Origin of the sequence: Alteromonas profundi (assembly GCF_010500865.1) — a bacterium.
Lineage (GTDB): Bacteria > Pseudomonadota > Gammaproteobacteria > Enterobacterales > Alteromonadaceae > Alteromonas > Alteromonas profundi.
On sequence record NZ_JAAAWN010000005.1, the window covers coordinates 149,115 to 206,785 of the forward strand.

General features: G+C 44.8%; 49 protein-coding genes and 2 tRNA genes (1 of these 51 only partly in view). 34 read left to right on the top strand and 17 right to left on the bottom strand.

What is annotated here, in order from left to right; all coding sequences use genetic code 11:
- From GTH32_RS05555 to GTH32_RS05565, 3 genes are all read right to left on the bottom strand, one after another.
- Positions 1-499: the 5' portion of a transposase gene (locus tag GTH32_RS05555; RefSeq protein ID WP_163084248.1), read on the bottom strand. Its footprint begins 431 nt before the window's first position; the window shows 499 of its 930 coding nt (coding positions 1-499); the start codon lies at positions 497-499; the stop codon falls past the left edge of the window.
- Between the two features lie 185 nt (positions 500-684).
- Positions 685-1,809, bottom strand: a complete 1,125-nt coding sequence (locus GTH32_RS05560) for a M14 family metallopeptidase (protein ID WP_163084249.1) — start codon at positions 1,807-1,809, stop codon at positions 685-687.
- A 34-nt stretch (positions 1,810-1,843) separates the two neighbouring features.
- Positions 1,844-2,566, bottom strand: coding sequence for a HesA/MoeB/ThiF family protein (locus GTH32_RS05565; RefSeq protein WP_246223154.1), 723 nt, complete (start codon positions 2,564-2,566; stop codon positions 1,844-1,846).
- A gap of 155 nt (positions 2,567-2,721) precedes the next feature.
- Between GTH32_RS05565 and moaB the strand changes: the two genes are divergently transcribed.
- From moaB to GTH32_RS05600, 7 genes are read left to right on the top strand one after another with little or no spacing between them, the layout of a single operon-like run.
- A complete protein-coding gene (gene moaB, locus GTH32_RS05570) occupies positions 2,722-3,228 on the top strand; it encodes a molybdenum cofactor biosynthesis protein B (protein WP_163084251.1) in 507 nt (168 codons plus the stop codon).
- Positions 3,225-3,707 (top strand): cyclic pyranopterin monophosphate synthase MoaC, encoded by a 483-nt coding sequence (gene moaC, locus GTH32_RS05575; RefSeq protein WP_163084252.1) that lies wholly within the window; start codon positions 3,225-3,227, stop codon positions 3,705-3,707. The genes moaB and moaC overlap by 4 nt, the downstream gene beginning before the upstream one ends.
- Positions 3,708-3,710: 3 nt before the next feature.
- Positions 3,711-3,959: a MoaD/ThiS family protein gene (locus GTH32_RS05580; protein ID WP_163084253.1), complete on the top strand. Its 249-nt coding sequence runs from the start codon at positions 3,711-3,713 to the stop codon at positions 3,957-3,959.
- Positions 3,960-3,964: 5 nt separating this feature from the next.
- A complete protein-coding gene (locus GTH32_RS05585) occupies positions 3,965-4,441 on the top strand; it encodes a molybdenum cofactor biosynthesis protein MoaE (protein ID WP_163084254.1) in 477 nt (158 codons plus the stop codon).
- Entirely contained in the window at positions 4,420-5,316 is an 897-nt protein-coding gene (gene modA, locus GTH32_RS05590) for a molybdate ABC transporter substrate-binding protein (protein ID WP_163084255.1), read from the top strand. Before GTH32_RS05585 ends, modA begins: the two co-directional genes overlap by 22 nt.
- On the top strand, positions 5,313-6,014 hold the full coding sequence (modB, locus tag GTH32_RS05595) for a molybdate ABC transporter permease subunit (RefSeq protein ID WP_163084256.1): 702 nt from the start codon (positions 5,313-5,315) through the stop codon (positions 6,012-6,014). Before modA ends, modB begins: the two co-directional genes overlap by 4 nt.
- Positions 5,993-7,216 (top strand): ATP-binding cassette domain-containing protein, encoded by a 1,224-nt coding sequence (locus GTH32_RS05600; RefSeq protein WP_163084257.1) that lies wholly within the window; start codon positions 5,993-5,995, stop codon positions 7,214-7,216. Before modB ends, GTH32_RS05600 begins: the two co-directional genes overlap by 22 nt.
- Before the next feature lie 263 nt (positions 7,217-7,479).
- Here GTH32_RS05600 and hemN read toward each other — a convergent pair whose 3' ends face one another.
- A complete protein-coding gene (gene hemN, locus GTH32_RS05605) occupies positions 7,480-8,841 on the bottom strand; it encodes an oxygen-independent coproporphyrinogen III oxidase (protein ID WP_163084332.1) in 1,362 nt (453 codons plus the stop codon).
- Positions 8,842-9,217: 376 nt separating this feature from the next.
- Between hemN and GTH32_RS05610 the strand changes: the two genes are divergently transcribed.
- Both GTH32_RS05610 and GTH32_RS05615 read left to right on the top strand, forming a co-directional pair.
- Entirely contained in the window at positions 9,218-9,868 is a 651-nt protein-coding gene (locus tag GTH32_RS05610; RefSeq protein WP_163084258.1) for a DsbA family protein, read from the top strand.
- Between the two features lie 5 nt (positions 9,869-9,873).
- A complete protein-coding gene (locus GTH32_RS05615) occupies positions 9,874-10,848 on the top strand; it encodes an XdhC family protein (protein WP_163084259.1) in 975 nt (324 codons plus the stop codon).
- A 62-nt stretch (positions 10,849-10,910) separates the two neighbouring features.
- Here the strand turns inward: GTH32_RS05615 and GTH32_RS05620 are convergent, their stop codons facing one another.
- Entirely contained in the window at positions 10,911-13,457 is a 2,547-nt protein-coding gene (locus tag GTH32_RS05620; protein ID WP_163084260.1) for a TonB-dependent receptor, read from the bottom strand.
- Positions 13,458-13,759: 302 nt separating this feature from the next.
- Here GTH32_RS05620 and GTH32_RS05625 point away from each other — a divergent pair, with 302 nt between their 5' ends.
- The 4 genes from GTH32_RS05625 to GTH32_RS05640 are packed head-to-tail and all read left to right on the top strand — an operon-like array spanning position 13,760 to position 17,736.
- Complete coding sequence (locus tag GTH32_RS05625; RefSeq protein WP_163084261.1) at positions 13,760-14,434, top strand: histidine phosphatase family protein; 675 nt, start codon at positions 13,760-13,762, stop codon at positions 14,432-14,434.
- A gap of 21 nt (positions 14,435-14,455) precedes the next feature.
- Positions 14,456-15,670 carry an acyl-CoA dehydrogenase family protein gene (locus tag GTH32_RS05630; RefSeq protein ID WP_163084262.1) on the top strand — a complete coding sequence of 405 codons (1,215 nt, stop codon included), beginning with the start codon at positions 14,456-14,458 and terminating at the stop codon, positions 15,668-15,670.
- Between the two features lie 9 nt (positions 15,671-15,679).
- Complete coding sequence (locus tag GTH32_RS05635) at positions 15,680-16,720, top strand: phosphotransferase (protein WP_163084263.1); 1,041 nt, start codon at positions 15,680-15,682, stop codon at positions 16,718-16,720.
- A gap of 41 nt (positions 16,721-16,761) precedes the next feature.
- On the top strand, positions 16,762-17,736 hold the full coding sequence (locus GTH32_RS05640; protein WP_163084264.1) for an NADPH:quinone oxidoreductase family protein: 975 nt from the start codon (positions 16,762-16,764) through the stop codon (positions 17,734-17,736).
- 640 nt (positions 17,737-18,376) lie between these two features.
- Here GTH32_RS05640 and GTH32_RS05645 read toward each other — a convergent pair.
- Positions 18,377-19,141 carry an SDR family NAD(P)-dependent oxidoreductase gene (locus GTH32_RS05645; protein ID WP_163084265.1) on the bottom strand — a complete coding sequence of 255 codons (765 nt, stop codon included), beginning with the start codon at positions 19,139-19,141 and terminating at the stop codon, positions 18,377-18,379.
- Positions 19,142-19,145: 4 nt separating this feature from the next.
- Positions 19,146-20,066 (bottom strand): haloalkane dehalogenase, encoded by a 921-nt coding sequence (locus tag GTH32_RS05650; RefSeq protein ID WP_163084266.1) that lies wholly within the window; start codon positions 20,064-20,066, stop codon positions 19,146-19,148.
- A gap of 246 nt (positions 20,067-20,312) precedes the next feature.
- On the opposite strand from GTH32_RS05650, the gene GTH32_RS05655 reads away from it, so the two are divergent.
- The 4 genes from GTH32_RS05655 (at position 20,313) to GTH32_RS05670 (ending at position 26,427) form a co-directional block, all read left to right on the top strand.
- Positions 20,313-22,433 (top strand): 3-hydroxyacyl-CoA dehydrogenase NAD-binding domain-containing protein, encoded by a 2,121-nt coding sequence (locus GTH32_RS05655; RefSeq protein ID WP_163084267.1) that lies wholly within the window; start codon positions 20,313-20,315, stop codon positions 22,431-22,433.
- Between the two features lie 10 nt (positions 22,434-22,443).
- Positions 22,444-23,625, top strand: coding sequence for an acetyl-CoA C-acyltransferase (locus GTH32_RS05660; RefSeq protein WP_163084268.1), 1,182 nt, complete (start codon positions 22,444-22,446; stop codon positions 23,623-23,625).
- Positions 23,626-23,634: 9 nt separating this feature from the next.
- The gene (locus GTH32_RS05665) at positions 23,635-25,434 is read left to right on the top strand and encodes an acyl-CoA dehydrogenase C-terminal domain-containing protein (protein ID WP_163084269.1); all 1,800 of its coding nucleotides are present in this window, start codon (positions 23,635-23,637) and stop codon (positions 25,432-25,434) included.
- Positions 25,435-25,512: 78 nt separating this feature from the next.
- Positions 25,513-26,427, top strand: a complete 915-nt coding sequence (locus tag GTH32_RS05670) for an alpha/beta fold hydrolase (RefSeq protein WP_163084270.1) — start codon at positions 25,513-25,515, stop codon at positions 26,425-26,427.
- Positions 26,428-26,518: 91 nt separating this feature from the next.
- Here GTH32_RS05670 and GTH32_RS05675 read toward each other — a convergent pair whose 3' ends face one another.
- The 5 genes from GTH32_RS05675 to GTH32_RS05695 all read right to left on the bottom strand — a co-directional run bounded on the left by GTH32_RS05675 (position 26,519) and on the right by GTH32_RS05695 (position 30,311).
- Positions 26,519-26,914, bottom strand: coding sequence for a DUF3718 domain-containing protein (locus GTH32_RS05675; protein WP_163084271.1), 396 nt, complete (start codon positions 26,912-26,914; stop codon positions 26,519-26,521).
- Between the two features lie 219 nt (positions 26,915-27,133).
- A complete protein-coding gene (locus GTH32_RS05680) occupies positions 27,134-27,496 on the bottom strand; it encodes a DUF4870 family protein (protein WP_163084272.1) in 363 nt (120 codons plus the stop codon).
- 526 nt (positions 27,497-28,022) lie between these two features.
- A complete protein-coding gene (locus GTH32_RS05685) occupies positions 28,023-28,418 on the bottom strand; it encodes a DUF3718 domain-containing protein (RefSeq protein WP_163084273.1) in 396 nt (131 codons plus the stop codon).
- A gap of 269 nt (positions 28,419-28,687) precedes the next feature.
- Positions 28,688-29,644, bottom strand: coding sequence for a sugar-binding domain-containing protein (locus tag GTH32_RS05690; protein ID WP_163084274.1), 957 nt, complete (start codon positions 29,642-29,644; stop codon positions 28,688-28,690).
- A 13-nt stretch (positions 29,645-29,657) separates the two neighbouring features.
- Entirely contained in the window at positions 29,658-30,311 is a 654-nt protein-coding gene (locus GTH32_RS05695; RefSeq protein WP_343033391.1) for an HAD family hydrolase, read from the bottom strand.
- Positions 30,312-30,961: 650 nt separating this feature from the next.
- Between GTH32_RS05695 and GTH32_RS05700 the strand changes: the two genes are divergently transcribed.
- Together GTH32_RS05700 and GTH32_RS05705 are read left to right on the top strand one after the other, a co-directional pair.
- The gene (locus GTH32_RS05700; RefSeq protein WP_163084276.1) at positions 30,962-32,677 is read left to right on the top strand and encodes a purine-cytosine permease family protein; all 1,716 of its coding nucleotides are present in this window, start codon (positions 30,962-30,964) and stop codon (positions 32,675-32,677) included.
- 9 nt (positions 32,678-32,686) lie between these two features.
- A complete protein-coding gene (locus GTH32_RS05705) occupies positions 32,687-34,201 on the top strand; it encodes a mannitol dehydrogenase family protein (protein WP_163084277.1) in 1,515 nt (504 codons plus the stop codon).
- Positions 34,202-34,512: 311 nt separating this feature from the next.
- Here GTH32_RS05705 and GTH32_RS05710 read toward each other — a convergent pair whose 3' ends face one another.
- The gene (locus tag GTH32_RS05710; RefSeq protein WP_163084278.1) at positions 34,513-35,418 is read right to left on the bottom strand and encodes a LysR family transcriptional regulator; all 906 of its coding nucleotides are present in this window, start codon (positions 35,416-35,418) and stop codon (positions 34,513-34,515) included.
- Positions 35,419-35,603: 185 nt separating this feature from the next.
- Between GTH32_RS05710 and GTH32_RS05715 the strand changes: the two genes are divergently transcribed.
- The gene (locus GTH32_RS05715) at positions 35,604-36,053 is read left to right on the top strand and encodes a MaoC/PaaZ C-terminal domain-containing protein (RefSeq protein WP_163084279.1); all 450 of its coding nucleotides are present in this window, start codon (positions 35,604-35,606) and stop codon (positions 36,051-36,053) included.
- An 84-nt stretch (positions 36,054-36,137) separates the two neighbouring features.
- Here the strand turns inward: GTH32_RS05715 and GTH32_RS05720 are convergent, their stop codons facing one another.
- Complete coding sequence (locus GTH32_RS05720; protein WP_425482359.1) at positions 36,138-36,257, bottom strand: entericidin A/B family lipoprotein; 120 nt, start codon at positions 36,255-36,257, stop codon at positions 36,138-36,140.
- Positions 36,258-36,348: 91 nt separating this feature from the next.
- Entirely contained in the window at positions 36,349-37,329 is a 981-nt protein-coding gene (locus tag GTH32_RS05725) for a mechanosensitive ion channel family protein (protein WP_163084281.1), read from the bottom strand.
- A 397-nt stretch (positions 37,330-37,726) separates the two neighbouring features.
- Here GTH32_RS05725 and GTH32_RS05730 point away from each other — a divergent pair, with 397 nt between their 5' ends.
- From GTH32_RS05730 to rpsO, 12 genes are all read left to right on the top strand, one after another.
- On the top strand, positions 37,727-40,429 hold the full coding sequence (locus GTH32_RS05730; protein WP_163084282.1) for a TonB-dependent receptor: 2,703 nt from the start codon (positions 37,727-37,729) through the stop codon (positions 40,427-40,429).
- Positions 40,430-40,618: 189 nt separating this feature from the next.
- The gene (locus tag GTH32_RS05735) at positions 40,619-40,918 is read left to right on the top strand and encodes a 4a-hydroxytetrahydrobiopterin dehydratase (protein ID WP_163084283.1); all 300 of its coding nucleotides are present in this window, start codon (positions 40,619-40,621) and stop codon (positions 40,916-40,918) included.
- A 195-nt stretch (positions 40,919-41,113) separates the two neighbouring features.
- A tRNA-Met gene (locus GTH32_RS05740) sits at positions 41,114-41,190 on the top strand.
- A 61-nt stretch (positions 41,191-41,251) separates the two neighbouring features.
- Positions 41,252-41,328, top strand: a tRNA-Met gene (locus GTH32_RS05745).
- A 252-nt stretch (positions 41,329-41,580) separates the two neighbouring features.
- The gene (locus GTH32_RS05750; protein WP_163084284.1) at positions 41,581-44,916 is read left to right on the top strand and encodes an MHYT domain-containing protein; all 3,336 of its coding nucleotides are present in this window, start codon (positions 41,581-41,583) and stop codon (positions 44,914-44,916) included.
- 3 nt (positions 44,917-44,919) lie between these two features.
- On the top strand, positions 44,920-45,915 hold the full coding sequence (locus GTH32_RS05755; RefSeq protein ID WP_163084285.1) for a response regulator: 996 nt from the start codon (positions 44,920-44,922) through the stop codon (positions 45,913-45,915).
- A gap of 296 nt (positions 45,916-46,211) precedes the next feature.
- Positions 46,212-46,670, top strand: coding sequence for a ribosome maturation factor RimP (gene rimP, locus GTH32_RS05760; RefSeq protein ID WP_163084286.1), 459 nt, complete (start codon positions 46,212-46,214; stop codon positions 46,668-46,670).
- Positions 46,671-46,715: 45 nt separating this feature from the next.
- Entirely contained in the window at positions 46,716-48,209 is a 1,494-nt protein-coding gene (nusA, locus tag GTH32_RS05765) for a transcription termination factor NusA (RefSeq protein ID WP_163084287.1), read from the top strand.
- A gap of 24 nt (positions 48,210-48,233) precedes the next feature.
- Complete coding sequence (gene infB, locus GTH32_RS05770) at positions 48,234-50,837, top strand: translation initiation factor IF-2 (protein ID WP_163084288.1); 2,604 nt, start codon at positions 48,234-48,236, stop codon at positions 50,835-50,837.
- A 98-nt stretch (positions 50,838-50,935) separates the two neighbouring features.
- Positions 50,936-51,337, top strand: a complete 402-nt coding sequence (rbfA, locus tag GTH32_RS05775) for a 30S ribosome-binding factor RbfA (RefSeq protein WP_163084289.1) — start codon at positions 50,936-50,938, stop codon at positions 51,335-51,337.
- Positions 51,338-52,312 carry a tRNA pseudouridine(55) synthase TruB gene (truB, locus tag GTH32_RS05780; protein WP_163084290.1) on the top strand — a complete coding sequence of 325 codons (975 nt, stop codon included), beginning with the start codon at positions 51,338-51,340 and terminating at the stop codon, positions 52,310-52,312.
- A gap of 102 nt (positions 52,313-52,414) precedes the next feature.
- Entirely contained in the window at positions 52,415-52,684 is a 270-nt protein-coding gene (gene rpsO, locus GTH32_RS05785) for a 30S ribosomal protein S15 (protein ID WP_163084291.1), read from the top strand.
- A gap of 145 nt (positions 52,685-52,829) precedes the next feature.
- On the opposite strand, the gene GTH32_RS05790 is transcribed toward rpsO, so the two are convergent.
- Positions 52,830-53,645 carry a hypothetical protein gene (locus tag GTH32_RS05790; protein ID WP_163084292.1) on the bottom strand — a complete coding sequence of 272 codons (816 nt, stop codon included), beginning with the start codon at positions 53,643-53,645 and terminating at the stop codon, positions 52,830-52,832.
- A 141-nt stretch (positions 53,646-53,786) separates the two neighbouring features.
- The gene (locus GTH32_RS05795; protein ID WP_163084293.1) at positions 53,787-55,343 is read right to left on the bottom strand and encodes a carbon-nitrogen hydrolase family protein; all 1,557 of its coding nucleotides are present in this window, start codon (positions 55,341-55,343) and stop codon (positions 53,787-53,789) included.
- 143 nt (positions 55,344-55,486) lie between these two features.
- On the opposite strand from GTH32_RS05795, the gene GTH32_RS05800 reads away from it, so the two are divergent.
- A complete protein-coding gene (locus GTH32_RS05800; RefSeq protein WP_163084294.1) occupies positions 55,487-55,642 on the top strand; it encodes a hypothetical protein in 156 nt (51 codons plus the stop codon).
- A 169-nt stretch (positions 55,643-55,811) separates the two neighbouring features.
- Positions 55,812-57,497, top strand: a complete 1,686-nt coding sequence (locus GTH32_RS05805) for a response regulator (RefSeq protein WP_163084295.1) — start codon at positions 55,812-55,814, stop codon at positions 57,495-57,497.
- Positions 57,498-57,671: the final 174 nt, after the last annotated feature.

Below are 57,671 nucleotides of genomic sequence, written 5' to 3' on the forward strand. Positions count from 1 at the left end.
CTTCCCAAAAGCGCCCAGTACAATCATCTTCTTTGTTTGCCTTGCGGGCGATGTGCTCGTTAAGTAGCCGCATAAACCAGCTTATGTCGTACAGCCGCCTACGATATATATTGGCAATTGATATAACACCCTCTATTTGAGTCTTTGAAAGTTTGCGCCGTTCCTCAACATCAATATATTGTCTTGTAAGATAAGTTCCTTTGTGGAGCTTATGCCAGCGCCGCAAAACCTCCTCAGTACTCCATGATTTTGCGGAACTTTTGTCAACGCATAAAACCACATGAGTATGATTACTCATCACGGCGTAAGCACAAATATCAATAGCAAAGACTTTGGCAAGCAATAACAATCGATTTTCTACCCACTGCTTACGGTGCTCAAAACTTTTTCCACTAACGTTGTCTTTTCCACACAAAAACGCGCGCCGAACGCAACGAGATACGCAGTGATAAAAAGGAGTCTCATCTAAGCTGATGAGTGATTTGCGAGGCCGAGGCATAGAAAATCCTATTACCTATTTGTAATTTAATAGAAATATAATGGGGCTCTTTTTGACCTTTTTTAACTGTATTAACGGCCAGTTTTGATTTTCAGTGACCCTAAGTATTAAGACACCCATATTGATATGTGGGTGTCTCGGGCTTGGACTTATGGATTTAAAGAGAAGGGATTTTGCTTCAGCACTTATTCTGTTAGCGTTTCGTAGTTGGTAAATACCTTATACAACTGCGTTCCACTTAGTACTGATGCTGAGGGAAAATGTAAGATAGGTATTAAGTCACACGGTGCCTCTAAAGTTCGACTGCCATTTTCGTTATCTAAATCGTCTATATTTAATATCTGCGCCATGGCGTCGCCCTGCTTTATAGGGCTACCCGGTTTAGCAAGATATTCCACCATGCCACCCCAGTCAGTAAAAAGCGTTTTGTAATCGCGTAAATATACCCCTATTCGTAGCATATTGTCAGGAGTAACATCACAGCTATGTAACGCGCCTTTTGCGTTTAAATAGCTAACAATGCTGGTAGCATCAATGTTGCCTTCTTTGAAGTTAATAACTTCTTGGCTACCCATTTCCAAAGTGAATGCTTCTACACCAAAAGAAACCTGCCTTCCTAGGTTTTTCTTAACTTGCTGTTGTAGCGTCCACCACGGGCAAAATGTAGCTTCATCTAAGGCCCCTGCAAAAACATTCGGAATGAAAATGCAATGAGGAATGTTGAAAAGAGCAGCGCTTTCTTTCGCGTACTCGGGAATATAAACATGTCGAGTAGACACAGGCCCGTTATGTAAATCGAGCACGAAATCTGCGTTTACCGCCATCTGCTGTAATTTTAAGTTAAGTTGTTGGGCTAACCCTAGTCCCCATGGCTCCGCCAGCTTTTTATTGATTGCGTTTAATAAATGCGAACGGAAGCGTTTTTTTACACCGTCAATCGATTCTTCGGGAGTAACGGTTCGCGCAAATCTTTTTACAGCCTCTTCGTCAAAAAAATAACCGCGGTTCCAATTCGTCCCGTTTACCGGGTCGAATCGCCCAAGCGTATATTCGCCTGCCTTAATGTTTGTGCCAATTGGGTTACAATTTGGCACGAGTATAATCTCTCCACACACATCCATTTTTTTAAGGCGCTGAATTAATTGGTATATAACAACATTACCTTGTACTTCAGCACCGTGTATTGAGCTTTGAATATAAACGGTTGGGCCGGGGCGCGACCCTTGCATACGGTAAATAGGGACATTCATATTACGCCCGGATGCATTCTGCGCTACAACTATGTGTGTCTTAACAACCTCAGTTGTCATAAAGTAAGCCTCATTAATTTTTTATTTTGAATAGTTAGGGATGAGTTCGGCACACTTCACATGCGGTATTATTAGGTAGCTTCCAGCGTTGCCATTGGTGCGAAAGCCCATCAAACGTAATTAATGTATTGAGCGGGATTTCTCCTTTATTCATAATTACTTGGGAAGCAAGTAGTGCTTGGTATGTACCAATGATACTAACAATAGGAGAGAATATACCCGCTTCGACACAACTAAGTTCTGGGGCTGCAAAAAATGTACGTAAACACCCATAACATTGGCTAGTACCTGGAATGGCAACAAACAGTTGTCCTTCAAACCGGATAGCTGCGCCACTCACTAGCGGTGTGGAGGTTTGAAAACATAAAGTATTTACTAAGTCGCGCGCGCTCGCATTATCTGAACAATCTAGAACAACGTCGGCCTGTTCAAATAACGTTGCATGAGACGCATTAAGCGCTTGCTTAACGGCTACTACTTCGCATTGTTGATTAAGCTGATATAGCTTAGTTTGTGCAACATCTACCTTATTGTTACCTACATCTGATTCAGCAAATAACGTCTGACGAGGTAGATTGGTTGAATCAACGGTATCAAAGTCAATGAGTGTTATTTTACCTATGCCACTGGCGCACAAACTCGTGGCCGCTGCATTTCCTAAGCCTCCCACACCAATGATAATTGCATGGGCATTTAACAGCGACTCTTGGCCAGAAATATCCACTTGGGGTAAAACGATTTGGCGGTTATACCGCATTACTTGTTCATGTGAGAGGGTCTTGGTCATAGGTTATGATAAGTTAACTGTTGAATTCATGCCGCACACCCCTATAAAGTGTTAACCAATAAGTAGATTATGCGTGTACTTTACCAAAGTCAGCGCAAATGTCGCATAGCAATTTAGGATTTTATATGTCTGTAGTTAACCAGCCCTTGAATATCGCTGTACTCACTATTTCCGATACCCGTACTCTGGATACTGATAAATCTGGAGACTATTTAAAAGATGCGCTGACCACCGCAGGCCACAAATTGGCCGCCCGCGAATTGGTAAAAGACGATATTTACGAGCAACGCGCGATTGTATCGAAGTGGATAGCAGATAAGCGTATTCACGCAATACTCGTTACGGGAGGTACAGGCTTTACGCATCGCGATTCAACGCCAGAAGCAATAAGTGTACTATTTGATAAAGAAGTCAGTGGGTTTGGAGAGTTATTTAGGCATGTGAGCTATCAGGAAATTGGTACATCGACTATACAATCGCGCGCAATCGCTGGTTTCGCGAATAATACGGTTATCTTTTGTTTACCAGGCTCAACAGGCGCATGTCGAACGGCGTGGGAGAAAATCATCGAAAGTCAATTGGATGTTAATTTTAAACCATGTAATTTTGTTAAACACTTGGTGGACGCATGAGTACCTTCAGTCACTTAAACGCTGGCGGTGAAGCAAACATGGTAGATGTGAGCGATAAAGCGATTACCGTACGAGAGGCTAGGGCACAAGGGTACCTTTATACTGACCCACACATAATAGCGCAGATATCTCAGTCCAATATCGCCAAGGGTGATGTGTTCGCTGTGGCTCGAGTCGCGGGGATACAGGGAGCGAAACGCTGTGCAGACCTCATTCCTCTATGCCATCCGTTAGCCTTGTCAAAAGTTGATATTAACTTTCAAATCGACAGCGAAAAAAATCGTATTCAGGCAACGTGTTACTGTAAATTAAGCGGTAAAACCGGCGTTGAAATGGAAGCGTTAACTGGCGTGAATGTCGCACTACTTACTTTGTTTGATATGTGCAAGGCTATAGATCCAGCCATGCATATTGAAGGAGTAAGAGTGCTTGAAAAAAAAGGCGGCAAAACAGGTCACTGGCAAAGTGAGAATGGATAACCCATGCAGATAATGATAAAAACCTTCGCTCAAACTCGCGAATTGAGTCAAGTGCCTGTACTGGCCCTGTCTATGCCACAAGGCTCTACAATAGCCGAGGTGAAGACACATCTTCGATCACTGAATGAGAAGTGGTCACTTGCGTTAGAAGGGAGTATTTTAACTGCACGTAATCATCAATTATGCGACGAAAAAGAAACGTTACAAGAAAACGATGAAATCGCTTTTTTCCCTCCTGTTACGGGAGGATAGGACATATGTTTGCAGAAATTCAGGAAGCCAACTTCAACCAAGATTCGCTGTACCATCGCTTGTTAGCCAATGCTAATAATGTATCAAAAGGCAACTCTGGCGCGATTGTTACGTTTACTGGCTTGGTCCGTGATAGCAATGCTTCGGGTACAATTGAAGGCATAGAGTTAGAACATTACCCTGGAATGACTGAAGACGCCTTAAAGAAGCTGGTGGAGCAAGCAATTGCTCGCTTCTCGCTTAACTCTGCAGGAGCAGTGCATAGGGTAGGCAAATTATATAACCAAGATCCTATCGTTTGGGTAGGGTGTTCAGCCCCGCATCGCCAAGCGGCGTTCGATGGTGCTGTTTTTTTAATGGATATGTTGAAACACTCTGTGCCGCTGTGGAAAAAGGAGTTCTGCGGCGATAAATCTGATTGGGTAGAGGCTAAAGCATCAGATGACAAGGCTGCGTTGCAATGGATGAAAGAGCAAGTTTAGTGGTCTACCGTCAAATTCTATGCTGTGTGAAAGTATGCCTATGGGCTTTTTTCGCGCTAGGAGTTAGTGCGAATGTTTCTGCTAAGGAAAAATTACGCGTGGCAGTTGCTGCAAATTTTGCTGCACCTTTAAAAGCTATAGCGGAAGAATTCACCCATTCAACGGATGTAGATGTGGTCATCACGGTATCATCGAGTGGCACCCTGTTTGCACAAATTATGCACGGTGCTGCGTTCGATGTGTTTCTTTCTGCTGATACGGCCCGGGTGAAAGCCTTAATAGAGGCAGGGAGAGTGTCTACATCCGATGTAGAGCCCTATGCTGTGGGACAATTAGCGTTTGTATCAAGGAGCGCGCCGATTACTGTTAAAGAATTATTGTCCAGAAACAATGATGTGCTTTCCTTAAACTCATATAAACTCGCCATTGCAAACCCAAAACTAGCACCCTATGGAGAAGCCGCCAAAGAAGTACTTGAGGGGCACGCCCGGTGGAATAATATGCGGCAGCACATCGTGATGGGTAAGAACGTGCTGCAAACCTATCAGTTTTATCGCACAGGTAACGTAGATAGTGCATTTGTGGCGTATTCGCTGGTGAAAGACGAGCCAAATGTAGATATTGTATCACCTCGCTTATATTCCCCTATCGTACAGTCTTTAGCTATATTAATTGCGCCGGCAACAGCTCAGGACACACACTTTTCTCAGGACACACACTTTGCTGAAGACACACACAAAAAACTAGACAGCCAAGCGAGGCAGCGCCAATTGGCCGAGTACTTTGTGAATTATTTACTATCCAAGAAGGTGCAACAAAAAATAGAGGGGTGGGGATACAAGCCCGTTTCCTCATTATCAGCGAGTAAAGAATGACAGAAGCGTTAACCCCTCAAGCGTGGCAAGCTATATGGCTGACATTAAAGCTAGCGTTAATCACTAGTTTACTTTTGATGGTGGTTGCTACGCCTTTGGCTTGGGTTTTATCGAATTGGCAGCATAAAACCAAACCGTTTGTCTTATCCATACTCGCACTCCCCTTGGTTTTACCACCAACTGTACTAGGGTTTTATTTACTTGTTGCTTTTTCCCCGCAAAGTACGCTTGGTGGTGCGTGGGTGTCTATAACCGGGCATCCATTGGCATTTAGTTTCGAAGGGTTAGTGTTAGGCTCACTGATTTATTCGTTACCTTTTGCTTTGCAACCTCTATATAGCGGTTTTACACAACTAGATCGGCGCTATTTAGAAGTTGCCCAGACATTGGGATTAACGTCGTTTCAACGTTTTTTTAAGGTGGTGCTTCCATTGTGTAAAGCACCTGCAATTGTCGCTTTTGGTTTGAGTTTCGCCCATACCGTGGGCGAGTTTGGTGTAGTACTTATGATAGGTGGCAATATTCCTGGGGAAACTCAGGTACTTTCTATTGCGCTGTATGAACAAGTAGAGGCATTGCAATATCAAGACGCTCACGCGCTTTCCTTATGTTTACTAATATTTTCTTTCTTGTTGTTAACTGGTTTATATCGTTTTAGCGGTAAAGGAGCGCTTGGTTGGAATTTAGCGTCTCGTTAGAGGATAGAATAAAACTGGACACCCACCTAAATAGCAATGCCAAGCTTATCGGCATTACGGGGCCATCCGGCGCCGGAAAAAGCTCACTATTGCGCGCTTTAGCAGGGTTCGAGCGTAACGCTCAGGTAACTGTCAACTGGCACCTACCTCAAGCCAATATTAGCGAGCCCAAGATAGGCCTAGTTTTTCAGCAGCCTATGCTATTCCCCCATTTAACCGTAAAGGGAAACTTAGCACTCGCGCAACAATACGCAAGTGCTAATGCCGCCAGCTACGCACAAGTAATAAAGGGTTGTGAAATAACCCATCTTTTGGATAAGCCTATTCAGGCTTTATCTGGTGGAGAGGGACAGCGTGTGGCTATCGCCCGAGCATTATTGAATGGCCCGAACGTTCTCCTACTAGATGAATCATTAAGCGCGCTAGATATCGGATTGCGCCATCGGGTTTTAGCATTCATAACTCAGTTGACCATGCAATTACCGATGAAATGCATATGGGTTTCTCACGATCTTCAAGATTTAGCTAGATACAGCGATGTAATGTTAATCATTGAAGACCAAGGCCTGTCCTACGCGGGGGCTGCGCAAGACGCGCTGTATTATTTAAATAACAATAGCAGCCAAGAACATGTGTTTGGCGTCTTGCAAGGTTGTGTGATATTTCCAAAAGAACTTGATCGTCATAGCGCCCCAATTTCTGGTGTACCACCTCATTTACCTGATGACAATAATGATGTGGGTGTCCAAGAAGGTGTGGGTGTCCAAGAAAGTGTGGGTGTCCAAACGGGCGATGGGACGGCAAGTGGGCTTCTAGATGGCTATTTATGTGTGGATGTCCTGGGGCATACCCTTTATGCGGAGGCGGCGAGGGGGGGCGATGCTGTTGTCCCCCCTGCGAACGGTGATGCGATTAAGCTGGTGATTACAGCGAACGAGGTAAGTATAGATACCGCAACTAATACGGCGGCTACCACTATGAGTATAGTGAATGCATTGCCCTGTACCATAAGTGAAATAAAGCGCGATGGGCTCATGGGGAATGCCTCAACTAGCGCGCTTGTTTTATTAGACGTAACGCCAAAAGAAAGTGGTAAGCAATCGCAGATACTTTATGCTCGCGTAAGCCAGCTATCCCTTACGCGCTTAAATTTGCGAAAAGGCATGCGGGTGGTTGCTCGTTTTAAAATGTTAAGAGTGTGAAGGATATGCTATTAAACAGTAGTGGTGGGCCCGACAATACTCCATCAACGCCATACGTACCTGCAGACCAAAGGTGCGAATCATACATGCTGATCACTTCTTGTATTACGCCCTGCAAATGAAGCAGTTTATAATGTCATCACGAACACGCTTATCAATACTGATTTAAACGCTATCGACAAAAGCACTGATAAAAATAGTTTAAATCATTTTAACAATTTTACTCTAGAGCCATTCACCGGCACTCCACGGCGTTTTCCTACCTAAATTGCACTCGAATACCCCAACACCTTGTGTTCTTTATTTAGGTAGGCGTCGAACCTCGCGCAAATGGCTCTAATATAAATTCTCGCGCTACTTGGTACTTCAATCATATCCTTATGTATATGCAGCAAGTTGTCTTCGCACAAAGGCTGAAGGGAGGAGAGTTCTGCAGCGAAATAGGCATCAAAATTTATTTTATGTCGTTGCTCAATCGTTGTTTTATTTAACTGAAGGTTACACATTAAGGTCATGATCACATCACGTCGTATTATGTCATCTTGGCTGAGTAAAATTCCTCGTTCAGCCAAAGGTTCTTCGCGCTTAATGGCGTTATAATAACGTTTAAGCTCTTTGGGGTTTTGCGCATAGGCATTGCCGATGGTGCTTATGGCAGACACACCTAAACCTAATAAATCGCTATCGCCTTTCGTGGTGTAGCCTTGAAAATTTCTGTGTAGTTCACCTTTTTGCTGGGCTAGGCACAAGCTATCTGTAGGCTTCGCGAAATGGTCTAGGCCTATCATAGCGTAACCTGCGTCGCAAAACGCATCTACGGCCTGTTGATACAACAAGGCCTTCTCTTGCGCCGATGGAAGCCACGCTTGCGCAATTTTTCGCTGTGCTGCAAAGCGATTTGGCAAATGGGCGTAACTAAATAAGGCTATACGATGGGGCGTCATAGCTTTAGCCGCAATTAACGTTTTGGCAAACGTGGCAGTAGTCTGCTTTGGTAAGCCATAGATGAGATCAAGATTAACCGACTCGAACCCAATAGATTTTGCTTCAAAAACGAGTTCTGAAATGTGTGAGGTACTTTGCACACGATTTATTGCTTGTTGTACGTTGATATCCGTATCTTGTACACCAAAGCTTACGCGCTTGAATCCAAGCTCTGCTAACTGCCTCAAGTAGGCTTTTGTCGTATTTCGGGGGTCCAATTCAATAGACATTTCAATATCCGTGGCGAGATCGAAATATTTATGTAATAAGTATATTAAATAGGCGTGTTGAACCCGTGATAGAAAACTAGGTGAGCCCCCACCTAAATGCAATGCAACAACCTTCTTTCCTTCATACAAAGTTTTCTTGGTGCGAATTTCTTGCTCAAGATATTCAAGATAATCGTCAGCTTTTTCATTATGCCGGGTTACCACTTTATTGCACCCGCAGTAATAGCAAAGTTGCTCACAAAACGGAATGTGAATATACACACTTAAATTGTCAGCTCCGCATAGCGTCGAGGCTTTTTCTAATATTGAGCCTCGTACATTGTCGAATTTTAACGCAGTGGGATACGATGTATACCTTGGGGCCTGCTGTGCATATTTAGTTATGGTGGTGTTCACCGCTAATGTGGTCATAATGTTTTCGTTGCCTACCTTCGACATAAAGAAACCATGAATACGTGCGTATTCGTTCACTTAACAGCAGTGTACGGGTTTACACAGTCCACTTTATTGATCTGGTGCAAGCTAAATAAACTAACTATGACATTGAACGTATTTAATACGCGGTATAAAAGTAGGCCTGTTCGAATAAAAGTTAAGCTACCACGAAAGGTGTAAACGTTAACTAGCGGATAACTTCTTCGCTTTGTCTGCAAAACCCTGTTGCTGCCTTGAAGCGGTGGACGTGATGCCTACAATAACCGTTGTTGAACATACGTTCATGTTTCTTAGGGTTGTAGTACATTAAAGGCAACTCAATTATTAGGCTATCTTAGCCACTGGAGATTCAGTGAAAAACGTATCAATAGATATAGTCTCAGACGTTGTGTGTCCATGGTGCATTGTAGGGTACAAAAAGTTACAACAAGCGCTCCTTATGTTAGATGAGGTTAATGCTACGGTGAATTTTCACCCTTTTGAGTTAAACCCTAATATGCCTAAAGAAGGGCAAAATCTGCGTGAGCACATCATGGAAAAATATGGTGCCAGTGAAGCGCAAAGTCAACAAACGCGAGAGCAGCTTACCGATATTGGGGCGTCACTCGGATTTACGTTTGATTACTTTGATGACATGAAAATGGTGAATACATTCAATGCCCATCAAGTATTACATCTAGCTAGTTTAAAAGACAAAAAAGAGGCGCTGAAACTTCGTTTATTCGCAGCTTTTTTCAGCGAGCGAAAAGACATAAGTGATGCGAAAGTGTTAGTGGAAGAAGCCGTCTCAATAGGGTTGGAAAAAAATGAGGTGGAACTAGCGTTAGCACAGCAAACTTACGCTGAGGAAGTACGCATGCAAGACCAGTTATGGATGCAACGGGGCATACAAAGCGTGCCTACTTTTGTTATCGGCAATCAAGGCATCGCAGGTGCTCAGTCTCCTGAAACGTTAGCACAATTCATCCGTGAAGCCATGCAACAACAAGGTAGTGGTGAGTAAGTTCAATGAGCAACCAGGTAATGCATCTTCTAACCCGCTGGCAACCTCTTAAAGACAAGCATAAGTGGGTTTTAGGTATCATTTTTAAAACCGAAGGCTCTTGTTATCGTAAAGCGGGGGCCATGATGTTATTTAGTGATGCGGGCCATCAGTTAGGTGTGCTAAGCGGCGGGTGTCTGGAGTCAGATATTCATCGAAAGGCGCAGCGGGTTATGCAAGATGGCCAAATACGCCATGCTACCTATGACGATAACGATGAAGAAGACATTGCCTTTAAGCTTGGCGTTGGTTGTGGTGGGGTGGTGCATCTCGCGCTTTTGCCGATAAACCGAGACACACATTATTTAAAGCTTGATGAGGTTTGCAATGCACTCGTTAAGGGCACGCGTTGCGTATGGGCACAGTGCTTAAGCGAGGGGCTTAAATCCGAGATAGAGCCTTTTACGGTAAACAGTCGTACTCAGCTTACAAAAGAGCAGGGTAATGCTACGCTCAGAGTAGCTTTGCAGCCACCACCACACTTATTAATTGTGGGGGGCGGGTTCGATGCTACCTTTGTATCTAAGATGGCCGCACTGCAAGGGTGGACAGTAAGTATTTGGGATCCAAGGCCTGCACAGGCTCGAACTGAACATTTCGCCAGTGCCAACTTTATTATTGCTTCTAGCGATATTGAAGCTGTTACTGAACATATGACAGAGCACCGTGTTGATGGGGCGATACTTATGTCCCACCACCGCGAAATAGACAGCAAGGCGTTAGCTGTGCTTGCTCGTCACGATATAGCTTACTTAGCTATGTTAGGGCCAAAACATAGAAAAGAGGAAATATTAGCGCTTGCAGGCGTTAACGAAAACGATATACCTGGCTACTTCGCAAGCCCCGCTGGCTTTGATATTGGTGGTGAATTGCCCGAGAGCATTGCGCTGTCTATTATCGCGCAATGTCACAGTGTATTGGCGGGGAAATGTCCAGTGTAATAGGGGCGTTGTCGGTGACATGCTTGGGCTAATACTAAGCAGGGCATCTCACTAACTATCGGTTAAAAGCGCTTTCTTAGCGATACACCATAGCTTCTCGGTGCCCCTGGATACGCCATTATTTTCCCTGCCTGCACTGGTACATCAAAGCCACTTTGTGCGATGTATGTTTCATCAAATACGTTACGTGCCCACAATGTTAATTCGCTATCCCATTCAACTATTTGTACGTTCCATCGCACGTTAATCAATCGGTAGGCGGGGGAATACTTATACGGGTCATTAGAGTCATCTAGGTATACATCAGAGATAAACTGATACTCAGCACTAAAGCGGGTATCAAGACCGGCAATATTAACCGAATGATTAACTGTAATTGCTGCGCTATTTTGCGGTTCAAATCCTACCCGGTCTCCATCTCTGGCGCAAAAAGGATCTTGCTCACTAGCGCGTCCAGGGTCGTCATTACCCGTGTGCCATGTATACGCCACCCAGCATGTACCTTGCTTGAAGCTATCGAAGCTTGCTAACGTACGAGCGCCAAGTATTGTTACATCAGTGTCGGGGGTTAGCAGCCACGTGGCTTCAACTTCTAGCCCTTTCACCGATATATCACCGGCGTTTTGCAGATTAAACCCATTTCCATCAAAGGTGGTCGCCTGAAAATCGCTGATGTTGGTGTAGTGTGCGGCCACATTCACACGCACCCCGTGGTTTGGCCAATCCTGTTTGACGCCTATTTCTGCACTGCGTACTTTTTCTGCGTCAAACACCGGGCTAAACGAGGGAGGGATACGGTCTGTATTGGTGCCGCCTGCTTTATAGCCGGTTGCCATACTGGCATAAATAAGCTGGTTACGGGTGGGTTGATAAGAGAGTTTCAGTGTGCCTGTGGTCTGATTGTCCTTAAGTGTTTCATCTAAATCAGGGCGTGGCAAAACGGTAGCTGCGCCTAAAAAGTAATAACCCCAACCCGGTACCTGAAAAGGTGAAATTGCAGCGATTGCCTGCGGACTTGGCAATCCACCACTTTGCAATGCAATACTTATCTCATTAAGGCCTGATAGTGCTTGAGCAACATTCGGCCACTGTGTTTTATCTTTTGCTAAGCCATCGATACCGGGCCCTTGCTCTTGATAGGAGGCCAATATCGATTTATCTTCTTTGGTGTACCGCAAGCCTGTGGTTAATGTCAGTTTTGGGCTCAGGAGCCAATCAATTTGGCCAAATACGGCCAAACTGTCTTGCTGCTGGTAGGCATTATGAAAAAATGCAGTATTGCTTGGCGCCATGTCGCCGGCTGGCTGAATTAATCCGTTGGTGGCTACACTTAATTGATTTATAGCCTGTGCTAATGGCAATAAATCAGCCGCTGCGAATGAAAAGAAAGCGCTAAAGTCTGACTGCGTGGTAGTGTTAAATGCGAGATCTAAGTTTTGGCTAAAGTAATAGCCTCCCACGACCGCACGCATATTTTCGCTATCGTAATGTAAGCGCAATTCTTGAGAAAAAGACTGTTGGCGCGCATCGTTTGCGGCGGTAAGTAAATTTGCATCAGAAAAATCCGTATCCACTACATCCAGGCTATCAAAAGAGCGATAGGCCGAAATACTGACGGCCCGCCACGCTGAGCTGAAAGCTATATCTAGCTGTGCAGAAATGCCTTTATCTTTCATTTGCGAGCGAGGCGGTTGCGATAGTGAAGTAGTAAAGTCATAAAACGTAGATTTGTCGTAAATGGTGGCATTAAACGGGGGCGACAGTAACAGAGCATCGGTACCGAATTTTCCAGAAATTTCTTTGGCCTCGATATTATTTTGTAACGTCAAAGCGGCGCAGCAACGCTCATCTAGTTCACCATAATCCGCTATTACCCTTACCTGTACGTCTTCAATAGGCCGGTAAAGCATCTGAATTTTTACACCTGAACGGTTTTTGTTGTTTAGTGTAGAGCTAGCGTTTTGCTCGGTGATGAAACCATCGCTGTGGGTGCTAAAGCCCGATACGCGCATTGCAAGAATATCATCAACTAATGTAAATGAAGCACCGCCACTAAGCCTCGTGAGGCTATCGTTACCCGCCAGTAGGTCTACAAACCCATTTGTTTCACCAAACGTAGGTAAGGTCGAAGTAAGTGTCATGGCTCCGGCGGCAGCATTTTTACCAAATAGCGTCCCTTGCGGCCCTCGGAGTACTTCAATGGCGGCAATATCCACTAAATCGTTTATAAGTGCATTTTGTCTAGAACGATAAACGCCATCTACATAGAGCCCTACAGATGGTTCAAAGCCAAAATTTTGAGACGACGTGCCTATTCCGCGGATAGAAAAACTAGAGTTTGTCGCGCTTTGGTTTTGAAACGCGCTAAATGCAGGAACGTAGTTTTGTAAATCGAAAACATCTTTAATTACCGTTTCAACCAGCTCATGTGATGATATAACGGTGACCGCCACTGGCACTTCCTGCAAGTTTTGGGTGGTTTTTTGCGCGTGAACTTCGATATGTTCAAGCTCATTTTGTTGCCCATACGCCATTGTCGTACATAGTAGCCCTGGTACGTATAGCGCAGAGGCACATGTGTTACGGATAGATAAGCCACGTTTAATCATTAATATTCTCTCATCTAAATACACCGGCCACACCAGCGTACTGCGTGCTCGCGCCCCAGCCTACACAACTATCACTATTAACGGGTTTGGGCGATTGCCAGCTTTTTCGATTATATGCGCTTTATAGTGCTTACAGAAAATACAGCAAAACGAAGGGTCGCTACCATACATTTTTTGGAGGCAGTGTTCTTATTGCGTTGCTTCATAGTTTATCTTGATGAATACCCATTCAAAATATCAATTAAACTTATGATATGACTTTTCTTACCATGCTTAACATATTGATAACATCAGAGCGCAGTATGACGGACATTTATCTGGTACGACACGGCCAAGCGTCATTTGGCAAAGCGAATTATGACAAGCTTAGTGAACTTGGGAGGCAGCAGGCAGTTTGGCTTGGCGATTACTTTCGTGAAAGAGATATAGTGTTTGATGCGCTTTACACCGGGGATATGGTTCGCCATAAAGAAACCGCAGAAGGTGTGGCACAGGGCTTAAATTACCTCCCTGAGGCGGTTACATCAAGCAACTTAAACGAATTTAACTTTCAAGCGGTGGCAAAAGCTTATCTAGCGATTAACCCCGATGAAGCGGTGGCGGAAGGTGCTCCGCCTGCAGATTTTTATCGACTATTAAAGAATGCCATGCTGGCGTGGGCAAGTGATACGTTACCCCATCAACAGCTTGACGAAACATGGCAGGGGTTTGAGCAAAGGGTAGGGGATATGCTACGCACCCTGCAGCAGAGTAAGGCCCAACGCATTTTGGTCGTTAGCTCAGGCGGCGCCATCGCAATGATGTTAAAACATATTCTGGGCTTTAATGCGCCTATGGTTATCAACATGAACTTGCAAATACGTAATGCAAGTTTTTCACAGTGTTTTGCGAATACGGCAAAAATACACCTAAATAACTTCAACAGCGTTCCTCACCTGGATGTAATTGACAGGTTGCACGCCATTACCTATAGCTAATACAGCTAACACGGGGCCATTATGAACTTTGAATACAATGAGAAAACCCAGACTTTACTGGCTAAGCTAAAAAACTTTATGCAGGAAGAAGTGTATCCCATAGAGAAAAATTATATTCATGCGGTGGAAAATGCAGAAAATCGCTGGCAAACACCCGCACTCATGAACACACTCAAACAACGGGCGCGGGATGCCGGTCTTTGGAATTTGTTTTTACCAGAAGAATATCAACCTTACGGTGCAGGGCTTTCAAACGCTGAGTACGCTCCATTGTGCGAGGAAATGGGGCGCGTGCTGTTTAGTGCAGAGATTTTTAACTGTAGCGCACCTGATACTGGCAATATGGAAGTGTTAGCTAAATACGGCAACGAAGAACAAAAAGCCACGTGGCTATTACCCTTATTAAACGGAGAGATTCGTTCAGCCTTTGCAATGACCGAGCCGGCAGTCGCATCAAGTGATGCCACCAATATCGAAACCTCTATTACCCGTGAGGGCAATGAATACGTTATCAATGGCACAAAGTGGTACACCAGCGGCGCGATGAATGAGAATTGTAAAATCATGGTGGTGATGGGTAAAACCGACTTTGACGCGCCGCGCCATCAGCAGCAGTCGCAAATATTGGTTCCTATGGATACTAAGGGTGTAACTGTCGTCCGTCCTATGTCTGCGATGGGGTATTTCGATGAGCCTATAGGTCATGCTGAGGTACGATTCGATAACGTGCGAGTGCCTGCTAGTAACTTGTTATTAGGTGAGGGGCGCGGGTTTGAAATCGCGCAGGGACGCCTAGGCCCTGGTCGTATCCATCACTGTATGCGACTTATTGGCTGTGCCCAAAGAGCCCTTGATATGGCATGCGAACGGGTAGAACAGCGGGTGGCGTTTGGTAAGCCGCTAAGTAAGCAACAGTCAGTAAGAGAAAGCATCGCAAAAATGCATTGTGAGATAGAGCAAGCGCGCCTTCTCACCCTCAAAGCGGCAGATAAAATGGACAGATACGGTAATAAGGTATCTAGGGATATCATCGCTGCTATTAAAATTGTCGCGCCAACTATGGCGTGCAATGTTATCGATGAAGCCATACAAATGCACGGTGCAGCAGGTACAAGTCAAGATTTCGTGTTATCGGCAATGTATGCGTATGCCCGCACCATTCGATTGGCTGATGGCCCCGATCAAGTACATATGATGCAGTTAGGTCGTAATCTAATTGCTGAAGCGAATGGATAAGGAGCTCATGTGACCACTCATACTCTCGATTTAACCGCCTTAAATGCATATTTGGCTTCTGCGTGCCCCCAGATAGGAGAGGTGTTAGAGGCAGAGAAATTTAGCGGCGGCCAATCTAACCCTACGTTTAAACTTTCAACGAGTTCTGGTGTGTATGTATTGCGCCGCCAACCGCCCGGTAAGCTGTTGAAGTCTGCCCATGCTGTAGACAGAGAGTACCGGGTGATTGAGGCGCTACAAGATACTGATGTACCGGTCCCAAATGTGTATCACCTATGCAAAGACAGCGATATTATTGGAAGCATGTTTTACATAATGTCGTTTGAACAGGGTGACATATTTTGGAATAGCGCGTTGCCTGAAGTTAGTCGTCCCGCCGTACGTGGTGCAATGTACGATGAAATGAACCGGGTATTGGCCGCGCTACATAGCGTCGATATCGATAAGGCGGGTTTGACGGATTACGGCAAGCCAGGCAATTATTTTTCCCGTCAACTAAGTCGATGGACCCAGCAATATCGCGCCTCAGAGTTAGAACATATCGAAGAAATTGAGCAACTTATTGGTTATTTAGAGCAAAACTTGCCCGAAGATGATGGCCAAGTATCTTTAGTTCATGGCGATTTTCGTCTCGATAATATGATGTTTGATATGAGTAATGAAGCGCGTCCTAGTGTTGTTGCGGTGCTCGATTGGGAGCTCTCTACCTTGGGTCATCCTTATGCCGACCTGGCCTATCAATGTATGCAATTACGGCTCCCCGCTGACATTGCCCACGCGGCGGGCCTAGGTGGATTAAATAGAGAAGAATTAGGTATTCCAAGTGAAAAGGCGTACATAGAGGCGTACTGTAAGCGTCGAAATATCAGCGAAATTAAGCACTGGACATTCTATTTGTCTTTTAGCTTTTTCCGCCTTGCTGCAATAGTGCAGGGGGTGGTGAAACGCGCGCACGAAGGCAATGCGTCAAGCGCAAAGGCAATGCAACTTGGTGCTATGGTTCGTCCATTGGCGCAAATTGCGAATAAAACCATTTATCAACAAGGTTAAGGCGCGTGGGCGCCTAGTTTAGGTCATTAAAAGGAGAGGCTATGAAAGCAATTGTATGTGAAGAATTTGGACCTATTGAGAATTTAGCCTGTAAAGACGTGGCCGATCCTACCCTAAAAGCAGGTCACGTTATTGTCAATGTCGAAGCAGCTGGGGTTAATTTTCCTGACGGCTTACTGGTACAAGGTTTATATCAACTAAAGCCTGATTTTCCGTTTATTCCTGGCAACGAAGTAGCCGGTACGGTAGCCGACGTTGGCGAAGGGATCTCACATCTTACTGTAGGCCAAAGGGTTATAGCGCTTTCTAATTTGGGGGGCTATGCCGAAAAGGTACTGGTTCCTGCTACGCATGTAATGCCGCTACCAGATCCTATCGATGTTAAAGAAGGCGCGGCGTTAGTTACCGCTCATGCTACCGCGCATCATGCTCTTAAGCAACGCGCGAAATTACAGGAAGGTGAAACGCTTGTGGTTACCGGTGCCGCTGGCGGAACCGGCCTCGCTGCGGTGCAAATTGGTAAAATTATGGGGGCCCGGGTGATTGCGGTGTGTTCCACCGATGAAAAACTCGCCCTTGCCAAAGAATACGGCGCTGACGTGCTCATCAATTATCAAGAGCAAGACCTTAAAACTGCGTTGAAACAGGCCACCGGCGGGAAAGGGGCCGATGTGGTGTATGAATGTGTGGGCGGGGAAACTTTCCACGCATGCAGTCGTAGCATGGCCTGGGAAGGACGTTTACTCGTAGTGGGTTTTGCAGGTGGTGAAATTCCTAAGTTCCCTGTGAATCTATCTCTGGTAAAAGGGTACTCGGTGGTAGGTGTTTTCTGGGGGTCATTTACCCAGCACGACCCGAAAGGTTTCGCCCAAAACATGCAAGAGCTGCTTACATGGTATGTACAAGGTAAAGTGAAAGTGGTGGTAGATGAAGCCCTACCGCTTAATGAGGCTACAAAAGCAATGGCCAAAGTAATGAACCGCGAAGTAAAAGGTAAAATGGTAATAACACCTTAATCGCGAACCCAGTACAACAAATAAAGCCTCGGTGCTGCTATAGCCATTGCCGAGGCTTTTTCACATATTCTTAGCGGTATTTAAATGTGCATGAAAGCCCCTGAAACCGATTCGGCGGGGTTACTCACGTAAAATGAAATAGGGCAGAGGAAAACAGGTTTTGCTATTAAACTAACTTGAACTTGTTAGTCTATAGGGCAGCGCTGAATGAATAAGGCGTGAACCCGATGTTTGCGGCAGCGCTTTTGAAGAAGATGAAATATGGCGTTTGAGTAAGGTAGAAGGCTGGTTGTTGGAACTGCGCACCTTTTTTATTGGATAAGTGTGCGATAATTTAGTCGCCGAACTGGACCTATTTAGTGCTGTTTGCTGGGCATCCGCCAGTACAGTACTTGTTGTCAACAAACCCCATGAAAGCGCACTAAGTATCACAATGTTATGTGTTTGGCGTTTCATTACTCTCTCGCTTGTTGCTAGAAAGACGGCAGAGGCGAGTTAGCTCGCCTCGTTCGTCGGTTTCGTGTTCGTTCAAGTCTATTAAAGCGAAATAGATGGGGGTGGGAAACATGCTAAATCATACTTTGGTATGAATAATAATACCGAAGTGGGTTTTTTAAGGCTGCGTAGTATTTTTTACCCTTTACCACGCCGTTACGCCGCCATCTACTGCGATAGTTTGGCCGTTCATGTAACTGTTTGCAGGAGATAACATCAATATCATGGTGTTCACAATTTCTTGTGGCTCTGCCAACCGTTTCATCGGGCTACCTGAGCCGAGCTGTTGTTGCGCTTCTGGTGTGTTGTACCCATCCACATTTAAGATATTTGTGGGGCTATAGAAGGGGCATATCGCATTAACGCGTATATTTCTGCGCCCGTATTCTACAGCAGCAGTGCGCGTGACGCCGGCTACTGCGTGCTTTGCAGCTGCATAGGCGCCGCCTTTTGGCGCGCCGCCAAGGCCGGCGAGAGAGCTGACATTGAGTACATGACCTTCTTTTTGATTCAACATTGCAGGCAGCTGGTATTTCATGCCAAACATTACCCCTTTTACATTTACCGCAAATTGCATATCTATTATTTCTTCAGTCATTTCGTGCATGGGCGCTGGTTGATGTGCAATGCCGGCGTTGTTAACGGCAATATCAAGCCGGCCGAAGCGACTAAGGGCAAGCTCGACCAAGGCTTTATTTACGCTTTCTAACGCAATGTTACCGGCCAACGATACAACCTCTGAGTGCGCTTCGCATTCAAGCTGGCATGCTGCTAAATTATCTTCGTTAATATCAGAAATGATAAGCTTAGCACCGCGTTGGCTTAGCCCTTGGGCGAGTAAGCGTCCAAACCCGCTACCCGCCCCCGTTATCAATACAACTTTGGTTGAGAAATCTAATAGTGCATCCATGATGTTACCCCTTAATAAGTGTGTTCGATTGAATAAAGTTGATAAGACTTTTGGCGATCTCAACGCCTTTATCTTCTTGTAAAAAATGTCCCGCGTTCTTCACGGTGGTGTGGTGCGCCTTCTGACAACCAGGAATAAGTTTATGCATTATCTTATCTCCCCCAGCAGTGATGGGATCGCTATCGCTAAAGGCTGTCATAAAGGGTTTGTCAAACTGCTGCAATGCTGTCCACGCATCTCTATTTGCCTGCGATTGGGGATCGTCAGATGTTACCGGTACAAGTAGCGGAAAACGCCGCGCTCCTGCTTTGTACTGTTCGCTAGGAAATGGGGCGTTATACCCATCGAGGGTGGCCTTAGAAAGCGCAGTGCAAGTCGCGTTCTTAACAACACTGGCGGCGCAAAAATCAGGCGCTTGCTGCGAAAAGCGCCGCCATTTTATAAAGGCGTCGGTTGGCGCATGATCGCCAGTGGGTAAACCAGTATTTGCCGCCACTACACCACTAAACATATCGGGCATGTCTGCCACTAGGCGCAAGCCTAGTAAGCCTCCCCAATCTTGGCAATACATGGTGGCGGGCTGTGTAACGGTTTGGTTAAACCATTCTTTTAGCCAAATAAGATGTCGTGCGTAGGTGTAATCTTGTTGGCGCAGAGGCTTATCTGATCGTCCAAACCCAATAAGATCAGGAACCAAAACATTAAACCCTGCCTCTGCTAACACTGGCATCATTTTTCGGTATAGGTATGCCCACGTTGGCTCACCGTGCAATAAAACCACAGTATGGCCATGGGGTGAGCCTGTCTGATAGTAAGCCATCGATAACTCGGAACTTATGGTATCAGTAACCTGAACATAGTGGGGCGTATAAGGAAAATCGTGAAGTGACGAAAATGCACTTTCTGGAGTTTTTATGACCTGCATGCATGCACCCCTTAAATGTAAATAATATGTAATTCTACGCATCTGTGTATTAACAAAAACACTCGTTTTAGTTCCTGTCAAATTACACGTACCCCCGTTACAACGGGCTTTAGCGTGGTATACGGCTATATTTAAGGGTTTACTCTAAGTATTCAATATTTTGATGAATGTCTATAACACCAATAAACTTGGATGATTAACAACACTGCAATAACATCCAGTTAACGTGAATAACAGGATACCGTTATGACAGATATGGAAAATAAAGCAGTGGCGTATAACGTAGAGCAGGGTGTGGCAACACTAACCATGCAAAGTGCGCCAGTAAATGCATTATCTCGAGCAGTAAGAGTGGGACTCATTGAAGGCATTGAGGCCGCACTCGCCGATGACAGTGTTAATGCCATTGTTGTTACCTCTTCATTGCCTATATTTTCGGGCGGCGCAGATATTAGCGAATTTTCAGGCGGCGACTTATCTCCTATGCTACCTGAAGTGCTCGATAAAATTGAAAATGCCACCAAGCCAGTTGTCGCGGTTTTACCCGGACCAGCATTTGGCGGTGGTTTAGAAGTGGCACTTGCCTGTCATCACAGAATTACTTTTGCCGGTAATAAAGTGGGTTTACCAGAGGTTAATCTCGGTATCCTACCTGGTGCGGGCGGCACGCAGCGCTTACCTCGTTTAGCGGATGTGCAAACTGCGCTTAGCATGATAGTGACAGGTAGACCAACCTCGGTAGTCAAACTTCCAGGCGTATTCGATAAAATTTCCGATAAGCCTGAACACCTTCTAGATGATACTAAACAGTACTTAGCCTCGTTAACCGAAAGCAACGCCATTAAGCGTACAAGTGAGATTACGCTTTCTATGAATGAGGAAGTGCAAGGGGTATTTGACGCTGTTACAGCGCAAACTAAGAAAGCGAGTAAAGGCTTTTTTGCCCCCCTTAAATGTATCGAAGCCGTAAAAGGTGCTTACACATTAGCCTTTGAAGATGGTTTAAAGCATGAGGGTAAGTTATTCATGGCGTGCATGAATACACCTCAAGCGAGAGCGCAACAGCATTTTTTCTTCGCCGAGCGTGCTGCAGGGCACGTATCTGATTTTGATAAATCCACTCCTGAACGTAGTATCGAAAAAGTCGCGATTATTGGCGCTGGCACCATGGGGGGCGGTATAGCGATGAATTTCGCTAATGCGGGTATCCCAGTTACTATGTTAGAGCTCAAGCCTGAAGCCTTAGAGAAAGGTCTTGCACTTATTCGTAAAAATTACGAAAACTCTGCTAAAAAGGGCAAGCTTACCCAGGATCAGGTAGAAAGCCGCATGGCGCTTCTCTCGGGCACAACCAGTTACGATGATTTATCCGAGGTAGATTTAGTTATCGAAGCTGTATTTGAAAAGATGGAAGTAAAGAAAACGGTGTTTTCTACACTCGATAAAGTGTGTAAGCCTGGTGCTATCTTAGCCTCTAATACCTCTACGCTCGACATTGACGAAATCGCTACGGCAACTTCTCGCCCTGAAGACGTCATTGGCCTTCATTTCTTCTCACCTGCAAACGTAATGAAACTGCTTGAAGTTGTTAAAGCAGACAAAACCTCGTCTGAGGTTATTAAAACATGCATGAAGATGGCCAAACGTATTAAGAAGGTGGCGGTACTGGTTGGGGTTTGTTTTGGCTTTGTGGGCAATCGCATGATTGAGCCCTATGGCCGTGAAGCAAATCGGTTGTTACTTGAAGGCGCTACCCCAGAGCAGGTAGATAGAGTACTTACCGAATTTGGCATGCCTATGGGGCCATTCACAATGGGCGATATGGCAGGGTTGGACATTGGTTATTATGTGCGTCAATCCCGTCAAGAATACATTTCCCACGATCCCGCTTATGGCGCAGTTGCCGACCGCTTGGTGGAAATGGGGCGCAACGGACTTAAAACCGGCCGTGGTGCATATAACTATGAACCCGGTAGCCGCGTACCTATCCCAGATCCTGAAGTGCTAGAGATCGCGAAACAAGAAGCAAATCGCCTTGGTGTTAAGCAACGCTCAGACATCAGCGATGAAGAAATATTAGTGCGAGTAATGTACACACTTATCAATGAAGGCGCGTGCATTCTAGAAGAAGGGATTGCAGCGAAATCGAGTGATATTGACGTTATCTATGTGTATGGCTATGGATTCCCTGTGTATCGCGGTGGCCCCATGCAATACGCCGATGAAGTAGGTTTAGGGACAATTTTAGACAAGCTTACTACCTATCGCGATCAACTTGGCGACTACGGAAAAATGTGGTTACAGCCAAGCGAGCTACTTATCAAACTGGCGCAAGAGAATGCCAGTTTTAAAAATTATTCAAAATAAGGAATACGCTATGCGTGATGCAGTAATAGTTAGTACCGCACGAACTCCTATCGGGCGCGCCTACAAAGGGGCGCTGAACAATTTGCCTGCGCCATCCTTAGGTGGCCATGCTATTAAACACGCCGTTCAAAGAGCGGGCGTTGAAGGGGCCAATGTTGACGATGTTATTATGGGTTGTGCGTTAACCCAAGGTAGTGGCAGCATGAATATTGGGCGTCTTGCTGGCCTTGCTGGCGGTTTACCCACCTCGGTTGCAGGTATGACCCTTGACCGTCAGTGCAGTTCTGGAATGTATGCTATTGCCACTGCGGCCAATAGCATACGCACCGGTGACACCAATATTATGGTGGCAGGTGGTCTAGATTCCATTTCCTTGGTTCAAAATAAACACATGAATATGTTTCGTGCGGTAGACCCTCAATTGGTTGCCAAACATAAAGATATTTATATGCCCATGTTACAAACTGCCGAAGTGGTTGCGCAGCGATATGGTATTAGCCGCGATGTACAAGACGAGTACGGTTTCCAAAGCCAAATGCGCACTGCAGCAGCGCAACAGGCGGGTAAATTTGATGATGAAATCGTGCCAATTACTGCAGTAAAAGCGAACTTTGACAAAGAAACTGGCGAAACAACTGAACAAGAAGTCACCCTTTCTAAGGATGAGGGTAACCGTCCACAAACAACGCTGGAAGGCCTCATTAGTTTAAATCCGGTTATTGAAGGCGGGTGTATTACTGCGGGTAATGCAAGCCAGTTATCGGACGGTGCAAGCGCTACAGTGATCATGGATGAGCATTCGGCTGCAAAAGGCAGTGCGCAGCCTTTGGGTATTTATCGTGGTATCGCGGTTGCCGGATGTGAACCAGATGAAATGGGGATCGGCCCGGTGTTCGCTATACCTAAGCTATTAAAGCAGCATGGATTAACCATGGACGATATCGGTCTATGGGAGCTCAACGAAGCCTTTGCCGTACAAGTATTGTACTGTCGAGATAAGTTAGGCATTCCTGATGAATTATTAAACGTAAACGGTGGGGCAATATCTATTGGCCACCCCTACGGCATGAGCGGTGCTCGTATGGTGGGTCACGCTCTCATCGAAGGAAAACGACGCGGTGCTAAATATGTAGTTTGCACCATGTGTATCGGTGGCGGTATGGGCGCTGCTGGTTTATTTGAAGTTATATAGGTACTGGGTATGGAAGGTTATAAAGCTCCACAACGCGACGCGATGTTTGTAACTCACGAGTTACTGAACTTTCAACAACATTATCAGAAATTAGGCTTCGAAGAAGCCTCAGAAGATTTAGTTTCTGCTATTTTTGCAGAAGCGGCTAAATTCTCTGAAAACACCTTAGCTCCGATAAATGCGTCGGGTGACGAAGAAGGGTGTAAATGGGTTGACGGTGAAGTGACTACACCAAAAGGTTTTAAAGAGGCGTACCATACCTACGTAGAAGGCGGATGGCCAAGTATGTCACATCCTGAAGAGTTTGGAGGGCAGGCGCTGCCGTACTCCCTTTCTTCAATTATCGCTGAATGGTTTTCAGGGGCAAACCATTCTTGGGCCATGTACCCGGGTTTGAGCCAAGGTTGCATGGAAACAATAAAAGCCCACGGTACTGAAACCCAGCAAAATCAGTTTTTGCCGAAATTAATTAGCGGCGAATGGACGGGCACTATGTGCTTAACCGAGGCCCATTGTGGTTCTGATTTGGGCATGTTGAAATGTAAAGCGCAACCGCAAGAAGATGGAAGCTACAGCCTATCTGGGACGAAAATCTTTATTTCCGCTGGTGAGCACGATATGTCAGAAAATATCGTTCACATTGTTCTTGCGCGCTTGCCCGATGCACCCGAAGGAACAAAGGGAATTTCTTTGTTCGTAGTGCCGAAGTTTAATGTCTCTGACGATGGTGAAAAACAAGATAGAAACGCAGTGACTTGCGGCAGCATTGAACACAAAATGGGCATTAAAGCGAGTGCGACCTGTGTTATCAATTTCGATGGTGCAAAAGGCTATTTGATTGGCGAGGAAAACCGTGGCTTAAACTGCATGTTTACGTTTATGAATACCGCGCGTATCGGTACAGGGTTAGAAGGGTTGGCCGCGTCTGAGGCCTCTTTTCAAGGTGCACTTCGTTATGCTAAAGACCGCCTTCAATTTCGTTCACTGACGGGAAGAAAGAATGCGTCAGGTCCGGCAGACCCAATTATTGTTCATCCCGATGTTCGTCGCATGCTTTTAACCCAAAAAGCCTTTGCCGAAGGCAATCGCGCGTTAGCAGCCTATTGCATGCAAATGGTGGATGTCACACTTTACGGCAGCGAGGCGGGTGAAAAGCAGTTAGCGGAGTCAAAACTTGCGTTTCTTACGCCTATCGTGAAAGCGTTCTTAACAGAAACGGCGCAAGAATCTACCAGCTATGGTATGCAAGTGTATGGCGGTCATGGCTTCATTAAAGAATGGGGTATGGAGCAGTTAGCCCGTGATACCCGTATTTGTACTATGTATGAAGGCACCACAGGTATTCAGGCTATCGATTTACTTGGCCGTAAGGTAATGGGCTCAAACGGTGAGTTGCTTAACGTGTTCGTACAGGAAGTGCGTAGCTACTGTGAATCGTTACGCGATAACGCGCAGTTTAGTGCTTGGACAAATGCACTTAACTCCCATCTTGATGAGTGGCAACAAATTACCATGGATATCGCTAAAGCGGCAGCTTCAAATCCAGATGAAATTGGCGCAGCCTCGGTTGATTACCTAATGTACTCAGGTTACGTCACGGTGGCATATATGTGGCTGAAAATGGCAGTGAAAGCCCAGCAGCAGCTCGATGCAGGGAGTACTGAAACCGAGTTTTACAAAGGTAAAATACTTACCACAGGTTTTTACTTCGACCGTTTGCTTACACGAACGCGTTCACTAGTATCTGCCATGCAGTCGGGTTCAGATAACTTAATGGCAATGCCTGAAAGTATGTTTGCCGTTGAATAACCACGGGTTAATTTAATCAGTTTTACATAGCAAACAAAGCCGGGTCTGTACCCGGCTTTTCTATTTTGGAATCTTTTTATGACTCATACGCATTGCAGCCGACAAGAACTAACCTCTCATTTCACAAAAATAGATCAGCATTCTCTTCACTACCTAGAAAGGAAAGGCAGCATTGCAAATGCGCCGCGTGTCATTTTATTGCATGGATTTCCGGAAAATGCTCACGCGTGGGAGCCTCTTATCCAATTATTGCCAGCTGAGTACCATATTATTGCGCCAGATTTACCCGGCTACCATAAATCAGCCCCCCTCGATGACAATAAAGATTATGAAGTTCTTGCTTTAATACATCGGTTAGCTGCTTTTGTTAAGCGCATGAGCAATGATAAACCCGTTACCTTAATTGCGCATGATTGGGGGGGCGCCTTAGCCTGGCCGATGGCTGCGTTTTATCCGCAGCTGTTTAATCGGTTATTCATATTAAATGCAGCACACCCTAGCACATTTACCTTGGCGTTAAAGCATAGCAGGGCGCAACGTCAAAAGAGCCAGTATATTCATACATTGGCGCACCCCGGCGCCGAAGCGTTTTTACGGAATACGGATTTTAGCTTACTAAAAGATATGCTGGGTGAGGGGCTTTTCAGTCAACAGAGTGGGTATGCGAAGCGCCTTTTAGCGGATTGGAATGATAATGAAACTTTATCGGCCATGCTGAACTATTATCGGCAGATGCCACAAACTGTTCCGCCCGTTGATGCCAGCGAGGAGGCATTGTCCACACTTAAAATACCCACTATTCGTATAGCGCTACCTACCTGTGTGCTATGGGGTAGACAAGATAAGGCGTTTGATGAAAGCGTATTGGAAGGACTAGGCAACTACGTTGATGATGTCGCTGTGCATTATCATGATACAGCAACGCATTGGATCCATCGTGAACAACCTCTTTGGGTTGCCAACCACATCGTTAATGGGCTTAGCGGGCCATAGAAAAGAGTGTGGCTCCTTGCGGAGCCACCAGTACGGCAGATTGCCGTGACCATGTTGAAACAACCATCACATGGTATGTGAAAATCAGTGCTTAGATGCGACCGTTTAGCTCATTCGCAATAGGGTTTGATTGAAGACCCTGTTCGGCAATCCACGCTTGAAGTGTTTTACCGTCAGCTTCAGGCAATTGTAAGTCTTTACTTGGCATCTTCTTCACCAGTAGTGTACCAACTTCAACAGCATTGTTTACCAGCGCTGTACGAATAAGGCTGTTGCCATTGCATGAAATGCCTGAGTAGTAGTCGCGTAACTTTAAACGGTAATCCGATTGTACACTACGCATCTTCTTACGTAGTTCGCCTTTATCGTCGGCTTGTACAATCGTACAAATATTGGCTAGGGCTTCGTTAACGTCTGCATGGGCAACATTACTCATAGTAAGTGAGGTTGCTGCGATAAGTAGAGAAGTTTTAACAATTTTCAACATGGTTAAACTCGTTTTGTTTAATGATTAGGTTCGCCAGCTATTAAATTACATTGGTGTGAATGAAGAAACATGTAAGACAATAACTAGATATGAAAAACGATACGTATTTATGCGAAGTACATCAAAAAAACGGCTACAAGCCAGTGAATAGAATGGGAGGTGTAAAAAAATAAGGGTAGGGAATGTACTTTTGAGTGTAAATAACCCTACCCCTTGAGGTTATACGCTATATGGCTTATTCGATGTAACGTTGGCTAACCCTTTCACAATTCGAAATATGGACCAAATCCATACCCCTAATAGAAGAAAATAGCCAACCACTACAAAGGCCAAAATAAAGCCGATTATAGACAGGCCTAATCCCCACCAGAAGGTTTTAGTGATATTGGCATAATGATCTTCAAATAGTGTCCCTTGTGCCTCGCCTTTTTTAACCATTGCCCAAATGGCGCCTACAATCCAAAAGATACCGGTAAATATACCTACTACCATTAAGGCGTATGCGATAATCGCATTGGTTTTTGCCGCTTCGTCTTTTGGTGATAACACCTGCGTTGTTGCTGCTTGTTGAATTTCTGACATTTTTTTCTCCGTTATTGCCAGTTATAGTAAAGCTTGACGTCCGTTTTAGAGTCGCAAATACGTGAGCTAAACTTACATGTAACTCACGTGTTTATAACCCATAGAGGGGGAAATACGCCAAGTGGAAGCGATAAAAAAGCGGCGATAAACAGAGGGGCATAACAAGGGGGAGGTATGTCAAGTTCCATTTGATAAGCTCTAACAATCATTTTATATCAGTAGCTTAAGCGAAAACAAACCACGAGATCCACTGTTTATTTTAATTTTTGATTGATGTTTTATTGCACTGTTATGGTGCTGGAGAAGTAAGTACCAATTATCTAGGGCTATGTCTAACACAAAGGTAAGGGGAAGCGGCGTATATCGGTAAATAAAACATATTAGCGCACGTTGTGTTTACGTATAGTTAATCATAGTGGCTTAGGGTGAGCGCTATAAGAGGGTGTGGCTCCTTGCGGAGCCACCAGTACGGCAAGTTGCCGTTACCATGTTGAAAGGTTTATCACATGGTATGTGAAATAAGGGGCTAAATGCGTTCGTTTAACTCACTAGCGATAGGGTTTGATTGAAGACCTTGCTCTGCAATCCAAGCTTGTAAGGTTTTACCATCTGCTTCAGGAGTCTGTAGGTCTTTACTTGGCATCTTCTTTACAAGTAGTGTACCTACCTCAACGGCGTTATTTACCAGTGCGGTGCGAATTAAGCTATGGCCGTTGCACGAAACGCCAGAGTAGTAATCACGTAGTTTTAGGCGGTAATCAGCTTGGACACGACGCATTTTTTTGCGAAGTTCACCTTTATCGTCGGCTTGTACAATTGTACAAATATTGGCAAGTGCCTCGTTAACATCAGCATGTGCTGTGTGAGAGAAAGTAAAAGATGTTGCTGCGATAATGAGTGAAGTTTTAACTATTTTCAACATGGTTAATTTCCTTCAGTGTTTTTTGTTGTTCGGTTCGGTATTGATTAAAGAACATTTTTTTTTAGCAAAAAACATGTAGGTAAATAACGGCGTATAAAAAATAATACCTTAGCCAATGTGCCTGTATTATTTCCCGCATATCCCCTGTATAGGGCGTCTAAGGGCTTGATATACTTGCAATAACTGCGCGCAAGATAGCTCTACTATTACACTCAATAGGATTACTGTTGTAGAGATAACACGCAGGGGCGGGGGGCGCCCCTACAAGGTTATTCATCTAATAGGGCTGTTGCCGTGGTTTCGTTGGTAATAAGCGAATTAATAAGTTTTGAGCGTAGGGCGCCTAAAATCGCCTTTTTCTTATTGAGCCCAGAGGCAATACCAACAACGGGCTTTTCGCTGGCAAGGGTAAGTGTGCTACTGGTCACCCGTTTATTTATTTTGCAATCGACAATCGCGCCTTCGCGGTTGTAAATCCAACTAATAATTTCTCCTGCTGCGCCAACGTCTGATAAATACGCAAGTTCCTCATCGTCAATAAAACCGTCTACATAAAGCGGCGAAGTGCTGCCAAGGTTGCCAATGCCCACAAACGTGATGTCAGCATTTTTAGCTAAAGCGTGAATACGCGATACATGGCTTTGCTGATGTAAGGTGTTTTTTTCCTCTTCTGAGCCAGCAATTACCGGTAGGGGCATAGGATAGTGCTGCGCCTTGGCTCTATCGGCAATGTGCACGGCTACATCGTAGCGCGTGGCCTCGCCGTTGTGGGCTATATTTCCTACTAGCGATACAATCTTATGTTGCGGGCAGTTCATTAACGGCAATTCGTCGGCGCATGCGCGAAGCACACGGCCTGTGCCAAACGCGATGGTTTGCGCTTGTGTTTGTTTAAGGGTGCGTTCAATGACGGCGGCGCCTGCCTGACCTAGCCCGAGGGTAGAATTAGGATCTTCAGTTATGGCGGGTACAACATCACAAAATTGCAAACCAAAACGGGTCTTTAATGCCTCTCCTAATTCCATGCAGCGGGCAATGGGGTGTTCTAGCCGCACTTTTACTAAGCCTTCAGACATGGCAAGGGCAACTAAGCGCTGTGCGCTTTGGCGCGAGGTTTTAAGCAGTTTTGCAATTTCGTCTTGGGTTTTTCCACCCACGTAATATAGCCAGCCTGCACGTGCGGCTTCGTCTAAACGTTGGCTGTCATGTTGTTGTTTCTTACTCACAAACGTTATCTCTTTAAAGTGTTATTAAGTTGGGAAATTGTGCTGAAAAACTGCGCCAATGGCGAATTACAATGAGGTCGGTGTTGTTAGATACGTCTAAATGGCTTCCACCAATATAATGGGCTACCTGCATATTTGCGGCTTTCGCCGCTTCTATTCCGGCTTGAGAGTCTTCAATTACAAGGCAGTTTTGGGGCGCTACGCCCATAGTTTTCGCCGCTAATAAAAATAGATCTGGGGCGGGTTTGCCACGATTTACCATTGAACGTGTAAATTGTTTTTCAATAAAATAGTGGCTTAAACCTGTGCAGCTTAAGGCGTGTGTCGTTCTTTCTTTTGAGCTACTTGTGGCAAGGCAGTAGGGAACCGCTATTGACTCAAGGATGGCTTTGATGCCTGGTGTCGCGCAAAGGTCGCGCGTGAAGTTTTGTTCTAAGCGGCGATGATAATCCGCTATCATGTCAGGCGTTAAGACAAGGCCAAAGTCTTTGCTCACTTGCTGTTCAACATGTTGCATACTTTTGCCAAGAAAGTTTGCGACAAAATAGGCTTTTGAAAGGGTAATGCCAACTTCCTGCAGTACCGTTTGCCACAACTGCATCGACATACATTCACTGTCTAGCAAAACACCATCGCAATCGAAAATGACAAGTTTTATCTCTGACACCAACCCACTCCTACTCAATAAGGTGATTTAGTTCACTACTAATACGCTAGATTCTCGCTCATCGACTTTTGTCGAGAACCCTACTGCTCGCTATGTAGCAGCTAACCAACACAAAAACGAGGATACTTGTTATTACGCATGTCGATTTAACAAACTTTGTATCTTATTGTTATCAAATGAGCAATAGCTCTGAGATGGATAACGAGTGTGGCTTTATTCTATTACTGGTAGGCACATAGTTGCTCTACATTTACCTCATAATAACATTTCATCAGTTATAAACATAAAAATATCGGCAAATCAGCGTCTTATTCTTTAGTAGCAACAAGCACGGTTCTGTAAGCCTGTTAACCAACAGCGAGAGCGTCTACAAAAGAGAAATATTGGTTAACGAAAAAGTAACGAAAAGGTTGTTAAATCCGTTTACAACTCGTTGTGGTTATGCGAGTATCCTTCCTGAGCAAATAATTACTGTTGTGGCATATGCTCACTTTTGTTGGCGTAAATAGTCTTAGATGTTTATTTTATGCCAACAAAAATGACGCAGGTAAAACCCGCAACATAACCTTTAATAGTGCGCAGCACATTGGCTATGTATTTAGTGTTGATATGACAAGCAGCGCAATAATAGGAAGCGAAGCGAGAGAACAATGAGATCGACTTCAGGTAATGTAGATATAGCACAAATTAGTGATGAGCAACTGCCCGTTGCAAAACATAAACTCAAAGGGTGGAAACACTTTATGGGGCTGTATGCTGGAGAGCATGTAGCGGCCACCGAGTTTGTATTTGGTGCCACCTTTGTGGCCCTTGGCGCCACCATGACCGACATCTTGCTAGGGTTGCTTATTGGTAACATTTTAGCCGTGCTAAGTTGGACCCTTATCACCACCCCTATAGCTGTTGAAACCCGTCTTAGTTTGTATACCTACCTGCAAAAAATTGCGGGAGATTCTATGACGAAACTCTACAACTGGGCGAATGTGATCATATTCACTGTCATATCGGCCGCTATGATAACGGTGTCGGCAACGGCGGTACGCTTTGCGTTGGGTATTCCTGCACAGTTAAATTGGTACCCTACTAACCTAGCGTTTGTAGGTGTGGTTTGTGCCGTAGGCGTAATCGTTGTATTCGTCGCTATGTATGGCTTTAATGCAGTATCGGACTTTTCGCGTATTTGTGCGCCTTGGTTGTTCACCATGTTTATCAGTGGGCCTTTGGTACTTATGCCTGCTCTCGCTGATGCTGTCATTGGACAAACATTCCTTACTAGCTGGGCCGATTTTATGCACATTGGCAGCACGTCGGTGTGGACCGGTGTTACAGACAGTGGTGAACCTGGCATTGGGTTGGTGGAAGTCATAGGCTTTTCTTGGGCGGCCAACACCATTACTCACTTTGGTCTAATCGATATGGCCATGCTTAGGTTTGCCAAGCGTAAGCGTTACGGTTTATGTACCTCTGCGGGTATGTTGTTCGGTCACTACATCGCGTGGATCTCTGCAGGTATTATGGGTGCAGGCACTGCGGTTATCGTTCAAAAGTCTATCACTGAGCTTGACCCAGGTGACGTTGCGTTTCATGCGTTAGGCTTGTCAGGCCTAGTGATTGTAATTGTGGCTGGGTGGACAACAGCTAATGCGAATTTGTACCGCGCTGGACTAGCTGCGCAAGCAATTTTTAAAGACAGATCGCGCACCAAAACCACCGCAGTTGTAGGCATGATAACAGTGGCTATTGCCTGCTTCCCATTTGTATTTTCTAAGTTGTTACCTTTATTAACCTATGCTGGATTGTTAGTGGTACCCGTTGGCGCTATTGTTTTCGCTGAACACGTTATCTTTCCGCGCATCGGTTATACACGTTATTGGGCGCACTTCCAAAGCCTTACCCATAGTACACCAGCCGTAGCTAGCTGGGGCTTAGGACTTGTATTCGGCTTTGGCTTGAATTTCTTAGATGTTATTTCATTCTATTATCTATTCATCCCTACATGGTTCTTTACTATTTTCGTATACACAGCATTGGCGGCTAAATACGGGGCGAAGCGGGAATACCCTGAAGAGCAGGCTGAGATGGCGTCTTTTTATTCGAAAGTGGAAGTTCAGCAGCAAGCGCAAGCTGATGCCTTGCCTGACGCCATAGAGGATACGTCTTTTGTCTCAAAAATCTTAAAGGTATTGTCGGTAGTGAGCCTGTTTGTCACTGTTGCCCTCGCAATCAATACCTTTTCATTCAGTGGCAATGTCACTGGCTACGAGAATAATCGTGAAATTTTCTTCAACGTTGGCTTCGCCTGTACGGTTATTTACTTCTTCACTGCTTACTGGGCTATGCGTCGCCAGAAGGCATTTGCAAAATAAGGGCTTGTTATGCAATCACAATCGAGCTTTAGCTTAAATAAATCTAACCTTGCTATGTTGCCAGACAACATAGCAACGCCAAACTTTGACCGCAGCGATGTCACTACCGGTATTGTTCATATTGGGGTAGGTGGTTTCCATCGATCTCATGAAGCTATGTATGTTAATGGCTATATGAATACAACGGGCGACCTAAATTGGGGGATTTGCGGTGTTGGCTTGCGCCCGGCAGATAAAAAGATGCAAGAGGTGTTGGAAAGCCAAGATTACTTGTACTCTTTGCTAGAAAAGCACCCAAGTGGCGAGCGTAACATTTCTGTCATTGGCGCCATTACTGAATTCATGATGGCCACCGAAAACCCTAAAGCGGTCATCGACAAAATAGCGTCACCGGAGGTCAAAATTGTATCTTTGACCATAACTGAGGGGGGGTATAACTTCGATCCCGCCACGGGCGAATTTATCGCTGATAACCCTGATGTTATTCATGATGTTGCTAACCCAACAGCCCCTCGACTGGTGTTTGGGTATTTATTGACTGCGCTTCAGGCGCGTAAAGCAGCGGGAATTGCGCCATTTACTATCATGTCGTGCGATAATATTCAGCACAACGGCGATGTACTAAAAGCAATGTTGCTGGCGTATGTGAATTTGGTGGATAAGGCGTTTGCCCAATGGGTAGAAACTAATGTCGCCTTTCCTAACTCCATGGTGGATAGAATTACTCCAGCCACCACTGACGAAGACATGGACGAACTGGCCTCTTTAGGCATTAAGGATAGCTGGCCTGTAGTGTGTGAACCTTTTCATCAGTGGGTAATTGAAAATGACTTCTGCAATGATCGTCCTTCGTTTGAATCGGTAGGCGCTCAGTTTGTGAAGCATGTTGCTCCTTATGAAAAGCTCAAGCTGCGTATGCTTAATGCTAGCCATTCAGTATTAGGTTTAGTTGGCTCTATAGCAGGTTTAGAAACTATCCACGGCAGTATGGAGAATGCTGCACTTCGGGACATGTTAGGTAAGTTCATGTGCACAGAAGTGATGCCAAATCTTGACGCAGTGGGCGATCTAGATGTTAATGAATACGGCGAGATCCTACTGACCCGTTTCGCTAATCCAAATATCAAAGATGCCTTGTCACGTATTTGCCTTGAAAGTTCAGCAAAAATCCCTGTATTTTTACTTCCCACCGTGAAAGACAACCTTGCTAATGGCGGTAAACTTGATATTAGCGCCCTCGTTATTGCGTGTTGGGCATACTATAGCGAATTCCATACTTCGCAAGAAGGCAAGGCTCTATTAGTACAAGATGAATTGGCAGACGAGCTACAATCTGCCGCAAAAGGGTATGAAGAGAACCCACTTTCTTTCTTAACGGTAAGCAGTATTTTCGGCGAATTAATCGAGTATCAAGACTTTACTGCGCTTTACACAAACTACTTATCTCAGCTTCGCGCAGGTGAGCCTGTGCTTAAAATAGTGGCAGCACTAGCACCAAACGCTTCTGTGCCCAAAGCGAGTTAAGAAAAGCGAGTTAAGAAAAGCGAGTTAAGAAAAAGCCAGCGAATAAAGGCTAAAATAAGTAACCACAAAAAGGCGACGGCTTCCGGTGAAGTGACCCCCAATAGTTGGACTATCCAATGACCGGGGGCACTTCAGCCATCCGGGTCGCCTTTTTATCTTCAACAAGGGCACGCTTTGCTGCTAACCCCAAGCTTTTCAAGCTTTTATGTACACTTATATACTTAGCGCGGGTAAAAATTAGCTTATCAAGCTTACCTTTGCACGGCTTATTGCTAGGCGTGGCCTAGCAATAAGCGTTAAAGCTTCTCTGCTTAGCCGTGACTTTTAAAGTTGCTGGCTACTTCCATGATTTGTTCCCGCATCCACATATGCGCATAGTCGTGGTCGGCGCTAACATGCCAATATAAATAGTATTCTACAGCAGGCAAATCAAAGGGCATTTCATAAATCGCAAGGTCGTAATGCTTAGCTAAGTGGAAAGGAAGGCAGGCAATTAAATCGGTTTTTACAATAGTGCTTGGCACTGTTAAAAAGTGCTGTCCTCGCATTACTACCTTTCGTCTTTTGCCCATTTTATCAAGCGCAATATCAATCGGACCCACCCCAGATTTTCGGTGTGACACGTTAATATGCCCAAGGCGTAAAAACGAATCGAGATCCAAACCGTTTTTAAGGGCAGGGTGATTCTTGCGTGCCAAAACCACGAATCGGTCTTGTGCTATTTTTTCTTTGCATAGGTGCGGATCGGTGAAAGTAGAGGCATCGGCAAAAAAATCTAACGTTCCGCTTGCCATGGCCGACACCACTTGGCTTCGAGGGATTTCATAATTTGTTATACCTATATTAGGCGCGAGATTTTGTAAACGCGCAACCAATCGGGGCATGATACTCGCTTCCAACAGATCGCGACTGGCGAAGTTAAATGATTTCTCCGCCGTAAGGGGGTCAAAGGTATGGCTTTCCTGAACACTTTTACGTAATAACGCAAGTGCTTGGCGCGCTGGGACGATAATATTCTGCGCAACCGGCGTAGGGGTCATACTGTGCCCTGTACGCACGAAAAGAGGATCGTTGAGCATTTCCCTCAGCCTCGCGAGAGAGTTGCTCACCGCTGGTTGAGTGATGCACAACACATCAGCAGCTTTCGTCAGACTACCTGCCGTGTAAATAGCATCAAAAACCGCAAACAGATTTAAGTCAATTCTATTTAAATTCATTGCATATCCCTTAGGTAATAAATGCCGGTATCATTGTTGCCCGTACCATTTTTACCGCTATGGTTTGACCGAAATTTACGTTATTGTAACAAGAATACTTATAAATACCTATTATTAGAAGTTAATTGTATTATTCAACTGGTTGATAGTAGGATTTATGTAAATTCACCGGTATTGGATAAAACATGAAAACTCTCATCGACTTACAAGTAGGGGATACGTTAGAGCAACCTCAATGGCTAGTCGTCACCCAGTCTATGATCGATCAATTCGCCGAAGCCACAGGAGATCACCAGTGGATTCACTTAGATAAGGAAAAGTGCAAAAGAGAAAGCCCTTTTTCAACGACTATTGCTCACGGCTTTTTAACCGCTTCATTAATGCCCAAAGCGTTTTCAGAGGTATTAGAAGAGTCGGATAAAATAGCCTCTACCATCAATTACGGCATTGATAATTTGCGTTTCTTAGAACCGGTAAAGTGCGAAGACAGTGTAAAGTACCAATTTAAACTGGTTGAGACACGTGTAAAACCGGCGGGCACGTTATACAAGGTAGAAGCAAGTTGCGTGTTAAAGTCGTCAGGTAAGCCGGCACTGGTGGGCACCTTTTTAATGCTTGGTGTACTAAAACCGTAAGTTTAGTGGCGGGTTATACAAGCAATAAAAAACGCTTATCACGGTAGATGATAAGCGTTTTATTTTGTTACGAGAAGACGATGCTTAATTAGACGCGTCCTCTGCACCTTCTTCTACTGCTTCACCTGCACTTTGAATATCTTCGCCAGCACCTTCAATAGTGGCACAGCCATTCATTGTGCCTAAAAAAGATGCAAACAACATTGCGGTAAATAGGTGGCGTAACTGTTTTGCTTTAGCTAGATTTTCCATCTTCGTTCTCCTTTGTGTTAAAAAATTCGGAATAAGGGCTGGGTTAGTCTTCCCCTGAGCCACTTCCTTGCTGTTTGCCATTCGAATCATTTCGACTGGCTGAAGAATTGTTGTTTCCATTACTCTTACGCTTGGCGCTGGTGAGCATGGTGTCTAAATTGTCACTGCCTTTAGAATTGAAATCTAACGTACGAATTGGGAATGGAATAAGAATATCGTTTTCTTCCAACACACGTTTAACAGTCACTACTGCATCGTGACGGGCTACCATAAAGCCGGTGTCACCGGGGTAATCTATCCAAAACCACACCAATAGATTAATGCTTGAATCACCGAAGCCTTCGGCGTACACAGCAGTTTCATGTTTATAGATAACATAGTCTTTTTCATTCATGGCCTCAGTGATTACTTTGGCCGCTTTTTCTACGTCATCGGAATAAGAAATACCTACGGGTACTTCTATTCGGCGGTAACCTAAGGTGGAGTAATTGGTTAAAATATTGCGAAATAGAATTTTGTTCGGAATAACTTCTATTTGGCCGAAAAAGGTTTCTACGATGGTATTACGTAGGTTAATGCCCTTTACGTTGCCAAAAACGCTTTCGGCTTCAATAACATCACCAATATCGAAAGGCTTGCGAATACCCATAGCAATGCCAGCAATAAAGTTTTCCGTCATATCCTGAAATGCAAAGCCGATGGCTAATCCGACGATACCAGCGCCTGCCAGTAAGGATGTGACCGTGCCAGATAGACCAATAAAATCTAGCGCGATAAAAATTCCAGCAACCAAAATGATGGCTTTAACAATTGAGGTGAGTAACGAGGCAATTTGGCGCGACTCAAATGTCCTACGCATCAACTTGCCTACCCATTTTCCCACGATTTTCGCGAGTATGCCGAACCCAATAGCAATAAGAAATGCCACGACAATGTTAGGGAGAAGGGTAATTGCGCCTTTTAACCAAGACTCTAGTTTGTCACTAAGCAGTGTGTAAACTTCCTCAATTTTTATTAAATCCATACTCTCGCTTATTATTTCTGCTACATGCTAGAGGCTTATTCAATTTTCATTCCGCTACCGCTTGCTAAGTAAGATACTGATATAAATGGTTAATTATTTTCATAAGGTTAAACATTTCTGACCACTAAGAAAAAAATACTGGGTGTCAGAAAAGATTTCCCATAGGGCATTTTTGCTTATTGGTCTTTGGTATAAGTGGTCAGACCATGTGTAAAATTAATGTTAACCCATTATTAACAATAGATTTACAAACGCCCGTTTGAAGCATACCATCAATTCGGTAGGTCATATTTTGTTCATGCCCTAATCACAATAACAATGAGAAATCGCCCAGCCTATTACTAGCGGAATGTGAGGGTTATCCCGGTAGTGATGTGCCTAGATTTGGAATCACACTATGAATGTAAAAACGCGTAAAACTGCAGTGGCTGCTTTAGTAAGCTCAGCGTTTCTCTGTTCTCCCTTTGTTGCATATGCTCAACAAACACAGGAGAGTGAAGAAACTGAGGCTAAAGAAGTTGAACTTATTCTTGTTACCGGTAGCTTCGTTCGTCGAAGTGAAAATTTTGAGTCTCCCTCGCCACTGGCGGTGGTAGACAGTGTTGCCATTGACGCTATCGGTGCGAAAAATATCGCTGATATCACCGAAACATTAACTATTAATACAGGTGCAGAAAATAACCCCGACGCATTTACCCAAAATGCTACTGCGGGGACCTCTAATATTAACCTGCGCGGTTTAGGGGTAGCCTCTACGTTGGTACTCCTTAATAATAAACGCCAAGTGGTAAATGCTCAGCCCACTAACGAAGGGTTAAACTTTGTTGATACAAGCTCTTTGGTGCCTATGATAGCTATTGACCGTATGGAAGTGGTTAAAGACGGGGCGTCGGCCTTGTACGGATCGGATGCGGTCGCGGGTGTGGTGAACTTTATCACCAAAAGAAACTATGATGGGGTCATGATCAGTGCCGACTATCAAGACGGCGCGCATGGGGAAAATAAAGAATATATATTACAAGGGGTATGGGGCGCCACAGGGGACAACGGCAATGTAATGGCCGCAATTAGTTATACCAATCGGTCACCGTTGTTTTTAAGTGATAGACGTTTAAGTCGTCCGCAGGATGATACCAGTGCACTGGGAAATCCAGCGTCGTATTTTTTAAATATTCCGGGCGTGGGCGCGTTACCCATAATCGACCCCTATGGGTGTGAAGAGTATGGCGGTACGCCGGATTTGCAGGCGCCTAGCGACACTATTCCAGGCTTGGAAGTGGGCTTTTGTGGGTTTGATTTTGGTAAATATTACTCGTATGTGGCAGATGAAAGTAGAATTAATACCTATGTAAGCGCCAATTATGAATTTGATAACGATATTACTTGGACTGCTGAATTCGGTATGGCGAGAAATCGTGCCGAGCGTGGCGGGGCACCAAGTTTCCCTATACTTACTTCGCCAATAGTGCCCGATTACCACCCACAAAATCCGTTTGGTCAATCTGTGGCTTTCTTTGGACGTGCAGAAGGTAACGGTTTTGAGGGTGATCCGGCAAACACAGAATCAGACACTTTTCGCTTTAGCACCAATTTACAAGGTGTAACCGACAGCGGCTTCTGGGAAGTTAGCTATACCCGCGCCGTTAACGACTTCGTATTTAGTGTACCCGACGTGCTAGATACCGAGTTTCAATTGGCGTTATACGGCTTTGGGGGCTCTGCGTGTGACCCTATAGCGGGGACGGCTGGAGAGGGTGACTGTGAATTTTTTAACCCATTCGCCACGTCTTATACCAGTGCACCGAATTCAGAATATGTGGTTAATTCGTTTACCGGTAAACAGGTTATCGACTCCAAAGCCGATTTGGAAGTTTTTGAAGCTTTCACATCATTTGACGTATTTGAAGTTGGTGGCGGTTTCGCGGCACTCGCGTTAGGCGTACAATATCGTGAAAACCAACTCTCCCAAGACTATGATGAGTTGTCTAATCAAGATAGCTTTACGTTTGTTATCGGCAATCCAGATATTAATGGCAGTCAAGATGTGTGGGCCGCGTTTGGGGAATTAGCATTACCCTTAAACGAAGATTTAGATGTGCAACTAGCACTACGTTATGAAGACTACGGCGGTAGCATAGGCAGCACAGTAGACCCGAAATTAGCGGTTTCATATCGGGCCACTGATACCTTCTCACTGCGCGGCTCCATATCCACCTCGTTTAGAGCGCCTACCGTGTTCCTCGCACAAGGGGGAGCTACTTCGCTACAACAAATGGTCGACCCTGTTCAGGGGGCGGTAGCCTTTGTTGCCGTACGTACATCAGGTAACGAAGACCTTAAGCCAGAAGAGTCTACAGCTTACAATGTAGGTGTCTCTTTCGAGCCATTCCGAGATTTGTCCCTTGAACTTGACTATTGGAACTTTGAATTTGAAGATTTAATTATTCAAGAAAATGCGCAAGCATTATTAAATGCTAATCCTACCGACCCCGATAGAATAGTAAGGGCGGGGGACCCACTGACCGGGCCCGTATTACAAATTAACAATACATACGTGAATGCAAGTTCGTTAGAAACCTCGGGTTTAGATTTTGTTGCCAGCTATAAGATGGAAACCGAACTTGGTAATTTTACCCCATCCCTTAACGCTACTTATATAACCAAATATGAGTTGATGGACCCGCAAGCTGGCACGATTGATGGTGCAGGACGCCGCAATTTCAATAACATAGGTGTTTCGTCTCCAGAACTACGTATGAACTTAGGGCTCGCATGGCAACACGATGTACATGCGGCAAATATCTTCGTTCGCTATATTTCTTCTTATGATGACGATCAGAACTGCTCAGATGGCACGGTCAATGTGACAGGGTGTAGTGATGGTTTCTACGAAGTAGATAGCCAAGTAACAGTAGATGCACAGTACAACATTGATTTAGGCGCTATGTTTGAAACTGAACGAAGTTATGTGCTCTCCCTCGGCGGTATCAATATATTTGATGAAGATCCTCCACGGTTATTTACCAACAGTGGGTTTGACTCAAAGGTACACGATCCCCGTGGCCGTCAAATTTATGCACGATTTGCAGTTGAATTTTAGCTAAGTGTATTTTATCAAGGCGCCGGCTTATTATGCCGGCTTTTTTGTAAACATAACTTTTTGTAAACATAACTTTTTGTAAACATAATGCACCAGCCTATGTAGTGACGTGCTTCATGTAGGTACTGATATTCACCGACAGCTAGTTTACATTTACGCTAATGTAATCAATCAAAGAGAGCGTATTAGGTGACAAAATTAAACAGTGAACAGATAAACCAACGTCTTACCTCATTAAATGAAGCGTTACCTGAAAGTGAGCAGTGGGCATTAAAAGATGACACTATTACCAAAACCTTCACATTTAAAAGTTTCATTCGCGCATTTGGCTGGATGTCGCAAATTGCCATATGGGCTGAAAAGCTTCGCCATCATCCGGAATGGTTCAATGTTTATAACCGGGTAGAGGTCACATTAACCACTCATGACGTCAATGGGTTAAGTGAATTGGACTTCGAATTGGCCGAAAAAATGGAAAAGTTTCGCTAGCTATTATCTGTTGTGTAGAGGAAATGTACTGTTATTGTACAAGGCTTGTACGTAATGCTGGATTATTGTTCACTTGGTCAGAAAAGTGTAATATTTTTGAATAAGGTGCTTGTGTTAGAAAAGTTCGTATGTATAATACGCCCCACGTTGAAGGGAGGAGCAAACAACTCCAAACACTTTAACAGAATTTTCTGGCGCGGGATGGAGCAGTCTGGTAGCTCGTCGGGCTCATAACCCGAAGGTCGTAGGTTCAAATCCTGCTCCCGCAACCACAGAAAATGAACTAACTCCATACTGGGGTGTCATAATAGACAGCTTGGTAAAACGATCAGACGCGGGATGGAGCAGTCTGGTAGCTCGTCGGGCTCATAACCCGAAGGTCGTAGGTTCAAATCCTGCTCCCGCAACCACATTCAAACCCCAGTTTTTACTGGGGTTTTTTTGTATCTATTGCTTTATTGGCCGCCCTACTAAAACTTTTTTGCAGCGCGCTTGGCGTAGCGAAAAAAAGTACCTTCCTTATTATCTGGTTTTTAACAACACAATTTATGGTGTAGCGCCCAGCACAAAATAGCCTTTACCTCTGTTTTACTTTATTATGCGTTTTTTCATTACCACCGTGTGCATAGAGTCCCTGCAGTGAAGTAGCGGATAAGTCGTTTATGATATTAGAATATTTTGATGTAGGGCCTGAAGTTACGCTATTAGAGGGTAACTACAACTATGGCTTGGTGTGCCTATCACTTATTGTCGCCATTTTTGCCGCCTTTATGGCGTTTAATGTGGCAACAGAAGCCGCTAATACGCAAAACCGCACGCGGCGAAACACACTTCTATTTGCCGGCAGTTTTGCGTTAGGCGGCGGCATCTGGGCCATGCATTTCCTTGGCATGTTAGCCTTCGAATTATGCGCACCTGTTACCTATGATGCCTCTATTACTGCACTTTCAGCTATCCCCGGTATTGGCGCAGCATGGGTGGCGCTGTCCCTTATGACCAAATCTCGAATTTCCTTTATTCAAATTCTCGCAGGCGGGGTACTCATGGGCGCGGGCATTGGCACTATGCATTATAGCGGCATGGCGGCAATGCAAATGTCTCCTTTGTTGAGATACAATGTGGCACTGTTTTTACTTTCTATCGTGGTAGCAGTAATACTTGCCATGATGGCCCTGTGGGTGAAATTTCGGGTAAGTAGCCAAAAGGATGGTGGGTCGAATATGTCTGCAGCGCTCATATCTGCTGTAGTCATGGGCTTAGCCATTTCAGGTATGCATTATACAGGTATGGCCGCAGCTAGGTTTGCGCTACCACCCGGGCTTGAACAAAGTGCACAAACGGGGTCGATTTCCGTTTACTTAGCACTTGCCGTTGCAATGGTGACCATCACCCTGATAGCAATTGTGTTAGGTGTCACGCTGCTATTTCGTTATAAAGACGTCATGCTTAGGGCTCTTTCCAGCGAAGAAGTGCAGCATGCAATTACCGATACCGCTATTGACGCTATTTTAACCCTCGACGACAAGGGGCGCATTCAAACTGCTAATCCCGCTGTTCAAGAGGTGTTAGGTTATTCTCCTGACGAACTTGTTGGCGAACCTGCAGGTATCTTAATTCCGGATCATCGTAAGCATGTTTACGATGATGATTTCTTTACCCAGCGAACGGTGCCTGTGCAACAAATTATTGGTACTAGCAGAGAAGCTAATGTCATTCACAAAAATGGCGAACACATACCGGTTCGTATTGCTATTGGCTACACTAAAATACACGGTAAGGCGATTTTTGTTGGCTTTATTTCAGATTTACGCAAGCGCAAAGCGATGGAAAACGCGTTGCGGGAAAGTGAAGCCAAATTCCGCAGCTTTATATCGAACATTCCGGGCATGGCCTACCGGTGTTTAAACGAAAAAGGCTGGCCAATGTTGTTTATCAGTGATGCGGTTCGCGATTTAACGGGCTATGAAGCCGATGATTTTATACTTCCTACCCCTAAAATGTCGTTTATGGAGTTATATCATCCCGATGATCTTGGCGAGCTAAGTAAGCTCAACAGGGTAGAGGGTGAGTTTACCCTTGAGTATCGTATTATTACCAAACAGGGAGATGTACGCTGGGTTATTGAAAAAGGCGTTCATATTACCGATGAGGATGGGGATACTAAATTTATAGATGGGTTCATCGCGGATATTACGGCGCGTAAAGAAATGGAGCAGCAGCTTACCGCAGCAAAAGAGAAAGCCGAAGATGCGGCTGCCGCGCGTACTACCTTTTTGGCCAATATGAGCCATGAAATTCGCACGCCCATGAATGCAATTATTGGTTTTAGCGATTTACTGCTTACCGAAGAAATGCCAAGCGAGCAACACGCACACTTATCCACTATCAATAGTTCGGCGCGTTCTTTATTACATTTACTCAACGATATTCTCGATAGTGCGAAACTTGATAAAGGTAAGTTAGATTTAGAATACCGAGATTTTACCCTTCGAGAGGAAGTCGACAATGTGATTTCCACCTTCTGGTTACAAGCAAAGCGTAAAAACATTGCCTTGGAAGTTGAGGTTGACGATAACGTGGGCGAAGCCTACCGAGGGGTGCCTGAGCGCATTAGGCAAGTACTAAATAACCTTATCGGTAATGCAGTAAAATTCACCGCTACGGGCAGTGTAAAGTTGCGCGTCACTACCGATACAGAGTTTGTTTACTTTAGTGTTGAAGACTCGGGTATAGGTATGTCAAAAGAGCAGGTGCAGCGCGTGTTTGATGCGTTTTCCCAAGCCGATGCATCTATGAGCAGGAAATATGGTGGTACGGGGCTAGGTACCACAATATCAAAGCAGTTGGTTGAACTTATGGGCGGTAACATCTGTGCGCAAAGCGAGTTAGGCGAAGGGAGCAAGTTCACCTTTAGGCTGCCTCTTACCCCCGCTGAACCCCCTAAGGCAGAAGCAAAGGGGCAACCGTTATTACTGCCATCCATGCATATGCTTATTGTTGATGATATTGCGCAGAATATTGACTTATTATCGTTGTTACTGACTCGCTCAGGGCACCAGGTTACTGTAGCGCGAGATGGTGCAGAAGCATTAGACAAAATGATGGATGATGCGACAATTGATATCGTGCTCATGGACCTACAAATGCCGGTGTTAGATGGGCTGGAATCAGCGAAGCAGCGACGTAAATATGAAGCTGAAAATAACCTTGCACCTTTGCCTATTGTTGCGCTAACGGCAAGTGTTCTGGTGCAAGACCGTCACGCAGCGATAGACGCGGGAATGGAAGGGTTTGCCAATAAACCCATAGATTATCCTGCATTAACTCGTGAAATTGCACGGGTAAAAGGAATACAGGAAAAAGACGTTGCGCCGTCGGCAGAAGTAACCGCGAAGCGAAACAAAAACACGCCTACACGGGAGGCGAATAAGGTTGTTGATGTGGACAAAGCACTGCAACTCTGGGGCGAGAGAGAGGTTCATTTACACGAAGTTGGCAGATTTATTACCAACAGCGAAGAGCAGGTTAAAAACATTATTAGCGCAATTATAGAAGGCGACGATAAAATGGCCGCTTCGCTAGCTCACGCAATGAAAGGGGTTGCTGGTAATTTAAGCTTAACCACGCTATTTACCGTGTGCCGGAACATAGAACAAAGCGCGAAAAAGAATGAACTGAATATTGTATTAGTTGAACCATTGCGTAGTGCTTTCAACGAGTTAACAGCATGGTATTCAGCGCAAGGGCAAACTGAGGCAACGACAAATGATGACCATGTAAATGGTGAAGAATTGATTTGCCGTCTTACCAAGCTATGCGATAGTGTTAATAAAAACATGCTTGATGAAAACGAGCTTGAAGAAATAGAAGCTATGCCAGCGGGGCGCTTTAAAGAAGATGTCACTGCTGTATTATTTGATATCAACGACTTTGAATTTGAAAATGCGGAACAAAAAATCCAAGCGCTAATAAATTCAATAAATGAGAGTTACCGCTAGCCCATGTTACGACAATTATCAGAGCCCTCCATATTGCTGGTAGACGACGAACCAGTCAATCTTCGCGTATTAAAGCAACTATTAGCCTCGGATTATCAGCTTATCTTCGCCAAAAATGGCGAAGAGGCGATCCGATTGGCCACAGATCGTCAGCCCAATCTCATTTTACTCGATATTATGATGCCAGGACTAACCGGGTTTGAGGTATGCAAAAAACTAAAAGCCCACGCTGGTACCCGTCATATCCCCGTTATTTTTGTTACTGCGTTAAACGATGCTCACGATGAAGCTGAAGGGTTTGAAGTAGGGGCGGTAGACTATATTACCAAACCTATCTCGCCTGCCGTGGTTAAAGCGCGTGTGAAGACACACTTATCGTTGGTTCAATCTGACGAACTAATGCGTACACGATTGCAGGTGGTGCAGCGGCTAGGACGTGCAGCTGAATATAAAGATAACGAAACAGGTATGCATGTAATGCGTATGAGCCATTATTCGAAAATTTTGGCAACCGCGTATGGGTTTAACGAGGAAAAAGCAGAAATTTTATTGCATGCTGCTCCCATGCACGATATTGGTAAAATCGGCATTGCGGACAGTATTATGCTAAAACCGGGTAAGCTAACTGACGAAGAATTTGCGGCAATGAAAAAGCACCCTGAAATTGGCGCTGAAATATTGGGCGAGTGCGACTCAGACCTACTTAAAATCGCCAAATCAGTGTCGTTAACCCACCACGAAAAATGGGATGGTAGCGGTTATCCAAACGGCCTCAAAGGCGAAGATATACCAATAGAAGGTCGCATTTGTGCGGTAGCCGATGTATTTGATGCGTTAACCAGTAAGCGCCCGTATAAAGAAGCGTGGACGGTAGAGGAAACCTTAGACTTTATGCAAAGCCAAAAAGGTAAGCACTTTGACCCAGCGCTTATCGATTTGCTTGTAGAAAACTTACCTGCCATCTTAGAGGTTAAAAATACCTGGGTTGATGAAGACTAATCCATACTGTCTGTTGCTTAATGTGCCGCCAATCAGTATAATGTCCGTATTACGTGATGGTGGCGGGCTCCCTCAATGGTAAGGAAAGTAACGCTTCCATGATTAGCAAACTATCGCCTAACGGTGTTTTTACCCATAAGTTTGCAACTGCCGGTCTGGCAGGTATGGGTTCAGAAGTTTTATAAAAGCCCCGCTAGTCCGGGGCTTTTTGTTGTATTAAAACCTGGAGTCAGCCTGGCTGAACTGGGTGATGACAGGTGGGCGTAAGGCCCTTTTTTTGTTTTTGGAGGTTTGGATTGGCAAAACTTGAAGAAAAACTAACCGAAATGCTAGAGCCGGGTGTAGATGCACTAGGTTTTGAGTTGGTTGGCGTCGAGTTTGTACGAGCGGGGAAACATTCGATTCTTCGTGTTTTTATTGATCACGAAAACGGTATTTCCGTAGATGATTGTGCGGATGTTAGTCATCAGGTTAGCGCAATTTTGGATGTAGAAGATCCCATCAGCACCGAATACAACTTAGAAGTGTCTTCGCCTGGTATGGACAGACCGCTTTTTAAAGAAAAGCATTATGTTGATTCTGTAGGTGAGATTGTTCAGGTTCGTCTATCTATGCCGATGGACGACAGACGTAATTTCAAAGGCAAAGTATTAGCATGCGAAAACGGCATAGTTAGTATTGAAGTGGATGGCCAGCAGTTCCAGTTAGCTGTGGCGAATATCGAAAAAGGTAACGTTGTTCCCACCTTCGATTAACGGAACAGCAATGCTTTCATCGACGAAAGCTTGAGTGAGGCGAAAATGAATAAAGAAATTTTGTTAGTGGCAGAAGCCGTTTCAAATGAAAAACAAGTGCCTAGAGAAAAGATTTTTGAAGCGTTGGAATTTGCGATAGCAAGTGCAACGAAAAAGAAAAACGAAGGCGAAATTGAAGTACGTGTAAGTATTGACAGAACTACGGGCGACTTCGATACCTTCCGTCGTTGGATGGTTATTCCTGATGATCAGGAGCAAGAAAATCCCTTCGCTGAAATTACCTTCTCTGCAGCACAAATTGACGAACCTGAGATCCAATTAGGCGATTTTGTAGAAGAACAAATTGAATCTATAAAATTCGACCGCATTACTACGCAGACTGCAAAGCAAGTCATCGTACAAAAAGTGCGTGAAGCCGAACGTGCACAGATGATTGCCGAGTATGAAGATAAAGTCGGTGAGTTAGTTACAGGTACTGTGAAAAAAGTTAATCGTGACAACATTATTATCGATTTAGGAAATAACGCTGAAGGCGTAATTTACCGTGATGATATGCTACCACGAGAAACCTTCCGTCCAGGCGACCGTGTTCGCGGCTTACTGTATGTAATTCGTCCGGAAGCACGGGGAGCACAGCTATTTGTTAGCCGTACTCACCCAGATATGTTGGTTGAACTTTTCCGTTTGGAAGTTCCGGAGATTGCCGAAGAAACGCTAGAGATTAAATCTGCAGCGCGGGACCCGGGCTCACGGGCGAAGATCGCAGTGAAAACTAATGACAAGCGTTTAGACCCTGTGGGTGCGTGCGTAGGCATGCGTGGTTCACGGGTACAAGCCGTATCAGGTGAATTAGGTGGTGAACGTGTCGACATCGTACTGTGGGATGAAAATGCGGCTCAGTTCGTAATTAATGCAATGGCGCCAGCAGAAGTGGCCTCTATTGTAGTTGATGAAGACAGCAACACCATGGATGTTGCCGTTGAAGCAGACAACCTTGCTCAGGCAATTGGTCGTAGTGGTCAAAACGTACGTCTTGCCAGTCAGTTAACTGGCTGGGAGTTAAACGTGATGACAGTAGATGACCTGAACAAGAAACATGAAGAAGAAAACGCTAAGGTGCTTAACCTATTTACAGCCGGCCTAGACATTGACGAAGAGTTTGCGTCTGTGTTGGTTGATGAAGGTTTCACCACACTGGAAGAAGTGGCCTATGTGCCAACAAGCGAGCTTCTTGCAGTTGACGGTTTAGACGAAGATACCGTTGAAGAATTGCGTACCCGTGCACGTGCTTTCCTTACGACCCGTGCATTGGCAAACGAAGAAACGCTTGAAGGCGCAGAGCCTACCGAAGCCTTACTAGGCCTTGAGGGAATGAGTAAGCACGTGGCCTATGTGTTGGCCAGCCGCGGCATTACCGACCTTGAAGAACTGGCTGAGCAAGGCACAGATGAGATAAGTGATATCGATGAACTCGACGATGAAAAAGCGGGTGCGCTAATTATGGCGGCACGTAATATCGTTTGGTTCAATGAAGAGTAAGGTCAACAGGGGGAAAAATACGTAATGGCAGATGTATCTATTGAAAAGCTCGCCAGCGACATTGGTACGACCGTTGACCGATTGGTTGGCCAGTTTAAAGGCGCGGGTATTGCAAAGAATGCCGGCGACCAGGTTAACGAAGACGAGAAAAAGAAACTATTGGATCATTTAAGTAAGCAACACGGCAGCGCCTCAGAACCACAACGTATGACTCTAAAACGTAAAACGACAAGTACGTTAAGCGTGGGTAAGTCAAAAGAAGTGAAAGTAGAGGTGCGCAAGAAGCGTACATACGTTAAGCGTAATGACGCGGAAGAACAGCAACGTTTAGCCGAAGAAGAGGCAAAGCGTGCTGAGGAAGAACGTTTGAAGCGTGAAGCGGAAGAAAAAGCAGCAGCGCAAGCGAAGCAAGCTGCTGAAGAGAAAGCGCGTAAGGCGGAAGAAGCGAAGAAAGCCGCTAACGAAGAACGCGCTCGTCGTGCAGAACAAGCGAAGAAAGAAGCCGAAGCACGTAAGCAAGACGAACCAGAACTAAGTGACGCTGAGAAAGCGGAACAGGAAGCGGCTCGTCAAGAGGAAGAACGTCTTCGCAAAGCACAGGAAGAAGAGTCGCAGAAGAAGCTTGAAGAAGAAGCGAAAAAAGCGGCAGAAGAAGCGCGTAAGCTTGCTGAAGAGAATGAGCGTCGCTGGAAAGAAGAAGAAGAGCGCCGCAAAAAAGCTGAAGCTGAAGAAGTGCATTTACACTCTAATCGTTATGCACAAGAAGCCGAGGATGAACAAGACGCACAAGTTGAGCGTTCATCACGTCGTCGCAGAAAGTCTAAGCGCAATGCAGGTGAACACTTGAAGCAGGGCTTTAACAAACCAGCACAACCGGTTGAACGTGTAGTAAAACTTGGTGAAACTATTACCGTTGGCGAACTTGCAAGTAAGCTTGCAATTAAGTCTAACGAAGTTATCAAAACCATGATGAAAATGGGTGAGATGGCAACCATTAACCAAGTGCTTGACCAAGATACAGCGGTACTTGTTGTTGAAGAAATGGGTCATAAGTATGAACTGGTTAACGACAACGCGTTAGAAGACGAATTGTTGGCTGAAGGTTCTGGTGGCGAAAAAGCTGCGCGAGCGCCAGTTGTTACTATTATGGGTCACGTTGACCATGGTAAAACGTCACTTCTTGATTATATCCGTCGTGCAAAAGTTGCCGCTGGCGAAGCTGGTGGTATTACTCAGCATATTGGTGCTTATAAAGTAGAAACCGATAACGGCGAAATCACCTTCCTAGATACACCAGGACACGCGGCGTTTACCGCTATGCGTGCGCGTGGTGCCACTGCAACAGATATTGTTGTACTTGTGGTTGCCGCCGATGATGGTGTGATGCCGCAAACAAAAGAAGCGGTGCAGCATGCTCGCGCTGCGGGTGTACCACTTATTATTGCGGTAAACAAAATGGATAAAGAGTCTGCGGATCCAGATCGGGTTAAAACCGAACTGTCTCAGTTAGACGTTATCTCTGAAGAGTGGGGCGGCGAATACCAGTTCTGTAACGTGTCTGCGAAAACAGGTATGGGTGTAGACGCATTGCTTGAAGCTATTGTTCTACAAGCTGAATTACTTGATTTACAAGCGGTAGCAGAAGGTTTAGGACGGGGTATTGTTATTGAGTCTCGCCTTGATAAAGGGCGTGGGCCAGTGGCTTCTGTACTTATTCAGGAAGGCCAACTGCGCGCTGGTGATATTTTACTGTGTGGTGAAGAATATGGCCGCGTTCGTGCTATGCGCGATGAAAACGGTCAAGATATGAAAGTTGCCGGGCCTTCTACACCTGTAGAGGTACTTGGTCTTTCAGGTGTTCCTGTAGCCGGTGAAGATGCAGCGGTAGTTCAAGATGAGCGTAAAGCACGTGAAGTCGCAGCTAAGCGTCATCAGAAGAAGCGTGAGCTAAAACTTGCTCGTCAGCAGAAAGCAAAACTAGAGAACATGTTTGCCAATATGGCCTCGGGTGATGTGAGCGATTTGAACATCGTACTAAAAGCTGATGTACAGGGTTCTGTAGAAGCAATTGCTGAATCACTTATTAAGCTTTCTACCTCAGAAGTGAAAGTAAATATTGTAGGTAGCGGTGTAGGTGGTATTACCGAAACAGACGCAACCTTAGCGGCAGCATCTGGTGCTATCGTTCTTGGCTTTAACGTTCGTGCTGATGCGTCTGCACGTCGTGTGCTTGAAGCAGAAGAAATTGATTTACGCTACTACAGCGTTATCTATCACTTGATTGATGAAGTTAAAGCTGCGATGAGCGGTATGCTTGCGCCAGAATTTAAGCAAGAAATCATCGGTCTAGCACAGGTTCGTGACGTATTTAAATCGCCTAAACTGGGTGCTATTGCAGGTTGTATGGTTACCGAAGGCGTGGTTAAGCGTAGCAATCCGATCCGTGTACTACGTGAAAACGTAGTTATCTATGAAGGTGAGCTTGAATCTCTACGTCGCTTTAAAGATGACGTACAAGAAGTTCGTAACGGCATGGAATGTGGTATCGGCGTTAAGAACTACAACGATGTTAAAGTCGGCGACCAAATTGAGGTTTTCGAAATCGTTGAGGTTAAACGAGAAATCTAAATTGCCTATAACATTGGCATGAAAAAGCGGGGGCCAGAGCCCCCGTTTTTGTCTGTATAACAGGCAGTAATCTGTGCAATGTAAGAAAGGAGTATATTATGGCTCGTGAATTTTCACGTACCGACCGAGTGGCGCAGCAAGTACATAAAGAAATTGCCAGCATCATTCAAAATGAATATAAACATCGCGTAGGGGATATGCCGCTGATCACGGTATCAGATGTAGATGTTACTCGCGACTTGGCCCACGCTAAAATATTTGTCACTATTTACAACAGTACTGAAGAAGAAGGCAAAGCCCAAGTTAAGCAGCTGGCCGAATTCAAAGGCTTTATGCGTAGCATACTGGCGAAACGTTTACGTATGCGCTCAGTACCCGATCTTCATTTCTTTGAAGATAAATCAATTATTGAAGGTATGCGTATTTCTAACCTTGTGTCTGAAACCATCGCAAAAGATGAGTCTAAGCGCGAAACTGATGATTCAGAAGAGCAGGAGTAAATGGCAAGACGTCGTAAAGGCCGTAACATAAACGGCATAGTGTTGCTAGATAAGCCCCTCGGCGGCTCATCCAATCAGTTATTGCAGAAAGTAAGGTGGCTGTATAAAGCTGCTAAAGCAGGACATACTGGCGCGTTAGACCCGCTAGCAAGCGGTATGTTGCCTCTTTGTTTGGGCGAAGCGACTAAGTTTTCTCAGTTTTTACTTGATGCGGAAAAAACCTATGAAGTTACCGCTAAACTCGGTATTCGCACCACAACCTCTGACGCTGATGGAGAGGTGGTTGACGAAAAGCCAGTGGACGTGGATGAAGCGACTGTACGTGAAGCTTGCCTTAGCTTTTTGGGCAAAAGTAAGCAAATCCCCTCCATGTTTTCGGCACTTAAACATCAAGGTAAGCCGCTTTATTACTATGCTCGTCAAGGGATAGAGATAGAGCGTGAACCACGAGATATCGAGGTGTACGAGTTGGAAGTGACCCGTGTGGCGCTCCCTTTCGTTGATATGCGAATAAAGTGTAGCAAAGGTACCTATATACGCTCTATTGTGGATGATCTCGGTCAAAACTTAGGGTGCGGGGCTTATGTAACGCGTTTGCACCGAACGGAAGTGGCTGATTATCCAACCGATAAAATGGTCTCGCTTGATACGTTAATTACGCTTCAAGAATCTTTGCAAGAGGGTGATTTTAAAGCCCTTGATGATCTACTTATTCCTATGGACACTGCAGTAAGCCGCCTTTTGAAAGTTGTGGTAGACGATACTGAGCGTATGCGTTTCGATCATGGCCAGAGCGTTGAAGGTCAAAGCGACCATCAGCTAGAAGAGGGTGAAGCTTATCGTGTTTATCATGGTGAGGGGCCGGGTGCATTATTCTTAGGCGTAGGTGAGGGTGTTAAGAACCCTAAAGATCAGCGTGCAAACACCGGCAAAGTTTTTGTCAATCCCAAACGGCGTGTGGTGTACGAACAATAAAGTTGGCTTTTTCCTTGCTAACTTTTACTTCGTCATTATAATACGCGCTTCATTCCGTTCTGCTGAATTAGTGATCGGCGGAACTTAACTTAGGAGAATGATATGTCACTAACTAAAGAAGAAACCGGGAAAATTGTAGCTGAGTACGGCGTTAAAGAAGGCGACACTGGTTCACCAGAAGTTCAGGTTGCGTTACTTACTCACAACATCAACAAGCTTCAAGGTCACTTTGCTGATCATAAGAAAGATCACCACTCACGTCGTGGTCTTCTACGCATGGTTAGCCAGCGTCGTAAGCTTCTAGACTACCTTAAAGGCAAGAACGCTGAGCGTTATCTTGACCTTATCAAGCGTCTTGGCCTACGTCGATAAGACATGGTTTCATGAAAAAAGCGCCTTTACGGCGCTTTTTTTATAGCTGTTGAACCCACCGAGTTACTGGCGCCACTCAGAACGTAGGTGCCTAAGGGTTATCCCCCTTAAGCGCCTACCCGCTGGTACTCACATCTAAACACAATTATTGGTTGGCAGAGGGCTGTGATGCCGGTGCTGAGCCGCCGCCACTGTTGGTTCTTTTCGACACCACCTTAGTGGCAATTTCTCGAATCTCATTTTCCAAACCAGTAATACGCCCCGACAAGGAACTATTCCGGGTTTCCAGCACAGATAACTTATCATTTAGGTTTTTAATCTGCTGCTCATAGCCTCGTTTATCGCCCGCAGCCTGTTCTATTTGAACATTTAGCGCAAGAATTTCATCAGCAAGTGATGCTAGTTGTTTTTTCACCGAGCCAATTTCGCTATTTTGCGCCTTAACGTCACCGCCAACCGCGTTGATTTGTTTATCTAAGCTTGTTTTTACCGAACCAACCCGATCCCCTAAATCAGCGATTTCTTTTTGGTTTCTACGCCAAGCCGAGGCCCATAATTTGTCCATCTGTTCCCACAGCTCAGTGGTTTTATTCGACAACTCGGTTACTTTTACCTGCAGAGCCACGGTGGATTCACCAATTTCTTCGCCTGTAGCCGATAACCTTTTTTCTAATTGTGCAATACGCGCTTCAGCGTCGCTCGCTTGAGCTTTTTGTTGTTCAAGTAAAGTGTAAAGGTAATAGCACCCCCCTAAGCCAGCAAACGCAACAAGGGCCACTAATGTTACCCATATGCCATTTCCACCAGAAGACTTAGTATTAGAAGAGGATGTTTTCGGCGAAGAGGGCGGTACCGGTGTGCCTTTTTGCTTCTCTGGTTGCCGTTTCTGCTGGTAATCGCGACGATCCTCTTCATCTAACCGAATGGTTGGAAAATCATCGTTTTTCGAATTATCTGCCATAGTAGATTAATATCTCTCGTTCTTAGAAATGCCGCCGCTTTAAACAGATTAAAGCGGCGCTGTTACTTTTTAATAGCGCTCAATTTGATGTTATCTTGATTTGCGGTTAAATACCAACGCTATGCTATGAGTTTAGCCGCGCTAATCGTCACCACCAATCCATTCAACGCGATAGAGATCTCTGCGTCTGTCCAAATAGTTTCTTACTGAGCCCTCATTTTGAAGCTTAGTTAGTTTGTCGAGATCTAAATCTACAATTAAGGTCATCTCAGTATTCGGGGTAGTTTCAGACACTATCGCGTCATGGGGAAACGCAAAATCGCTGGGTGAAAACACTGCCGTTTGACCGTATTGAATGTCGACGTTGTCTACCTTGGGCAAGTTACCTACGCTGCCTGCTATAGCAACATAACATTCATTTTCAATCGCTCGGGCTTGGGCACATCGTTGAACACGTAGATACCCGTTTTTAGTGTCTGTCCAAAATGGTACAAACAAAATTTGCATCTCTTGTTCCGATAGTATGCGAGCAAGTTCAGGGAACTCCACGTCGTAACAAATAAGTACGCCAATTTTACCAAAATCGGTATCAAATACTTTTAAGCTATTGCCGCCTTTCATGATCCAGTCTTTCTTCTCATGGGGGGTAGGATGAAGCTTGTATTGGCTTTCTATAGTGCCATCCCGCTTACAAATATAACTTACGTTGTAAAGCTGATCGTCTTCCACCACCGGCATTGAGCCCGCGATAATAGTAATATTGTAAGACACAGCTAAGTGAGAAATCGCCGTAAGTAATTCATCTGTGTAAGTTGCTAAATGCCATATGGCATCAATTGACGTATCTGAAGGGCTAAGGCCCATTAAGGGCGCGTTAAAGAATTCCGGGAATAACGCAACATCGCAGGAGTAGTCAGACAATGCGTCAACAAAGTACTCTACCTGTTGTAAAAGCTCTTCAACGTTATTGAAATAGCGCATTTGCCACTGGATACAGCCAATACGCGCACTCGACTTTCTCCCCGCTATAAGTGATGGGCTACTTGGCTCGTAATAAATATTGTGCCATTGAAGCAACGTAGCATAGCCCTTGGACGCTTCATCTTCAGGAAGATAAGCGCTCAATACTTGTTTAACTTCAAATCCATTAGAAATTTGAAAGGTTAAAATAGGGTCGTAAATATCTTTCGATTTTACTTGCTCTATGTATTCATAAGGGGATAGCTCAGAGGCATAGTTCTTATAATTGGGAATACGCCCACCTGCCATAATGGATTTCAAGTTTAGATTACGGCAGAGCTCTTTACGCGCTTCGTACAAGCGGCGGCCAAGACGCAATCCACGGTATTCTTTTGATACAATTACTTCCACCCCGTAAAGCACATCGCCATTAGGATCATGGGTGGTTAAGTACGCGTCACCGGTAATTTCATCATAGCTATGTTTATCGCCAAATTGATCGTAATCGACGATAACAGAAATGGCGAAGGCCACAACTTTGCCTTTATCTTCTATGCAAATTTGTCCTTCCGGGAAAGTGGTAACTTGCGCTTTGTAGTTTGAATACGGCCATGCACCGCCTACATTGGCATAAATATCATCCATTAAGGCTTTGATATCGTTATAATCGTCTAACCGCAAGTTTCTAAGGGCTAGATGGTGTTCAGTTTCTTCAATCACTGTTTGGTCTTGGCTCATGATTTTTTCACCAATTGTATGTTTCTATTACATGGCTTATCTAAACACGCTTTGCGTTACTTTTATACTTAAATCAACGCCTTTGCTGAGTATATGGTGGAATATCGACCAGTAGGAATAGGCGTAAATAGTGAAACACTATTATGCCGCGCTTTTGCTTGTCTGCGTTGGGGCGTTTACGGTATATAGGTAAAGGTTTCAACGCTAAACCCGGTGACATAGTCCATAGTCGTCAAATTGCAGCCTATGCCGATATTGAGAACAGCGTTAAATTAGCGCCCGCTATCATCCAACAGTAGCGTAGACACTCACTCTAGTGCTACTATCTCATCGGCAAGCTAAAAGATAATACGTACCAGTAGGGTATGTTGTAGTATGGCTTGTGTTGCAATGGATGCATAGAATATATAAAAACGATTAAAGCTCCATAATATGCCTTAGGGATAAGCAGTAAAAGTGATGAGTTAAATGTCAGTACAAATTCCATCCCCCACCTCTGTTGAAGATTTACGTTTCTTGGTTATCGATAACCAAGGACTTGTACATGACGTGATTTCTTCCGCCTTGTTTGATATGGGCATTAAGCATGTAAGTAATGCGCACAATGCATATCATGCTAAGCGTTTATGTGAAAAGATCCATTTCGATTTCGTTTTGCTGGCGTTTAATGTTAGTCACGACAAAGATGGCTTTCATTTGTTTGAAGAACTCAAACATTTAAACTATATCAATGAAACTACAACGGTTATCTTCCTAAGCGCAGAAACATCGCCGGAATTGGTTAATTGTATCGTTGAATTACAACCCGATGATTTCTGGGTTAAGCCCCTCAAGCGGGTAAGTATCGAATCCCGTCTTAGCTATTTGCTTCAAACGCGTTATAAGCTTCATAAAATGCTTTACTGCATGCAAATAGGCGAGTACGCCACTGCTATGTACTATGCAGAACGGCAACTCCAAGACGCTACGCTTACAGATTTCCATCCTCGTATTAAGCGCTTAATTGGTGAATGCCTGATACAACTTAGCGATTTCGAGCGCGCTGAAAGCTACTACCGTGAATTATTGCAATCAATGGATCACGCATGGGTACATATAGGTTTAGCTAAGTCCTTGTTACGACAAGACGCATTAGAAGAAGCGCAATTATTGGTAGACGATTTATTAAACCGGGCGGATACCCGTTTTCTTACTTACGACCTACTAGCGCAATACTTTATAGAAAAAGAGCAGTTTGAACTTGCCTACGAACAAATTAAGCAAGCCAGTAAGTTAGCCCCGCGCAATATTGAACGAAATAAGCGGTTATGCGATTTAGCCCGATTAACCCACGACAAAGTGGGGCAGTTAGTGGCTGTGCAGAATATGGCGAAATTTGCTAAAAATTCAATTCATGACTCTCCGCAATTAGCGCTGAATGTGGTGCGCTCAACGATAGATTTGGCCAGTAGCCTAGGAAGCACTGAAAGCCACAACTATATTGTAAAAGCAGAGTCGCACCTTGAAGAGCTAGCAAAGCAAAGTCATATGCAAGTAGAATTGGGTGAGCAGCTCACTGTTACGAAGGCGCGTGTGTTGTGCTTAAAAAATGATAAGCGAGGCGCTGAATCTATAATGTCCTCTATTCCGGCTAATTCAAAAGGAATGTCGATGGATGACAACCTCGACAAAATGAAAGCTTTTCACGAATTAGGCATGAAGGAACATTGCATTAGTATTCTTGCGCAGTTGCGTAAGCAAATAGAGGGAGATACATTCTCTTCTCAAGTGGTCGATGAATATTTAAAGCAGGAATCTATAGAGCGTACCGAAATACAATTTACGGCCAAAGAATTAAAGCATATGGCGACGGTAAACTATAAGGAAAACCGTCTGCAACCTGCTTATAACAACTTGCGTCAAGCACTTACGATTGCGCCAAAGGATAAACAAATAGCCCTTAGTCTGTTAAAGGTGGCTAATCAGCTTCGCCTGCAGGCTCCCCTTACGCCTCCTCAAATCAAAGTAGTCACTCGCGCTGCAAAGCTACTCACTCGCGAAAGGCTCTCGCCAACACAGCGACAAAAATGTGACCAGTATGTAGAGGCCCTCGGTATAGACTTAACATCGAAAGATGATGAAGATACGTCGGCACTATTAAAGTCTACTCGCTAAATGTTGTGTAGGGTTAGGCGGCACATGTAATGACACGTAGAATAGTGTTTTGTGTTGTTAGTGTTAAACCCAATGCGCTTACGGTGTGACTAAAGTAAAATAATAAATATTGCCTCTATCAGCCTGGCGTTCTAGAGTATTAGTAGGTTTCGCCGCTTATAGTATCGTCAGGAG

Bases quoted from the DNA above. Each gene is read 5' to 3' on its own strand.
- GTH32_RS05705 (WP_163084277.1), top strand. From the start codon at position 32,687: ATGCAATCACAATCGAGCTTTAGCTTAAATAAATCTAACCTTGCTATG.
- GTH32_RS05675 (WP_163084271.1), bottom strand. From the start codon at position 26,914: ATGTTGAAAATTGTTAAAACTTCTCTACTTATCGCAGCAACCTCACTT.
- infB (WP_163084288.1), top strand. From the start codon at position 48,234: ATGGCAGATGTATCTATTGAAAAGCTCGCCAGCGACATTGGTACGACC.
- GTH32_RS05685 (WP_163084273.1), bottom strand. From the start codon at position 28,418: ATGTTGAAAATAGTTAAAACTTCACTCATTATCGCAGCAACATCTTTT.
- GTH32_RS05660 (WP_163084268.1), top strand. From the start codon at position 22,444: ATGCGTGATGCAGTAATAGTTAGTACCGCACGAACTCCTATCGGGCGC.
- GTH32_RS05750 (WP_163084284.1), top strand. From the start codon at position 41,581: ATGATATTAGAATATTTTGATGTAGGGCCTGAAGTTACGCTATTAGAG.
- GTH32_RS05800 (WP_163084294.1), top strand. From the start codon at position 55,487: ATGCCGCGCTTTTGCTTGTCTGCGTTGGGGCGTTTACGGTATATAGGT.
- moaC (WP_163084252.1), top strand. From the start codon at position 3,225: ATGAGTACCTTCAGTCACTTAAACGCTGGCGGTGAAGCAAACATGGTA.
- GTH32_RS05725 (WP_163084281.1), bottom strand. From the start codon at position 37,329: ATGGATTTAATAAAAATTGAGGAAGTTTACACACTGCTTAGTGACAAA.
- GTH32_RS05625 (WP_163084261.1), top strand. From the start codon at position 13,760: ATGACGGACATTTATCTGGTACGACACGGCCAAGCGTCATTTGGCAAA.
- GTH32_RS05665 (WP_163084269.1), top strand. From the start codon at position 23,635: ATGGAAGGTTATAAAGCTCCACAACGCGACGCGATGTTTGTAACTCAC.
- GTH32_RS05630 (WP_163084262.1), top strand. From the start codon at position 14,456: ATGAACTTTGAATACAATGAGAAAACCCAGACTTTACTGGCTAAGCTA.
- modB (WP_163084256.1), top strand. From the start codon at position 5,313: ATGACAGAAGCGTTAACCCCTCAAGCGTGGCAAGCTATATGGCTGACA.
- GTH32_RS05640 (WP_163084264.1), top strand. From the start codon at position 16,762: ATGAAAGCAATTGTATGTGAAGAATTTGGACCTATTGAGAATTTAGCC.
- modA (WP_163084255.1), top strand. From the start codon at position 4,420: ATGGATGAAAGAGCAAGTTTAGTGGTCTACCGTCAAATTCTATGCTGT.
- GTH32_RS05650 (WP_163084266.1), bottom strand. From the start codon at position 20,066: ATGCAGGTCATAAAAACTCCAGAAAGTGCATTTTCGTCACTTCACGAT.
- truB (WP_163084290.1), top strand. From the start codon at position 51,338: ATGGCAAGACGTCGTAAAGGCCGTAACATAAACGGCATAGTGTTGCTA.
- GTH32_RS05715 (WP_163084279.1), top strand. From the start codon at position 35,604: ATGAAAACTCTCATCGACTTACAAGTAGGGGATACGTTAGAGCAACCT.
- GTH32_RS05710 (WP_163084278.1), bottom strand. From the start codon at position 35,418: ATGAATTTAAATAGAATTGACTTAAATCTGTTTGCGGTTTTTGATGCT.
- GTH32_RS05655 (WP_163084267.1), top strand. From the start codon at position 20,313: ATGACAGATATGGAAAATAAAGCAGTGGCGTATAACGTAGAGCAGGGT.
- hemN (WP_163084332.1), bottom strand. From the start codon at position 8,841: ATGACCACATTAGCGGTGAACACCACCATAACTAAATATGCACAGCAG.
- nusA (WP_163084287.1), top strand. From the start codon at position 46,716: ATGAATAAAGAAATTTTGTTAGTGGCAGAAGCCGTTTCAAATGAAAAA.
- rbfA (WP_163084289.1), top strand. From the start codon at position 50,936: ATGGCTCGTGAATTTTCACGTACCGACCGAGTGGCGCAGCAAGTACAT.
- GTH32_RS05795 (WP_163084293.1), bottom strand. From the start codon at position 55,343: ATGAGCCAAGACCAAACAGTGATTGAAGAAACTGAACACCATCTAGCC.
- GTH32_RS05790 (WP_163084292.1), bottom strand. From the start codon at position 53,645: ATGGCAGATAATTCGAAAAACGATGATTTTCCAACCATTCGGTTAGAT.
- moaB (WP_163084251.1), top strand. From the start codon at position 2,722: ATGTCTGTAGTTAACCAGCCCTTGAATATCGCTGTACTCACTATTTCC.
- GTH32_RS05755 (WP_163084285.1), top strand. From the start codon at position 44,920: ATGTTACGACAATTATCAGAGCCCTCCATATTGCTGGTAGACGACGAA.
- GTH32_RS05580 (WP_163084253.1), top strand. From the start codon at position 3,711: ATGCAGATAATGATAAAAACCTTCGCTCAAACTCGCGAATTGAGTCAA.
- GTH32_RS05805 (WP_163084295.1), top strand. From the start codon at position 55,812: ATGTCAGTACAAATTCCATCCCCCACCTCTGTTGAAGATTTACGTTTC.
- GTH32_RS05585 (WP_163084254.1), top strand. From the start codon at position 3,965: ATGTTTGCAGAAATTCAGGAAGCCAACTTCAACCAAGATTCGCTGTAC.
- rpsO (WP_163084291.1), top strand. From the start codon at position 52,415: ATGTCACTAACTAAAGAAGAAACCGGGAAAATTGTAGCTGAGTACGGC.
- GTH32_RS05680 (WP_163084272.1), bottom strand. From the start codon at position 27,496: ATGTCAGAAATTCAACAAGCAGCAACAACGCAGGTGTTATCACCAAAA.
- GTH32_RS05700 (WP_163084276.1), top strand. From the start codon at position 30,962: ATGAGATCGACTTCAGGTAATGTAGATATAGCACAAATTAGTGATGAG.
- GTH32_RS05720 (WP_425482359.1), bottom strand. From the start codon at position 36,257: ATGTTGTTTGCATCTTTTTTAGGCACAATGAATGGCTGTGCCACTATT.
- GTH32_RS05645 (WP_163084265.1), bottom strand. From the start codon at position 19,141: ATGGATGCACTATTAGATTTCTCAACCAAAGTTGTATTGATAACGGGG.
- GTH32_RS05615 (WP_163084259.1), top strand. From the start codon at position 9,874: ATGAGCAACCAGGTAATGCATCTTCTAACCCGCTGGCAACCTCTTAAA.
- GTH32_RS05560 (WP_163084249.1), bottom strand. From the start codon at position 1,809: ATGACAACTGAGGTTGTTAAGACACACATAGTTGTAGCGCAGAATGCA.
- GTH32_RS05565 (WP_246223154.1), bottom strand. From the start codon at position 2,566: ATGCGGTATAACCGCCAAATCGTTTTACCCCAAGTGGATATTTCTGGC.
- GTH32_RS05620 (WP_163084260.1), bottom strand. From the start codon at position 13,457: ATGATTAAACGTGGCTTATCTATCCGTAACACATGTGCCTCTGCGCTA.
- GTH32_RS05730 (WP_163084282.1), top strand. From the start codon at position 37,727: ATGAATGTAAAAACGCGTAAAACTGCAGTGGCTGCTTTAGTAAGCTCA.
- GTH32_RS05670 (WP_163084270.1), top strand. From the start codon at position 25,513: ATGACTCATACGCATTGCAGCCGACAAGAACTAACCTCTCATTTCACA.